The 56,852-nt window shown below is 73.9% G+C and carries 47 protein-coding genes (2 of these 47 running past the window's edge); 28 read left to right on the forward strand and 19 right to left on the reverse strand.

What is annotated here, in order from left to right:
- The 4 genes from DWV08_RS02815 to DWV08_RS02830 form a co-directional block, all read left to right on the forward strand.
- Positions 1-896: the final stretch of a dipeptide ABC transporter ATP-binding protein gene (locus DWV08_RS02815; protein ID WP_115412414.1), read on the forward strand. Its footprint begins 1,000 nt before the window's first position; the window shows 896 of its 1,896 coding nt (coding positions 1,001-1,896); the start codon falls outside the window, past its left edge; it ends in the stop codon at positions 894-896.
- A 295-nt stretch (positions 897-1,191) separates the two neighbouring features.
- Positions 1,192-3,114 carry a translational GTPase TypA gene (gene typA, locus DWV08_RS02820; RefSeq protein ID WP_115412415.1) on the forward strand — a complete coding sequence of 641 codons (1,923 nt, stop codon included), beginning with the start codon at positions 1,192-1,194 and terminating at the stop codon, positions 3,112-3,114.
- A gap of 4 nt (positions 3,115-3,118) precedes the next feature.
- Positions 3,119-3,568 carry a hypothetical protein gene (locus DWV08_RS02825; RefSeq protein WP_241237300.1) on the forward strand — a complete coding sequence of 150 codons (450 nt, stop codon included), beginning with the start codon at positions 3,119-3,121 and terminating at the stop codon, positions 3,566-3,568.
- A gap of 4 nt (positions 3,569-3,572) precedes the next feature.
- The gene (locus DWV08_RS02830; protein ID WP_115412416.1) at positions 3,573-4,121 is read left to right on the forward strand and encodes a CDP-alcohol phosphatidyltransferase family protein; all 549 of its coding nucleotides are present in this window, start codon (positions 3,573-3,575) and stop codon (positions 4,119-4,121) included.
- Here DWV08_RS02830 and DWV08_RS02835 read toward each other — a convergent pair.
- Positions 4,093-4,365: a putative acetyltransferase gene (locus DWV08_RS02835; protein WP_115412417.1), complete on the reverse strand. Its 273-nt coding sequence runs from the start codon at positions 4,363-4,365 to the stop codon at positions 4,093-4,095. The genes DWV08_RS02830 and DWV08_RS02835 overlap by 29 nt on opposite strands.
- A 148-nt stretch (positions 4,366-4,513) precedes the next feature.
- Here DWV08_RS02835 and fdxA point away from each other — a divergent pair, with 148 nt between their 5' ends.
- The 6 genes from fdxA to pflA all read left to right on the forward strand — a co-directional run bounded on the left by fdxA (position 4,514) and on the right by pflA (position 11,031).
- Positions 4,514-4,843: a ferredoxin gene (gene fdxA / locus DWV08_RS02840; protein ID WP_115412418.1), complete on the forward strand. Its 330-nt coding sequence runs from the start codon at positions 4,514-4,516 to the stop codon at positions 4,841-4,843.
- 5 nt (positions 4,844-4,848) lie between these two features.
- Entirely contained in the window at positions 4,849-6,018 is a 1,170-nt protein-coding gene (gene dapC / locus DWV08_RS02845; RefSeq protein ID WP_115412419.1) for a succinyldiaminopimelate transaminase, read from the forward strand.
- Positions 6,019-6,073: 55 nt separating this feature from the next.
- On the forward strand, positions 6,074-7,471 hold the full coding sequence (locus DWV08_RS02850; RefSeq protein ID WP_115412420.1) for a citrate synthase: 1,398 nt from the start codon (positions 6,074-6,076) through the stop codon (positions 7,469-7,471).
- A 207-nt stretch (positions 7,472-7,678) separates the two neighbouring features.
- Positions 7,679-9,793, forward strand: a complete 2,115-nt coding sequence (locus DWV08_RS02855; RefSeq protein WP_115412421.1) for a pyruvate formate lyase family protein — start codon at positions 7,679-7,681, stop codon at positions 9,791-9,793.
- Between the two features lie 110 nt (positions 9,794-9,903).
- Positions 9,904-10,155 carry an autonomous glycyl radical cofactor GrcA2 gene (gene grcA2 / locus DWV08_RS02860; RefSeq protein WP_115412422.1) on the forward strand — a complete coding sequence of 84 codons (252 nt, stop codon included), beginning with the start codon at positions 9,904-9,906 and terminating at the stop codon, positions 10,153-10,155.
- Between the two features lie 24 nt (positions 10,156-10,179).
- On the forward strand, positions 10,180-11,031 hold the full coding sequence (gene pflA / locus DWV08_RS02865; protein WP_115412423.1) for a pyruvate formate-lyase-activating protein: 852 nt from the start codon (positions 10,180-10,182) through the stop codon (positions 11,029-11,031).
- Here the strand turns inward: pflA and DWV08_RS02870 are convergent.
- Positions 11,018-11,893, reverse strand: a complete 876-nt coding sequence (locus DWV08_RS02870; RefSeq protein WP_420897509.1) for a hypothetical protein — start codon at positions 11,891-11,893, stop codon at positions 11,018-11,020. The two genes, pflA and DWV08_RS02870, sit on opposite strands and share 14 nt — an antisense overlap.
- Before the next feature lie 93 nt (positions 11,894-11,986).
- Positions 11,987-12,958 (reverse strand): 2,3,4,5-tetrahydropyridine-2,6-dicarboxylate N-succinyltransferase, encoded by a 972-nt coding sequence (gene dapD, locus DWV08_RS02875; protein WP_115412425.1) that lies wholly within the window; start codon positions 12,956-12,958, stop codon positions 11,987-11,989.
- Between the two features lie 90 nt (positions 12,959-13,048).
- Between dapD and DWV08_RS02880 the strand changes: the two genes are divergently transcribed.
- Positions 13,049-14,344: an MFS transporter gene (locus tag DWV08_RS02880; protein WP_115412426.1), complete on the forward strand. Its 1,296-nt coding sequence runs from the start codon at positions 13,049-13,051 to the stop codon at positions 14,342-14,344.
- On the opposite strand, the gene DWV08_RS02885 is transcribed toward DWV08_RS02880, so the two are convergent.
- Together DWV08_RS02885 and DWV08_RS02890 are read right to left on the reverse strand one after the other, a co-directional pair.
- A complete protein-coding gene (locus tag DWV08_RS02885; protein WP_115412427.1) occupies positions 14,305-15,045 on the reverse strand; it encodes a winged helix-turn-helix domain-containing protein in 741 nt (246 codons plus the stop codon). The two genes, DWV08_RS02880 and DWV08_RS02885, sit on opposite strands and share 40 nt — an antisense overlap.
- Before the next feature lie 529 nt (positions 15,046-15,574).
- Positions 15,575-16,483 carry a hypothetical protein gene (locus tag DWV08_RS02890; protein WP_115414883.1) on the reverse strand — a complete coding sequence of 303 codons (909 nt, stop codon included), beginning with the start codon at positions 16,481-16,483 and terminating at the stop codon, positions 15,575-15,577.
- A 42-nt stretch (positions 16,484-16,525) separates the two neighbouring features.
- Between DWV08_RS02890 and DWV08_RS02895 the strand changes: the two genes are divergently transcribed.
- The 4 genes from DWV08_RS02895 to DWV08_RS02915 all read left to right on the forward strand — a co-directional run bounded on the left by DWV08_RS02895 (position 16,526) and on the right by DWV08_RS02915 (position 20,586).
- Complete coding sequence (locus DWV08_RS02895; RefSeq protein ID WP_115412428.1) at positions 16,526-18,307, forward strand: FAD/NAD(P)-binding protein; 1,782 nt, start codon at positions 16,526-16,528, stop codon at positions 18,305-18,307.
- Positions 18,304-19,416, forward strand: coding sequence for a succinyl-diaminopimelate desuccinylase (gene dapE / locus DWV08_RS02900; protein WP_115412429.1), 1,113 nt, complete (start codon positions 18,304-18,306; stop codon positions 19,414-19,416). The genes DWV08_RS02895 and dapE overlap by 4 nt, the downstream gene beginning before the upstream one ends.
- Positions 19,417-19,432: 16 nt before the next feature.
- Positions 19,433-20,185 (forward strand): LOG family protein, encoded by a 753-nt coding sequence (locus tag DWV08_RS02905; RefSeq protein ID WP_115412430.1) that lies wholly within the window; start codon positions 19,433-19,435, stop codon positions 20,183-20,185.
- A 233-nt stretch (positions 20,186-20,418) separates the two neighbouring features.
- Complete coding sequence (locus DWV08_RS02915; RefSeq protein WP_115412432.1) at positions 20,419-20,586, forward strand: DUF3117 domain-containing protein; 168 nt, start codon at positions 20,419-20,421, stop codon at positions 20,584-20,586.
- Positions 20,587-20,735: 149 nt separating this feature from the next.
- Here DWV08_RS02915 and DWV08_RS02920 read toward each other — a convergent pair whose 3' ends face one another.
- Positions 20,736-21,389, reverse strand: coding sequence for an O-methyltransferase (locus DWV08_RS02920; protein WP_115412433.1), 654 nt, complete (start codon positions 21,387-21,389; stop codon positions 20,736-20,738).
- 156 nt (positions 21,390-21,545) lie between these two features.
- On the opposite strand from DWV08_RS02920, the gene tatB reads away from it, so the two are divergent.
- On the forward strand, positions 21,546-21,962 hold the full coding sequence (gene tatB, locus DWV08_RS02925) for a Sec-independent protein translocase protein TatB (RefSeq protein ID WP_115412434.1): 417 nt from the start codon (positions 21,546-21,548) through the stop codon (positions 21,960-21,962).
- A 121-nt stretch (positions 21,963-22,083) separates the two neighbouring features.
- Here the strand turns inward: tatB and DWV08_RS02930 are convergent, their stop codons facing one another.
- From DWV08_RS02930 to DWV08_RS02945, 4 genes are all read right to left on the reverse strand, one after another.
- The gene (locus tag DWV08_RS02930; RefSeq protein WP_420897510.1) at positions 22,084-23,163 is read right to left on the reverse strand and encodes a P-loop NTPase; all 1,080 of its coding nucleotides are present in this window, start codon (positions 23,161-23,163) and stop codon (positions 22,084-22,086) included.
- Between the two features lie 62 nt (positions 23,164-23,225).
- Positions 23,226-23,837, reverse strand: coding sequence for a DUF1003 domain-containing protein (locus tag DWV08_RS02935; RefSeq protein WP_115412436.1), 612 nt, complete (start codon positions 23,835-23,837; stop codon positions 23,226-23,228).
- A gap of 2 nt (positions 23,838-23,839) precedes the next feature.
- Positions 23,840-25,189, reverse strand: coding sequence for a magnesium transporter MgtE N-terminal domain-containing protein (locus DWV08_RS02940; protein ID WP_241237301.1), 1,350 nt, complete (start codon positions 25,187-25,189; stop codon positions 23,840-23,842).
- Positions 25,186-26,730 carry an aminopeptidase P family protein gene (locus tag DWV08_RS02945; protein WP_115412437.1) on the reverse strand — a complete coding sequence of 515 codons (1,545 nt, stop codon included), beginning with the start codon at positions 26,728-26,730 and terminating at the stop codon, positions 25,186-25,188. Before DWV08_RS02945 ends, DWV08_RS02940 begins: the two co-directional genes overlap by 4 nt.
- A gap of 37 nt (positions 26,731-26,767) precedes the next feature.
- Between DWV08_RS02945 and DWV08_RS02950 the strand changes: the two genes are divergently transcribed.
- Positions 26,768-27,652, forward strand: coding sequence for a PHP domain-containing protein (locus DWV08_RS02950; RefSeq protein WP_115412438.1), 885 nt, complete (start codon positions 26,768-26,770; stop codon positions 27,650-27,652).
- 126 nt (positions 27,653-27,778) lie between these two features.
- On the opposite strand, the gene DWV08_RS02955 is transcribed toward DWV08_RS02950, so the two are convergent.
- From DWV08_RS02955 to DWV08_RS02970, 4 genes are all read right to left on the reverse strand, one after another.
- Positions 27,779-29,563 carry a DEAD/DEAH box helicase gene (locus DWV08_RS02955; protein WP_115412439.1) on the reverse strand — a complete coding sequence of 595 codons (1,785 nt, stop codon included), beginning with the start codon at positions 29,561-29,563 and terminating at the stop codon, positions 27,779-27,781.
- A gap of 77 nt (positions 29,564-29,640) precedes the next feature.
- Positions 29,641-31,398: a metallophosphoesterase family protein gene (locus DWV08_RS02960; RefSeq protein ID WP_241237302.1), complete on the reverse strand. Its 1,758-nt coding sequence runs from the start codon at positions 31,396-31,398 to the stop codon at positions 29,641-29,643.
- Between the two features lie 7 nt (positions 31,399-31,405).
- Positions 31,406-31,627: a DUF3107 domain-containing protein gene (locus DWV08_RS02965; RefSeq protein WP_115412440.1), complete on the reverse strand. Its 222-nt coding sequence runs from the start codon at positions 31,625-31,627 to the stop codon at positions 31,406-31,408.
- Between the two features lie 56 nt (positions 31,628-31,683).
- Complete coding sequence (locus tag DWV08_RS02970) at positions 31,684-32,346, reverse strand: TetR/AcrR family transcriptional regulator (protein WP_115412441.1); 663 nt, start codon at positions 32,344-32,346, stop codon at positions 31,684-31,686.
- 144 nt (positions 32,347-32,490) lie between these two features.
- Between DWV08_RS02970 and DWV08_RS02975 the strand changes: the two genes are divergently transcribed.
- Positions 32,491-35,673, forward strand: a complete 3,183-nt coding sequence (locus DWV08_RS02975; protein WP_115412442.1) for a PD-(D/E)XK nuclease family protein — start codon at positions 32,491-32,493, stop codon at positions 35,671-35,673.
- Positions 35,670-38,981: an ATP-dependent helicase gene (locus tag DWV08_RS02980; protein WP_115412443.1), complete on the forward strand. Its 3,312-nt coding sequence runs from the start codon at positions 35,670-35,672 to the stop codon at positions 38,979-38,981. Before DWV08_RS02975 ends, DWV08_RS02980 begins: the two co-directional genes overlap by 4 nt.
- 14 nt (positions 38,982-38,995) lie before the next feature.
- Here the strand turns inward: DWV08_RS02980 and DWV08_RS02985 are convergent, their stop codons facing one another.
- Positions 38,996-39,961: a phosphotransferase gene (locus tag DWV08_RS02985; RefSeq protein ID WP_115412444.1), complete on the reverse strand. Its 966-nt coding sequence runs from the start codon at positions 39,959-39,961 to the stop codon at positions 38,996-38,998.
- A gap of 48 nt (positions 39,962-40,009) precedes the next feature.
- Between DWV08_RS02985 and nudC the strand changes: the two genes are divergently transcribed.
- The 3 genes from nudC (at position 40,010) to DWV08_RS03000 (ending at position 43,826) form a co-directional block, all read left to right on the forward strand.
- Positions 40,010-40,927 carry an NAD(+) diphosphatase gene (nudC, locus tag DWV08_RS02990; protein WP_115412445.1) on the forward strand — a complete coding sequence of 306 codons (918 nt, stop codon included), beginning with the start codon at positions 40,010-40,012 and terminating at the stop codon, positions 40,925-40,927.
- 157 nt (positions 40,928-41,084) lie between these two features.
- Entirely contained in the window at positions 41,085-43,199 is a 2,115-nt protein-coding gene (locus DWV08_RS02995; RefSeq protein WP_115412446.1) for an ATP-dependent DNA helicase UvrD2, read from the forward strand.
- A 333-nt stretch (positions 43,200-43,532) separates the two neighbouring features.
- The gene (locus tag DWV08_RS03000) at positions 43,533-43,826 is read left to right on the forward strand and encodes a WhiB family transcriptional regulator (protein WP_115412447.1); all 294 of its coding nucleotides are present in this window, start codon (positions 43,533-43,535) and stop codon (positions 43,824-43,826) included.
- A gap of 125 nt (positions 43,827-43,951) precedes the next feature.
- Here the strand turns inward: DWV08_RS03000 and DWV08_RS16880 are convergent, their stop codons facing one another.
- A complete protein-coding gene (locus tag DWV08_RS16880) occupies positions 43,952-44,110 on the reverse strand; it encodes a DUF5679 domain-containing protein (RefSeq protein ID WP_010551122.1) in 159 nt (52 codons plus the stop codon).
- A gap of 536 nt (positions 44,111-44,646) precedes the next feature.
- Here DWV08_RS16880 and DWV08_RS03010 point away from each other — a divergent pair.
- Positions 44,647-45,318: a M48 family metallopeptidase gene (locus DWV08_RS03010; RefSeq protein ID WP_115412448.1), complete on the forward strand. Its 672-nt coding sequence runs from the start codon at positions 44,647-44,649 to the stop codon at positions 45,316-45,318.
- On the opposite strand, the gene DWV08_RS03015 is transcribed toward DWV08_RS03010, so the two are convergent.
- Together DWV08_RS03015 and DWV08_RS03020 are read right to left on the reverse strand one after the other, a co-directional pair.
- Complete coding sequence (locus tag DWV08_RS03015; protein ID WP_115412449.1) at positions 45,294-45,968, reverse strand: NUDIX hydrolase; 675 nt, start codon at positions 45,966-45,968, stop codon at positions 45,294-45,296. The genes DWV08_RS03010 and DWV08_RS03015 overlap by 25 nt on opposite strands.
- On the reverse strand, positions 45,958-47,556 hold the full coding sequence (locus DWV08_RS03020) for a zinc-dependent metalloprotease (RefSeq protein WP_115412450.1): 1,599 nt from the start codon (positions 47,554-47,556) through the stop codon (positions 45,958-45,960). Before DWV08_RS03020 ends, DWV08_RS03015 begins: the two co-directional genes overlap by 11 nt.
- An 80-nt stretch (positions 47,557-47,636) precedes the next feature.
- Here DWV08_RS03020 and DWV08_RS03025 point away from each other — a divergent pair, with 80 nt between their 5' ends.
- From DWV08_RS03025 to ettA, 3 genes are all read left to right on the forward strand, one after another.
- Positions 47,637-48,767 (forward strand): YlbL family protein, encoded by a 1,131-nt coding sequence (locus DWV08_RS03025; protein ID WP_241237303.1) that lies wholly within the window; start codon positions 47,637-47,639, stop codon positions 48,765-48,767.
- Positions 48,764-49,456, forward strand: coding sequence for an HAD family hydrolase (locus tag DWV08_RS03030; protein ID WP_115412452.1), 693 nt, complete (start codon positions 48,764-48,766; stop codon positions 49,454-49,456). The genes DWV08_RS03025 and DWV08_RS03030 overlap by 4 nt, the downstream gene beginning before the upstream one ends.
- Positions 49,457-49,582: 126 nt before the next feature.
- Positions 49,583-51,265, forward strand: a complete 1,683-nt coding sequence (ettA, locus tag DWV08_RS03035; protein ID WP_115412453.1) for an energy-dependent translational throttle protein EttA — start codon at positions 49,583-49,585, stop codon at positions 51,263-51,265.
- Positions 51,266-51,361: 96 nt separating this feature from the next.
- Here the strand turns inward: ettA and DWV08_RS03040 are convergent, their stop codons facing one another.
- Positions 51,362-52,921 carry a sigma-70 family RNA polymerase sigma factor gene (locus DWV08_RS03040; protein WP_115412454.1) on the reverse strand — a complete coding sequence of 520 codons (1,560 nt, stop codon included), beginning with the start codon at positions 52,919-52,921 and terminating at the stop codon, positions 51,362-51,364.
- Positions 52,922-53,246: 325 nt separating this feature from the next.
- On the opposite strand from DWV08_RS03040, the gene glgP reads away from it, so the two are divergent.
- Complete coding sequence (gene glgP, locus DWV08_RS03045) at positions 53,247-55,811, forward strand: alpha-glucan family phosphorylase (protein ID WP_115412455.1); 2,565 nt, start codon at positions 53,247-53,249, stop codon at positions 55,809-55,811.
- Between the two features lie 35 nt (positions 55,812-55,846).
- Positions 55,847-56,852, forward strand: the 5' portion of a protein-coding gene (locus DWV08_RS03050) for an extracellular solute-binding protein (protein WP_241237304.1). 314 nt of this gene lie beyond the right edge of the window; only the first 1,006 of its 1,320 coding nucleotides appear in the window; its start codon is at positions 55,847-55,849; the stop codon falls past the right edge of the window.

Below are 56,852 nucleotides of genomic sequence, written 5' to 3' on the forward strand. Positions count from 1 at the left end.
AGGTGCAGAACCTCAGCAAGTCCTTCCCCATCCGGGGGAAAGTGCCGTGGAGGTCCACCCCGTTCCTCGCGGTGGACGACGTCTCCTTCGCGATCCCGCGCGGCACCACCACGGCGATCGTGGGGGAGTCGGGGTCCGGCAAGTCCACGGTCGCCCAGATGGTGCTCAAGCTCCTCGAGCCCACCTCGGGCCGGGTGCTGATCGACGGCCGCGACCTCCACGACGTGCGCGGCAAGGAGCTCAAGGCGCTGCGCCGCAGGGTGCAGCCGATCTTCCAGAACCCGTACGGCACGCTCGACCCGATGTACTCGATCTTCCGCACCATCGAGGAGCCGATGCGCCTGCACGGCATCGGGGACGCGGCGAGCCGGGAGGCGAAGGTGCGGGACCTGCTGGACAAGGTCGCGCTGCCGGCGGCGATGATGCGCCGCTTCCCCAACGAGCTCTCCGGCGGTCAGCGCCAGCGCGTCGCGATCGCGCGGGCGCTCGCCCTCGACCCCGAGGTGGTGATCTGCGACGAGGCCGTCTCGGCGCTGGACGTGCTGGTCCAGGCCCAGGTGCTCGAGCTGCTCAACGACCTGCAGGGCGAGCTGGGCCTGAGCTACCTGTTCATCACCCACGACCTCGCGGTGGTGCGACAGATCGCGGACAGCACCGTGGTGATGGAGAAGGGCCGGATCGTGGAGCAGGGGACCACCGACGAGGTGTTCCACTCCCCGCAGCGCGACTACACCAAGCGCCTGCTGGCGGCGATCCCCGGCGGCTCGATCCCGCTGGCGGGCTCCGAGACGATCGACGTCGAGGCGCCGGTGCGTGTCGCGGACGAGAGCGGCGACGAGGGCGGCGAGGGGCCGGATGACATCATCGACCCCTTCGCGCAGGCCGGCCACGTCTGAGCGAGGAGCGGCCCGGCCCTGCGCCGGATCCTCGGAGCCCCGTCGGCAGCTGCCGGCGGGGCTCCGTCGTCCCCGCGCGGGCTCCGTCGTCCTCGCGAGGCCGTCGTGGGAGCCGCCGGGAGGCGTGGCGTCCTGCCCGTCGCGCCGCGGCGCGTCGAAACTCTCATCCCCGCACCGGTCGCAGGGCGATCCCGCCCGGTAGACTCGCCGCGGCCCTTCAGCGGGCCGCACTCGATGCGGCCGGGCGCTGCTCGGTCGAGACCCGCCGCCGCACCCCTGAAACGAGCATCTGCGTATGACCATCCAGCACCGCACAGACCTGCGAAACGTCGCCATCGTCGCCCACGTGGACCACGGCAAGACCACCCTCGTGGACGCCATGCTCACCCAGGGCGGCGCCTTCGGGGAGCGCGACAAGCACGACGAGCGGGCGATGGACTCCGGCGAGCTGGAGCGCGAGAAGGGCATCACGATCCTCGCCAAGAACACGGCGATCCGGTACACCGGCCCGTCGGCCGCGGCGATCGGGGAGTCCGACGGCATCACCATCAACGTCATCGACACCCCCGGCCACGCCGATTTCGGCGGCGAGGTGGAGCGCGGTCTGTCGATGGTGGACGGCGTGGTGCTACTGGTGGACGCCTCCGAGGGCCCGCTCCCGCAGACCCGCTTCGTGCTGCGCAAGGCCCTGGCCGCGAAGCTGCCCGTCATCCTCGTGGTGAACAAGGTGGACCGCCCCGACGCCCGCATCGAGGAGGTCGTGGGCGAGGCCACCGACCTGCTGCTGGGCCTCGCCTCGGACCTCGCCGAGGAGATCGACGACATCGACCTCGACGCCGTGCTCGACGTGCCGGTCGTCTACGCCTCCGGCAAGGCGGGGCGCGCCTCCACCACCCAGCCCACCGACGGCACCCTCCCCGACGAGGAGACGGTCGAGGCGCTGTTCAAGACCATCCTCGAGTCGATCCCGGCCCCGAGCTACGACGACGAGATGCCGCTGCAGGCGCACGTCACCAACCTCGACGCCTCCCCGTTCCTGGGCCGTCTGGCGCTGCTGCGCATCAAGAACGGCGAGCTCACCAAGGGGCAGCAGGTGGGCTGGTGCACGCAGGACGGCACCGTCAAGCAGGTCAAGATCACCGAGCTGCTGGAGACCAAGGGCCTCTCCCGCGAGCCGATGACCCGCGCCGCGCGCCCCGGCGACATCGTCGCCGTCGCCGGCATCCCCGAGATCATGATCGGCGAGACCCTCGCGGACCTCTCCGACCCCCGCCCGCTGCCGCTAATCACGATCGACGACCCGGCGATCTCGATGACCATCGGCATCAACACCTCGCCGCTGGCGGGCAAGAACGGCAAGGGTCACAAGCTCACCGCGCGCCAGGTGAAGGACCGCCTCGACCAGGAGCTCGTGGGCAACGTGTCCCTGAAGGTGCTGCCCACCGAGCGCCCCGACGCGTGGGAGGTGCAGGGCCGCGGCGAGCTGGCCCTGTCCATCCTGGTGGAGCAGATGCGCCGCGAGGGCTTCGAGCTCACCGTCGGCAAGCCCAAGGTCCTCACCCGCACGATCGACGGTGCGATCCACGAGCCCGTGGAGCGGATGACGGTGGACGTCCCCGAGGAGTACCTCGGCACCGTCACCCAGCTGATGGCCTCCCGCAAGGGACGCATGGAGACGATGAGCAACCACGGCTCCGGCTGGGTGCGCATGGAGTTCATCGTCCCGGCCCGCGGCCTGATCGGCTTCCGCACCCGCTTCATGACGGAGACCCGCGGCAACGGCATCGCCTCCTCCTACGCCGACGGCTTCGAGCCGTGGATGGGCGAGATCGAGTTCCGCGCCACCGGCTCCCTGGTCGCCGACCGCGCCGGGAACGTCACGCCGTTCGCGATGATCAACCTGCAGGAGCGCGGCTCCTTCTTCGTCGAGCCCACCTCCGAGGTGTACGCCGGTCAGATCGTGGGGGAGAACTCCCGCAACGAGGACATGGACGTCAACATCACCAAGGAGAAGAAACTGACGAACATGCGCGCGGCCTCCTCGGACTCCTTCGAGAACCTGGTGCCGCCGCGGAAGCTGACCCTCGAGGAGTCGCTCGAGTTCGCCGGCGAGGACGAGTGCGTGGAGGTGACGCCCGAGATCGTGCGGATCCGCAAGGTGATCCTCGACGCCACCGAGCGCCGCCGTGCGCAGTCGAAGGCGAAGTCGGGGCGGTGACCCGGTGACGGCCGCCCCCACGCCGACGAGCGCCGCGCGCACGGTGGACACCACCTCGCTCGCCGCGCGGCTCGCCCAGGCGGCGATGGCGATCGTGCTCGCGATCGTCTCCGTGCTGCTGATGCTCACCACGCATCGGCTCTCGCTCGACGTGCTGGGGGCGGCGATCCCGGTGGGCCTGCTGTTCGGGGCGCTGTTCCAGGGCGTGGTCTGCGTGTTCCTGTGGGCGGCCACCGGCGCGCGGCTGCCGCTTCTGGTGCTGGGCTGCCTGTGGCCGGTGCTCGCGATCCCGTTCCTGGGGGAGGGCGTGGGCGGCGGCGTGCTGCTGCCGGCCGTGATCGCCGGCCAGGTGCAGCTCTCCGGATGGATCGTCCAGGCCATCGGCGTGGGCGTCCCGTTCCTGGTGGCCGCCCTGGCCACCGTGGCGGACCGGCGCCGTTCCCGGGCACGATGAGCACATGAGCGCCTCGACACGGGCCGACTGGGCGACGATCCCGAACCTGGTCACGCTGCTGCGCTTCCTGCTGCTGGCCCCGGTGTGCCTGCTGCTGCTGGACGGCCCGGACACGCTCGCCGTGGTGCTGATGCTGGTGTGGGCCTCCACCGACTGGATCGACGGCCTGCTGGCCCGCGCCCTGGACCAGACCAGCCGCACCGGCGCCGTGATCGACCCGATCGCCGATCGCATCGGGCTCGCGGCGATCGTGCTGTCCCTGGCGCTCGCCGAGCTGCTGCCGTGGGCGGCGCTGGTGGTGATCGTGGTGGTCGACGTGGCGATGGCGGTGCTGGCCACCTCCGCGGCGCTGGGTGGTCGGATCTCGGTGTCCCGCCTGGGGAAGATCCGCACCTTCGTGCTGATGGCCTCGGTGTTCCTGCTGGCCGCCGCGGCGGCGTGGTGGCCGCCGCTGGTGCCCGCCGTGCAGGCGCTGCTGTGGGCGGGCGTGGCGCTGCACGCCGTCTCGGGGGTCGACTACATCGTCAGCGCCCGCCGGGCCCCGGCCTCCTGACCGGGGGAGGGGGGACCTCCTTCGCGGCGATCACCAGCGCGCGCGGCACCCGCACCTCGCCGCGGCGGGTCATCACCTGCACCGCGGCATCGTCCTCGTCGGTGATGGTGCCCAGCGCATCGGTCATCGACTCGCCGTGCGGGGAGGACTCCCGGTCGATCGCGTAGCGCAGCACCACCCGGCGCCCGGTGCGGAGGAAGGGCGCCCAGCCGGCGCGCACCCGGTGCTCCTCGTGCTTCGTCATCGCCTGAGGCTAACCCCGGCCTCCGCGGCCCTGCGCGGCGCGGACGGTGTGCGACCTGTCACCTCCTGCCGGCGCCGCCGCCGCAGGCGGCCCGGGGCGCAGGGGGGATGAGATGATGGGACACGTTCCCGACGGAAGGAAGCCGCCCATGACCTACGTCATCGCCCTGCCCTGCGTCGACGTGAAGGATCGTGCCTGCGTCGACGAGTGCCCCGTGGACTGCATCTATGAGGGCAATCGGATGCTCTACATCCAGCCCGACGAGTGCGTGGACTGCGGCGCCTGCGAGCCCGTGTGCCCCGTGGAGGCGATCTTCTACGAGGACGACACCCCGGACCAGTGGGCCGAGTACTACAAGGCCAACGTCGAGTTCTTCGACGAGATCGGCGCGCCCGGCGGCGCGGCCAAGATGGGCGTGATCGACAAGGACCACGCGATCATCGAGGCGCTGCCGATCCAGCCCAACCCGCTGGCCTGAGCGCCATGCCCTCCCACGCCCGTCCCGCCCCCGCACGCTCCGGACTCGCCGCGCGCCTGCCCGCCTTCCCGTGGGACGCGCTGGTGCCGGCCCGACAGCTCGCCGCCGCCCATCAGGACGGCCTGGTGGATCTCTCCGTCGGCACCCCGGTGGACCAGACCCCTGCGAGCGTGCAGCAGGCGCTGGCCGCCGCGGCGGACAGCCCCGGATACCCCACCACCATCGGCACCCCCGCCCTGCGCGAGGCGCTGGTGGACTTCGTGCGCCGCCACCGCGCCGCGCCCGGCACCCTGGACGTGGAGGGGGTGCTGCCCACCGTCGGCTCCAAGGAGCTCGTGGCGCACCTGCCGTTCCAGCTCGGCCTCGGTCCGGGGGACGTGGTCGCCTTCCCGCACATCGCCTACCCCACCTACGACATGGGCGCCCGTTTCGTCGGCGCGGAGCCGCTCGGAGTGGACCCGGCGCGCCTCGCGGCCGAGGGGGACGCGGCGCTGCCGGAGCCGTCGGCCGCGCAGCGGATCCGCCTGCTGTGGCTGAACTCGCCCTCGAACCCCACCGGTGAGGTGCTGAGCAGGGCGCAGATGGCCGCGCTGGTGGCCTGGGCACGGGAGCGCGGGATCGTGGTCGCCTCCGACGAGTGCTACGCGCTGCTGCCCTGGACGGTGGACGAGGTCCCCTCGGTGCTGGACCCGGAGGTCAACGGCGGCTCGCTCGACGGCGTGCTGTGCGTGTACTCGCTGTCCAAGCAGTCCAATCTCGCCGGCTACCGGGCGGCGTTCGTCGCGGGTGATCCCGCGCTGGTGGGCGAGCTGGTGGCGGTGCGCAAGCAGGCCGGGATGATGCTGCCCGGTCCGCTGCAGGCGGCGATGGTCGCGGCGCTGCAGGACGACGAGGCGCCGGCGCGGCAGCGTGAGATCTATCGCGCCCGCCGCGATCTGCTCGCCCCCGCCCTGCGGGCCGCGGGCGGGGAGATCCACGGCTCCCAGGCGGGGCTGTACCTGTGGACGACCTTCGGCGAGGAGGCGATGACCAGTGTCGAACGCCTCGCCGCCGCCGGTGTCCTGGTGGCCCCCGGCATGTTCTATGGTGTCGGTGGTGGGAGCTTCGTCCGGGTCGCCCTGACGGCGACCGACGAGCGGATCACTGCCGCCGCCGGGCGTCTCGAGCGCCTCTAGTCCTCACGGCGCCCCTCGGCGCCAGCCCGATCCGACCACGCACAACGGAGAGCCCATGGATCACGCCACGACCGCCGCTCAGCTCACCACGGGGGAGTCCACCCTCGATCTGCCCCACGTCCCCGCCGTCGAGGGCAACACGGGCATCGGCATCGGTCCCCTGCGCAAGGCGACCGGGGCGGTCACCTACGACCCGGGCTTCATGAACACCGCCAACGCGAAGTCCTCGATCACCTACATCGACGGCGACGAGGGCGTGCTGCGCTACCGCGGCTACCCGATCGAGCAGCTGGCCGAGCAGTCCTCCTTCCTGGAGGTCTCCTACCTGCTGATCCACGGCGAGCTGCCCACCCAGGGGCAGCTCGAGACCTTCGTGTCCCAGGTGGAGCGGCGCACCCTCCTCGACGAGCGCTTCAAGCGCATGTTCGACGGCTTCCCGCGGGACGCGCACCCGATGGCGGTGCTGCAGGCCGGGGTCTCGGGGCTGTCCACCTTCTACCAGGACTCCCTGAATCCCTTCGACGAGGAGCAGGTGCGGCTCTCCTCCGTGCGGCTGCTGGCCAAGATGCCCACGATGGCGGCCTACGCGCACCGCCTCGCCCAGGGCCACGCCCTGCTCTACCCGGACAACCGGCTCTCCCTGATCGAGAACTTCCTGCGGCTCACCTTCGGCTTCCCCGTGGAGGAGTACATCGCGGATCCTGTCGTCGTCCGGGCGATGGAGCAGCTGCTGATCCTCCACGCGGACCATGAGCAGAACTGCTCCACCTCCGCGGTGCGCCTGGTCGGCTCCGCCCAGGCGAACCTGTTCACCTCGATCTCCGCGGGCATCGGTGCGCTCTCGGGCCCCGCCCACGGCGGGGCGAACGCCGCCGTGATGGAGATGCTCGACCAGATCCGGGCCGAGGGCATGGACCCGCGCGACTTCATGGAGAAGGTGAAGAACAAGGAGGAAGGCATCCGGCTGATGGGCTTCGGCCACCGGGTGTACAAGAACTACGATCCGCGCGCGAAGTTCGTCAAGAAGATCGCCGACGACGTGCTCGAGCGGCTCGGCGTGCACGACGAGCGGCTCGAGCTGGCCATGAAGCTCGAGGAGATCGCGCTGAAGGACGACTACTTCGTGGAGCGCCGCCTCTACCCGAACGTCGACTTCTACACCGGCATCATCTACCGCGCCATCGGGTTCCCCACCCACATGTTCACCGTGCTGTTCGCGATCGGGCGCCTGCCGGGCTGGATCGCGCAGTGGCAGGAGATGATCCACGACCCGGAGACCAAGATCGGCCGCCCCCGGCAGATCTACACCGGTGCGGCCGAGCGCGACTACGTGCCGATGGCGGCGCGCACCGGCACCACCGAGCTGCGGCTCGAGCAGCTCGCCTCCGAGGTCGAGGCCGAGCGCCGCGCCCACCAGGAGAAGCTCGCCAAGGAGCGCCGCCTGGACCACTGAGCAGGCCGACGGATCCTGCGCCGCGGGCCCGCCGCCCGCCCCGCCACGGGGCGTGCGGCGGGCCCGTCCGCGTCCCGGGGAGGAGCCCGTCACCGCAGGCCACGCAGGGACCGACGTCCCGGAGCGGGCCCCTCCACGGCGCCTAGCCTGAGGGCATCGCGGAGGGCGACGCCCCGGCCGTCCTCCCCGCCCCCGAGGAGGATCGCCATGACGTCTGCCACCACCGACCGCGCCCGCACCGAGGCCGCCGGAGGTGATGCCTGGGCAGGGTTCGCCGCCGGCCCGTGGCAGGACGCGATCGACGTGCGCGACTTCCTCCTGCGCAACTACACCCCCTACGAGGGGGACGCCTCTTTCCTCGCCGGCCCCACCGAGAAGACCGTGCGCGTCTGGGACCACCTCGAGCGCACCTATCTCGCCGAGGAGCGGCGTCGGCGCGTGTACGACGTGGACACCACCACCCCCGCGGACATCGACGCCTTCGGCGCCGGGTACATCAGCGAGGACGACGACGTGATCGTGGGCCTGCAGACCGACGTCCCGCTGAAGCGGGCGATGATGCCCGCTGGCGGCTGGCGCATGGTCGAGACCGCCATCCGCGAGGCGGGCAAGGAGCCGGACGCGCGCATCCGGGAGATCTTCACGAAGCACCGCAAGACCCACAACGACGGCGTCTTCGACATCTACACCCCGCGGATCCGCGCCGCCCGCTCCAGCCACATCATCACCGGACTGCCCGACGCCTACGGCCGCGGCCGCATCATCGGCGACTACCGCCGCCTCGCCCTCTACGGCGCCGACGCGCTCCTCGCCGAGAAGGAGGCGGCGAAGGACGCCGTGGTGGACCAGGGCTTCAGCGAGCACTGGGCCCGGTACCGCGAGGAGCACTCCGAGCAGATCAAGGCCCTGCGCAAGCTGGTGCGCCTGGGCGAGATCTACGGGCTGGACCTGCGCCGCCCCGCCGCCACCGCGCAGGAGGCCGTGCAGTGGACGTACATGGCCTACCTCGCCTCGGTGAAGAGCCAGGACGGCGCCGCGATGTCGATCGGCCGTCTCTCCGGCTTCCTCGACGTCTACCTAGAGCGGGATCTCGCCGCCGGAGTCCTCACCGAGTCCGCGGCCCAGGAGATCATCGATGCACTGGTGATCAAGCTGCGCATCGTGCGCTTCCTGCGCACCGTCGACTACGACCAGATCTTCTCCGGCGACCCGTACTGGGCCACCTGGTCCGATGCGGGCTTCGCCGAGGACGGCCGGCCGCTGGTCACGAAGACGTCCTTCCGCCTGCTGCAGACGCTGCGGAACCTGGGCCCCGCCCCGGAGCCGAACATCACCGTCTTCTGGGATCCGTCGCTGCCGAGCGGGTACAAGGAGTTCTGCTCCGCGATCTCCATCGAGACCTCCTCGATCCAGTACGAGTCCGACGCCCAGATCCGGGAGCGCTGGGGCGACGACGCCGCGATCGCGTGCTGCGTCTCCCCGATGCGGGTGGGCAAGCAGATGCAGTTCTTCGGTGCCCGCGTCAACGCCGGCAAGGCTCTCCTGTACGCCCTGAACGGCGGCCGCGACGAGGTGACGGGGAAGCAGGTCACCGAGCCGGGGCTGCACACCCCGATCACTGGCGAGGGCCCGCTGGACTTCGACGAGGTCTGGCAGCGCTACGAGGAGATGCTCGACTGGGTGGTGGGCACCTATGTGGAAGCGCTGAACATCATCCACTACAGCCACGACCGCTACGCCTACGAGGCGATCGAGATGGCGCTGCACGACAGCGAGATCGTGCGCACCATGGGCTGCGGCATCGCGGGCCTGTCGATCGTCGCGGACTCCCTCTCGGCGATCCGCTACGCGACAGTCACCCCGGTGCGGGACGAGACCGGGCTGATCGTCGACTACCTCACCGAGGGGGACTTCCCCCGCTACGGCAACGACGACGACCGCGCCGACGACATCGCCGCCACGATCGTGCACACCGTGATGCAGAAGATCGCGCAGATCCCGATGTACCGCGACGCGATCCCCACCCAGTCGGTGCTCACGATCACCTCGAACGTCGTCTACGGCAAGGCGACCGGCTCGTTCCCCTCCGGGCACCGGGCCGGCACCCCGTTCTCCCCGGGCGCGAACCCGGCCAACGGCGCCGACACCCACGGCATGGTCGCCTCGATGCTCTCCGTCGGCAAGCTCGACTACCACGACGCTCTCGACGGGATCTCGCTGACCAACACCATCACCCCGCAGGGCCTGGGCCGCACCAAGGACGAGCAGGTGACGAACCTGGTCGGGATCCTCGACGCGGGCTTCCTGATCGACGACGAGTGACCGTCGCACCGGCCGGCCGACGTGCACCGTCGGCCGGCCGGCATCCGGCGGCCCCGCCGGACCAGCCCATCCACCCCCGCACCTGCACCGCTCATCTGGAGGAGACCCCCATGACCACCCCCACCTTCGACCAGCGCCTCGCCTCCATGAGGGCGAGCCGCGCCGCGCACAACGCCGAGTCCGGCCTGTTCCACGCCAACATCAACGTGCTGAACAAGGACACGCTGGTCGACGCGATGGAGAACCCGGAGGAGTACCCGAATCTCACCGTGCGCGTCTCCGGCTACGCGGTGAACTTCGTGAAGCTCACCCGTGAGCAGCAGCTCGATGTGCTCGAGCGCACCTTCCACCAGAGCGCCTGAGCGCCGGAGGGCGTGAGGAAAGCGATGACGCAGAGCACCGACCTGCTGGGTCGGCCCGCCCGGAACCGGCGGGCCGGCGCCGGCATCGAGGGCATGGCGGAGGCGGGACTGGCCCGGTCCGAGCGGCTCACGGCGCTGCGCGAGGGCCGGCTGGCCGTGATCCACTCCTGGGAGCTCGTGACCGCCGTGGACGGCCCCGGCACGCGGCTGACGATCTTCTTCGCGGGATGCCCGCTGCGGTGCGTGTACTGCCACAACCCGGACACCATGGAGATGCGGCGCGGGCAGGACGTCGAGCTCGCGGAGCTGGAGCGGCTGTTGCGGCGCTACCGCCGGGTGTTCGCCGTGACCGGCGGCGGGATCACGCTCTCCGGTGGGGAGGTGCTCATGCAGCCCGCCGTCGCGCGCGCCGTGCTGCGCACCGCGAAGGAGCTCGGGATCCACACCGCGATCGACACCTCCGGGTATCTCGGCGCGGTCGCGAAGGACGAGTTCCTCGCTGACGTCGACCTCGTGCTCCTGGACGTCAAGAGCGGCGACGAGGCGACCTACCGGGCTCTCACCGGCCGCGCCCTGCAGCCCACCGTGGACTTCGGCGACCGCCTCGCGCGCGCAGGGATCGCGACCTGGGTGCGCTTCGTGGTGGTGCCGGGCTGGACCGACGCGGTCGAGAACGTGGAGCGCGTGGCGGACATCGTGGAGCGCTGGCGGGACGTGGTCGAGCGGGTGGAGGTGCTGCCCTTCCACACCATGGGCCAGGACAAGTGGGATGCGCTGGGGATGCAGTACCGGCTGCGGGACGTGCAGCCGCCCTCGGCGGAGGTGGTCGAGCGGGTGCGGGAGCAGTTCCGCGCTCGCGGTCTCACCGTTCGCTGACCAGCACCACCACGCGTTCGGCGTCCCCGCCCTCGGCCTCGCCCCAGCCGTCGGCGCTCTCGCCGTGCTCGGTGCGGTCCCAGACCCGGCCGCGGTGGCTGACCTGCACCACGCCGTCCTCGGCGGCGCGGGCCACCGCCCAGTTCGCGACGGCCCACCCCAGCGCCTCGTCCCCGCCGGTGTCGATCACCAGCGCGGTCGCGCCCGCACCGGCCGGCAGCAGCGGCGCCGCGGAGGTCGCCGAGTCCAGGGTGGAGGAGAGCCGCCCGGACTCCACCGCCCGCGGGAACTGCCGGGCGAGCTCGCCGCGCACCTGCTCGGGGGAGGCGGTGGCGCCCACCGGCCGCAGGGTGCAGCGCAGGTTGGGGCCGGACTGCCCGGTGAGCGCGGAGGCGTACAGCCGCCCCTCGGTCTCGTGATCGCGGTACGCCTCCGGATGCCCGGAGCGCTGCACCTGCTGGGCGATGTCGTTGATGTCCGCGCTCTGATAGCCGGGCAGCGTCTCGAGCACGTCGTAGAAGGCGTTGGAGGAGTACACCGGATCCATGATCTGCTCCTCGGTGCCCCAGCCCTGGGAGGGCCGCTGCTGGAACAGCCCCAGCGAGTCGCGGTCGCCGTAGTCGATGTTGCGCAGCTGCGACTCCTGGTACGCGGTGGCCAGCGCGATCGAGGCCGCTCGTGGCGGCAGCTCCCGGTCCACCGCGACGGCGCTGATCAGCGCCGCGTTCGCCACCCTGTCCGTGGTGTAGCGGTGGCTGGTGCCGAGGCCCGAGGCGACGCAGGTGCCCTCGTGGGCGGGGGAGCCGTAGCGCTCCAGCGCCACGTAGCTGCCGCCCGCGATGCCCGCGAACAGCAGCACCATCACGAGCGGGACGGCGAGGTGGCGCGCCGCGGAGCGGGTCCCGCGTCGGCGCCGAGCGGCGTGTGCGCCCACCTCGCCCGTCCCGTCCGCCGGTCAGTTCGCGTGCAGGGCGGCGTTGAGCTCGACGGTCTGGCCCTCGCGGGCCACCGCCTGCACCGCGCCGGTGAGCGAGTTGCGGCGGAACAGCAGGTTCGGCGCCCCGGAGAGCTCGCGCGCCTTGACCACGTGGGGCTCCGTGCCGGCCTCGCCGATCAGCTCCACCTTGGTGCCCGCCGTGACGTACAGTCCCGCCTCGACCACGCAGTCGTCGCCGAGGGCGATGCCCACGCCGGCCTCGGCGCCCACCAGGGAGCGGCGGCCGATGTTCACGCGCTCGGTGCCGCCGCCGGAGAGGGTGCCCATGGTGGAGGCGCCGCCGCCCACGTCGGAGCCGTCGCCCACCACGACGCCCTGGGAGATGCGGCCCTCGATCATCGAGGTGCCCAGGGTGCCGGCGTTGAAGTTCACGAAGCCCTCGTGCATGACGGTGGTGCCCTCGGCGAGGTGGGCGCCGAGGCGCACCCGGTCCGCGTCGCCGATCCGCACGCCGGCCGGCAGCACGTAGTCGACCATGCGCGGGAACTTGTCCAGCGAGAGCACCGTCGGGGTGCGGCCCGCGGCGATCAGGCGCAGACGGGTCTCCTCGAAGCCGGCCACCGCGCAGGGCCCCTCGGAGGTCCACACCACGTTCGTCAGCCGGCCGAACAGCCCCTCGAGGTTCTGCGCGTTGGGTCGCACCAGGCGGTGGGAGAGCAGGTGCAGGCGCAGGTAGGCGTCGACGGCGTCGGCCGGCGGCTCCGCCAGGTCGACCGCGCGCACCGCGACCTCCTGGGTGGTGCCGCGCACCTCGTCGGCCCGGGCGGCGGCGCTCAGCTGGGCGTGCAGCGGGTGCTGGTAGAGGTCGGAAGGCGCCTCGCCGAGCTGGGGCGAGGGATACCATGCGTCGAGGACGGAGCCGTCGGCGGCGAGAGTGGTGAGTGCGATGCCCCAGGCCTTCGTGGCGGGGGAGTCCGTGGTCTTGCTCATGGGGGAAGTCTACGAACCCCGCGGGCCCGGCGGCGGGCCCGTCCGGCCTGTCGCGGGGAAGGCCACATCGCCCGACGGGCCGGAGGCGCCATGAGCGGCGCTCGCGGGCCGGACGAGGCGCCGGAGGCGGCGGCCCCGCCGCTGCGCCGCAACCTCGAATACCTGAAGTGGCTGCTGGGCGATCTGCTGGCGGACATGGGCACGGGGATCGGCACCTTCGCCTTTCCGCTGGTGACCTTCATGGTCACCGACTCCCTCGGCGTCACCGGGATGGTGGCGCTGGTCCAGGGCGTCGGCGCGCTGGTGGGGCTGGTGCCCGGGGGCCTGCTCGCCGATCGACACGAGCGGCGGCGGCTGCGCCTGCTCGCCGGGCTCACCGGGGCGGCGGTCCAGGCGGTGCTGGTGGCGGTGCTGCTCACCGGAACGGCCGGTGCCGTGGTGCTGGCCCTGCTGGCCTTCGCCGACCGCCTGCGGCACACCCTCCTGGGCGGTGCCTCGAACGCGATGCTCAAGCAGCTGGTGCCCCCCGCGCAGCTGCCCCGCGCGGTCGCGGTGAACCAGGGGCGCGAGGCCGCGGTGGAGATGGGCTCCGGACCGGCTGGCGGGGCGCTGCTGGGACTGTCGATCGCCTTCCCGCCCCTCGCCCAGCTGCTGGGGAACCTGGGCACGGTGGCGGCGACCCTCGCCATGCGCGGGCGGTACCTGCCGCGCGCCGAGGGCGCCGCCCGCACCCGGGTGCGGGACGACCTGCGCGAGGCGCTGCGCTGGTGCGTCTCCCAGCCGATCCGGCTGCAGATGCTCGCGATCTCCTGCGCGGTGAACCTGGGGGCGAACGGCCTGCTGTTCACCGTGCTGCTGGACCTCGCCGACGCGGGCGTGCCCGCCACCCGGATCGGGCTGCTGAACACCGTGCTGGCCGCGGCGATCCTGCTGGGCGCCGTGCTGGCGCCTCGCCTGGTGGACACGGTGCCCACGGGGGCGCTCGCCATCGCTCCGGTGCTGCTCATGGCCGCAGTGGGGGTGTTCCTCCCGTTCGCGCCGGGCCTGGTGTGGATCGGGGCGGCCTATGCGGTGCTCGGCATCGGGTTGCCGGCGATCAACGCCGCGAGCCAGGGCTTCTTCACCCACATCACGCCGGTGCCGATGCAGGGGAGGGTGAGCTCCCTGATGCGGCTGGTCTCCTCGGCGCTGATGCCGCTGGCCCCGGCCGCCGCCGGGTGGGGGCTGCAGCTGGTCGGCGCGCTGGCGACGCTGCTCGGCTTCACGGCGGTGCTGATCGCGGGCGCGGCGGTGGGGCTGCTCGGCCCGGACCTGCGCCGGGTGCCCACGGCCCCGCAGTGGGAGCGCTACGCCCGCGAGGAGGGGCTCGCCGCCGAGGAGGAGTGAGGGCTGGCGGCCTGCGCCCCCTCCGGGCCGGCGCGGTGCGGGCGCCCGCCGACAACGGTGAACAGCATCTGGAGATCCTGGGCGTCCCCCTCCGAATCGGGATCTCCGGGCAGGTCCGCACCGCTCTCGTCGCGGTTCAGGGAGACGAATTCGTCGATCTTCGCGGCGACGGTCTCGAAGAGCTCGCGCGCCTGGCCGGGCGAGAGCCGCAGCGGGGCCGAGATCAGCCGGGCGAATGCCTGCCGCTCCTCCGTCTCGGGGAAGTGTGCGGTGCGCTGGGCGATCTCGGCTGCCCAGGCGGAGCGGATCCACTCGATGGCGGACAGGGTGGTCGCCCCCGACGCTTCGAGGTACTCGTGGTCCACGCCGACCGCCTGCCCCGTCGGCGTCGCCGCCGGCGCGTGCTGGAAGTTGCTCTGGGCGAGCTTCCAGACGCGGTCCCGCTTGTCTCGAGCGGCCTCCGGGGCTTCCGTGATCACGCCCCCACGGGCGAGGGTCCGCAGGTGGTAGCTCACCGAGTTCGCGGGCATGTCGAGATCGGCCGCGAGATCCGCGGCCCGCGCGGTGCCGCGCCGGCCGACCCGCTCGATGATGCGCATCCGCACGGGATGGGCCATCGCCCTGAGCTGGTCACGGGTCGCGTAGCGAGGTTCCCCCTCGCTGTGAGCGGCACTGGTCGGACTGTCGGCGGCAGAGCTCATGCGGCGAGTCTACGGCGAGGGATACGACCAACGAACAGTGCGCAATAAGTCTTGCGCACTATGTGTGGCGGAATTAGTCTGGAGGCACAGCACGCTGTCCGCCAGCTGCCACCGATGAGGAGAACCGTGATGACCGCCGCACTCGTGTCCGCTCGCGCCGCTCGCCCTGCGGCGCACTCCGTCACGCCGACGACAGTCGACGGCCCTGCGCCCCGTGCAGGCCTCCGCCTGCTGGCATGGATCGGTCGGCGACGGTCCGCGCTGCGCCGTCCCCATTCGCCGCACAGTCCCCGTGTCCGGGTCGACAGGGACGCAGAGGGCGAGGCGCGCCGTGCAGAGCACCGCAGTCGGCTCCTGCGTACCGGAATGCACCGCCTGTGGTGAGGGACCTCGTCCCGCGCGCTCTGAGGCGGCCGTCTCCTCGGGCGCCTCGCCACCCTGCACGCGTGCCGTGCAGAGCTCGGCAAGGATCTCCTGCCGTCCCGCCTCGGGCGGTGGAGCGGGCCGGGGCCCGCAGCGGCCGGCGCGCTCACACCGCGGGCGGCTGCTCCTGCGGCGGGAGCGGGCCGATCCACTCCGCGGCCCGGGCGCGGCGCGCCACGCGCAGTTGGCGCCGCGAGCGGAGGTAGACGGCGAGTACGGCCGCCACCAGGGCGGCCGCACCGCCGCCCAGCAGCCACGGCGCCCAGCGCGCCGTCCCGCCCTGCCCGTCCGTCGTCAGCGTGATCAGCAGGATCGCCGCGCCCGCCACGATCGCGAGCACCCCGGCGCCCACGCACAGCGCGGGGCCCAGGGAGTGCAGCAGGATCGGGCCCGCCGAGGAGCCCTGCAGGGGGCGCCGCAGCGGCAGGCCTCGGCCCAGCTGGCCGGGGCGGGTCACCGCCCAGTCCAGCAGCATCCGGTCCCGGCGACGGGTGGCGATGCCGCCCACCACCGCTGCGAGCACCGCGGCGAGTGCGGCGCCCATCAGCAGCACCGGGGCCCGGTCGGGCACCCGCTCGAGCAGCCCGGGGCCCTGCTCCTCCAGGCCCAGCCACACGGTGACCGTGAGGCAGGCCAGCACGGCCAGCAGCGCCGCCGTCTCGATCACGCGCAGCGGCAGCTGGCGGGCGGCCTCCTCGGCCGCATGGGCGGCGTACAGCTCGTCGTCCACGGGATCGGCGCCCTCCTCGAGCACCACGCGGCGCTCGTCGGCCAGGCGCTGCAGGAACTCCTCCGTCGAGGGTCCGGAGCGCAGCGACGGCGCGTACTGCGCCCGCTGCTCGGCGGTGAGCCAGGCCGTCATCACCATCGCGTCGGCGGAGGCCCGCTCCCGCGGCAGCAGGTCCGCGTTGACGATCGCGCGGACCCTCGCGGCCTGCCTCCCCCCGAACAGGCCGGGAGGCGTGGAGGTGCCGCTGTGCGGCAGATGTCGCGGCGACGGAGCGGGAGTCGTCATGCGCACATCGTCCCAGATCCCCTCCCGCGCCATAATGACCAGATGACCGCAGCCCCCGATCCCGTCCGCACCGTCGCCGTCGTCGGAGCGGGACCGCGGGGCACGGCGATCGTCGAGCGGCTGGTCGCCGCCTCGCGCACCCCGCACTGGGACGGCGCCCTCACCGTGCACCTGATCGACCCCCAGGCGGGCCTCGGCGGCGCCGTCTGGCGGCACGACCAGTCCGAGGTGCTGCTGATGAACACCACCACCTGCCAGACCACGATGTACCCCGACGCGTCCTGCCACGCGGCGCTGCCGGCCCCCGGCAGGCCCACCCTCGCCGACCATCTCGCCGCCGAGGGCCTCGCCCCCACGGACTTCGCCTCCCGCGCCGCGCACGGCCGCTACCTCGCCCACGTGCTCGCCACCGCCCGCGCCGAGGCGGACCCGTCCCGGCTGCGGATCGTCACCCACGCCGCCGAGGCCGTGGACGTCACCGGCCCGGCGGACGGCCCCCAGCGGGTGCGGCTCTCCGACGGGCGGGTGCTGCGCACCGATGCCGTCGCGCTCGCCCTGGGCCACCTGCCCACCGCGCTCGGGCCCCGCTCCCAGCAGCTCGCCGACGCCGCCGCGCGCCACGGCCTGCTCCACCTGGGCCCGGCCAACCCGCTGGAGGTGGACTACGGGGCGCTGCTGGGTCGCGAGGCCGTCGCGGTGGCGGGGATGGGCCTGAACTTCTACGACGCCATCGGCATGCTCACCGAGGTCGCCGGCGGCCGCTTCGTGCCCGAGGCCTCCACCCCCTCGGGGCTGCGCTACCTGCCCGGGGGAGGGGAGCCGCTGCTGGTGGTGGGCTCCCGCTCCGGGATGGTGTACCGGCCCAAGCCCGATCTGGGCGCGCGCCTGCCCGAGCCGTGGGTCCCGCAGGTGCTCACCGGGGAGCGGGTGCTCGAGCTGGCGGTGCGCTCGGAGGGCGTGGACCACGAGCGGGACGTGATGCCGCTGATGCTCGCCGAGCTGCGCCGCGCCCTGACGCAGGCGGGCCACCGAGAGCTGGCGAGCGACGAGGCGCTGCTCGCGCTGCTGTTCCCCTTCGGCCGGCGCGGCGAGAGGATGCTCGAGGCGGGCACCGACCCCCACATGTGGACCCGGGACGTGTTGCGCCGGGCCCTGCGCGCCGCCACCGCCCCCGACCCGGCCTGGGTGCTGGTGTACCGGGTGCTGATCGCGCTGCGGATACAGGTGGGGCGCCTCACCGACCTCGGCGCCTACACCACCGAGTCGGTGCGCCGCGACATCGACGGGCACCTGCGCAACGCCTTCGCCTCCTGGGCCTCGGGGCCGCCGGTGCTGCGGGCCCGCCAGGTGCTGGCCCTCGAGGAGGCGTCGCTGCTGCGCTTCACCGGGCCGCGCCTGCACGTGGACATCGACGAGACGGCGGGGCGCTTCGCCGTGCGGGGCGGGGACCGGCCGGCGCTGCTGTGCGACGGGGTGCTCGAGGCCCACCTGCCGCCGGTGGACCTGCCCGCCTACCGCAGCGCCCTGCTGGGCGCGTGGAGGGAGCGCGGCGAGGTGCAGAAGGACTCCTGGGCCTCCCGCGGCACGCGGAAGCGGATGCTCACCGGCTCGATCGCGGTGGACGGCCTGTACTCGCCGATCGGGGCCGACGGCACCGTATTCGAGCGACGGCTGCTGGTGGGGGTGCCCGTCACCACCGCCCAGCCCGGCTCCGCGATCACCGCCGAGCCCGGCACCGGCGCCCAGCTGCTGCGTCACGCCGAGGCGGTCGCGCTGCGCCTGGCCCGCGCCGGCGGGGCGCTCGGGGCCGACGTGGCACGATGAGGTCCATGAGCTCCCAGGAGACCCCCGTCCTCGACCCCCGCGCCGACATCGTGGACCTCACCGCCGCGATCGTCGACATCGCCTCCGTCTCCGGCCAGGAGCGGGTGCTGGCCGATGCGGTCGAGCTGGCCCTGCGCACCCACGCCCCGCACCTCGAGGTGCTCCGCGACGGCGACACCGTCATCGCCCGCACCCACCGCGGCCTGTCCCGACGGGTGCTGCTGGCCGGGCACCTGGACACGGTGCCGATCGCGGACAACCTGCCCTCGACCCGGCGGCACCGGGACGGGCGCGAGGAGCTGGTGGGGCGCGGCAGCTGCGACATGAAGGGCGGGGTGGCCGTGTTCCTGGCGCTCGCCGTCGAGGCGGACGCCGCGCCCGTGGACCTCACCTGGATCTTCTACGACCACGAGGAGGTCGCCGCGGCGGACAACGCGCTCACCCGCCTCGCGGCCGAGCGCCCCGAGCTGCTCGAGGCGGACTTCGCGATCCTCGGCGAGCCCACCTCCGCCGCGGTCGAGGGAGGCTGCAAGGGCACGATGAAGCTCGAGGTCACCGCCCGGGGCGTCGCCGCCCACTCCGCCCGCGACTGGGTGGGGGACAACGCGATCCACCGCCTCGCGCCCGTGCTCGAGCGCCTCGCCGCGCACGAGTCCCGCCGCGCCGTGATCGACGGCCTCGAGTACCGCGAGTGCCTCAACGCGGTGGGGATCTCCGGCGGCATCGCCGGCAACGTGATCCCCGACCGCGCCACGGCCCTGCTCAACTACCGCTTCGCCCCGGACACCACCGTCGTCCAGGCGGAGGCGTTCGTGCGCGAGCTGCTGGCCGGGCTCGATCTCGAGATCACCGTCACCGACGCCGCCGGCGGCGCCCTGCCGGGCCTGGACTCGGAGGCGGCCCAGGAGTTCCTCGCCGCCCTGGGGGAGGACGTCCCGGTCGCCGCCAAGCAGGGCTGGACCGACGTCGCGCGCTTCTCCGCGCTCGGCACCCCGGCGGTGAACTTCGGCCCCGGGGACCCGCTGCTCGCCCACACCGACGACGAGCACGTGCCGGTCGCGGATCTCGAGCTGGCGCTGCGCGGTCTGCGCCGCTTCCTCACCCGCTGAGCGCTACGCTCGCAGGATGACTCACGAGGATCGAGAGCGTCACCGCAAGGGGCCGATCACGCTGCGCGGCGCGCAGCGGCCCGCCCGCACCACGGACCAGCGCCTGCTGGAGGAGGACGGCCCGGCGGACTGGGTGCACGCGGACCCGTGGCGGGTGCTGCGGATCCAGGCGGAGTTCGTCGAGGGCTTCGGCGCGCTCGCCGAGCTGGGCCCGGCGATCTCGCTGTTCGGCTCCGCCCGGCTGCGCGAGGACAGCCCCTACTACGACTGCGCCGTCCGGATCGCGCAGGGCGTGGTGGAGATGGGGTACGCGGTGATCACCGGCGGCGGGCCCGGGATCATGGAGGCCGGCAACCGCGGCGCGCAGGAGGCCGGCGGGGTGTCCGTGGGGCTGGGCATCGAGCTGCCCCACGAGCAGGGGATGAACGAGTATGTCGACCTCGGGGTGGACTTCCGCTACTTCTTCGCGCGCAAGACGATGTTCGTGAAGTACTCCAGCGGCTTCGTGGTGATGCCCGGCGGCTTCGGCACCTTCGACGAGCTGTTCGAGGCGCTCTGCCTGATGCAGACCCACAAGATCGACCTGTTCCCCGTGGTGCTGGTGGGGCGCGAGTACTGGCAGGGCCTGCTGGACTGGCTGCGCGGCACCGTGGTCGAGGGCGGGATGGTCAGCCCCGCGGACATCGACCTGCTGCGCGTGGTGGACACCGCCGAGGAGGCGCTGGAGGTGCTGCGCGAGGCGGCGACGAGGGGGCCGGCCGCGTCATGACCGCGGCGAGCCCGATGGTGCTGCTCCTGCTGCTGCTCGCCCTGGTGGTGGCGGTGGCGATGGTGGGGGTCGCGACCGGGCGGCTCGGCGGCGGGCTGGACCTCCCAGCACGCCGCCGGAGGCCCCGACGTGCGCGCAGGTCCCGAGACCTGAGATAATGGCCACCGTACGCGCATTGTCCGTGGCCCCGTCCGGGGGGCCACGCCAGGGCAGTGACTCATCAAGGAGGCACGATGGCTGCTATGAAGCCGCGCACCGGTGACGGTCCGCTCGAGGTCGTGGAGGAGGGTCGCAGCATCATCATGCGCGTCCCGCTCGAAGGGGGAGGCCGCCTGGTCGTCGAGATCGCCGCGTCGGAGGCGGCTGAGCTTCACGAGGCCCTCGAGGGCGTCATCGGCTAGCACGTCACCAGCCTCGGCGTCGGCCCCGCACCGCTCGGTGCGGGGCCGCTGTCGTTCCCGCGGCGATCCGTCCGGGCGGGTCGACGGTGCGGGCCACGGGCCGACGCGGCGGGCAGCGGGCCGACGAGAGCCGACGGGGAGGGCCGCCGTCAGGGGCGCAGCACGGCCGCGAGCACGCCGTCGCCGCTGCCGGTGAGCACGGCGACGAGATCCTCCGCCTCGGAGACGGCCCGCAGCAGGGCGCGCACGGACTGCGTGGTGGCGTCCCGTGCGGTCGGGTCTGGCACCCGGTCGTGGAACAGGGCGTGCGGGATCACCAGCACCCCGCCGGGGCGCAGCAGGCGGCGGGCGTGCTCGAGCAGGTCCAGGGAGTGCGGGGCGTGCGCGGGGAAGCTCACCAGGTCGTAGGCGTGGTCCGTGAGCCGGCCCACCACATCGCGCGGGCGCCCGGCGATGGTGCGCACCCTTGGGGTGCGGATCCCCGCCTCCGCGAAGGCCTCGCGGGCCGCCCGCTGGTTCTCCACCTCCGGATCGATCGTGGTGAGCACCCCGTCGGGATGCATGCCCGAGAGCAGGTAGAGCGAGCCCACCCCGCTGCCGGTTCCGATCTCCACCGCGGAGCGGGCACGCACGGACGCGGCCAGCACGCGCATCAGCGCGCCGGCACCGGGCAGCACCGGGGTGGCGCCGAGCTCGCTGCCGCGCTCCCGGGCGCGCGCGAGCACCCCGTCGTCGGCGAAGAGGGTCGCCTCGTCGAGGAACTCCTCACCGTGGGCCCAGCCGGCCACCTTTCCCGACGGCATCCGTGCATCCTCTCCGTTCATGGCGTGATCTGGCGATCTCTCCGTCCATCGTGCGATCTGGCGATCCTACGACAGCGCCCGCTCCTGTGAGCCCCACCGCCCGTGCGATGCAATAATGTCAGCGCGTCAGCGGATCTCGAGACACACAGGTGGACAATGGGCGGCACTGGATTCTTCGGCCTCGGCGGCTGGGAGCTCGTCGTCCTGCTCATCATCTTCCTGGTGGTCGTGGGCCCGCAGCGGCTCCCGGACGTCACCCGGCAGCTGGTGCGCTGGGTGCGCCAGGCGCGCCGCTGGGTGGACGACTCCCGCACCACCGTCGAGGACGAGATGGGCATCGCCATCGAGGACCTCAAGAAGTACGATCCGCGCCAGTACGATCCGCGCCGCATCATCCGCGAGGCCTGGGGGGACACCGACCTCGAGGACCTGGTGCCCAGCAAGGAGGCGCTGGGCGTCGCCGCCGGCGGCGCGGCGGCCGGTGCCGCCGCCACCGCGACGAAGGGGAAGAAGGGCGCGGCCGGCAAGGACAAGGGCCCGCAGCGCGCCCCCTTCGACGACGAGGCCACCTGAGACCGACTCCGAGACCGCCCGGACCGTTCGGCGCGAGACCGCCCGTCCCCGAGACCGCCGGGCCCGTCGGCGCGCCACCGCCCGGTCCCGTCGCCGGGGGAGCGGCGGCGCCGCGTGGGCGTCAGTGCCGCGTGACCGTCAGCGGCAGCTTCATCCCGCCCAGCCCGCGGGGCTTGCGCACCAGGGAGCGGGCGATGCCCCGCAGCGCGAGCGCGGTGGGGGAGTCGGGCCGGGAGACCACCAGCGGCACCCCCTGATCGGCGCCCTCGCGCAGGGCGGGATCGAGACCCACCCGGCCGAGCACCGGCACGTCGTGGCCGACGGACCGGCCGAGCGCCTGCGCCACCCGGTCGCCGCCGCCGGTGCCGAACACGTCCATCACCGAGCCGTCCGGCAGGGTGAGCCCGGCCATGTTCTCGACCACGCCCGCGATCTCCTGCTCCGTGGAGGTGGAGAGCGATCCGACCCGCTCGGCCACCCCGGAGGCGGACTGCTGCGGGGTGGTGACGACCACCATCTGCGCGCTCGGCAGCAGCTGCGCCACGGAGATCGCGACATCGCCGGTGCCGGGCGGGAGGTCCAGCAGCAGCACGTCGAGGTCTCCCCAGAACACGTCCGAGGCGAACTGCTCGATGGCGCGGTGCATCTTGGGGCCGCGCCACACCACCGCCTGCCCCTCGGGGACGAACATGCCGATGCTCATCACCGCGACGCCGTGCGCCTCGGGCGGCATCAGCAGGTCCGAGACCTTGGTGGGCTGATCGTCGATGCCGAACATGCCCGGCATCGAGAAGCCGTGGATGTCCGCGTCGATCACGCCCACCCGCAGTCCGTCGGCCGCCATCGCGGCGGCGAGGTTCGCGGTGACGGTGGACTTGCCCACCCCGCCTTTCCCGGAGGAGATCGCGAAGATGCGGGTGAGGGAGCCCGGCTGGTTGAAGGGGATCTGGCGCCGGCCCTGGCGCAGGCGGGTGGTGAGCTCCCGGCGCTGCTCCTCGCTCATCGCGCGGGTGGAGACCTCCACCCGCGACAGGCCGGGCACGGTGGCCGTCGCCTCTGCCGTCTCCCGTTCGATCCGGTCCCGCATCGGGCAGCCCTCGATCGTCACCAGCACCTGCACCCGGGCGGTGCCGTCGGCATCGACCTCCACCGAGTCGACCATGCCGAGCTCGGTGAGGGGGCGGTGGATCTCGGGATCCATCACGCCGGAGAGGGCGTCGTGGATGCGGGCGACGCGGTCGTCCTCGGGAGGCGTCGAACTGGTCACTTGGGGTGCTGCTCCTTCTCGGGGGCGGGGGTGGTGGGCGTCTCGGCGGTGCGGCGGTCCAGGGCCGCCTCGACCTCCTCGCGGAGCACGGCGCGCAGCGCCTCCGGATCGACGCCGGGCCGCGGCGACTCCTCCTCGAGCTCCTCGAGGAGGTCGCGCAGCTCGCCGCGCACGAAGTCGCGGGTGGCGACGTCGTTCAGGGCCAGCCGCAGCGAGGCGATCTCACGGGTGATGAAGTCGGTGGTGGCGTGGTTGCGCTCGTTGGACTGGCGGTCCTGCTCGGCCTGGACCCGGTCGCGGTCGTCCTGGCGGTTCTGCGCCAGCAGCAGCAGCGGCGCGGCGTAGGAGGCCTGCAGCGAGAGGATCAGGGTGAGCAGGGTGAAGTTCAGCGCGCGCGGATCGAACTGCGCCGATTCCGGGGCGAGCGAGTTCCAGGTGAGCCACACGGCGCAGAACAGCGTCATCCCCACCAGGAAGGCGGGGGTGCCCATCATGCGCGCGAAGCCCTCGGCGGCGCGGCCGAAGGCGTCGCCGCGCAGGGGGTTGCGCAGCAGCTGGCCCCGGCGCGGCGAGGGGTCGTCGAGCGGCCCGGGAGTGTGCTCGGCCATGCTCAGTCCCCCTTCGTGCGGTCCGTGCGGTCGTCCTCCTCGCCGCTGCGCGCGGTGGCGCGGGCGATCTCCGAGAGATCGATCTGTCCGGTGGTCGGCGGCGGCTCGTCCTGCTCGCGCCAGTCATCGGGCAGCACGTGGTCGAGCACGTCGTCCACGGTCACGGCGCCCAGCAGGCGGCCGTCGTCGTCCACCACCGGGATGGAGACGAGGTTGTAGGTCGCCATCTCGCGGGTCACCGTGGACAGCGGTGCACGGGGATCCACGGCCACCTTGTCCTGGTCGATGATCTCGCCGACGGGCCGGTCCGGGCGCTCCCGCAGGAGCTGCTGGAAGTGGACGATGCCCAGCAGCTTCCCGGTGGGGGTCTCCAGCGGCGAGCGGCACACGTGCACCGTGGAGGCGAGCGCGGCGTGGATCGCCTCCCGGCTGATCATCGCCAGGCAGTGCGCCACCGGGGTCTCCGGCGCCACGACCAGCGGCTCGGTGGTCATCATGCCGCCGGCGGTGTACTCGTCGTACGCCAGCAGGCGGCGCACGTCCTCCGCCTCCTCCGGCTCCATCAGGTTCAGCAGCTGGGAGGCGACGGCGTCCGGCAGCTCCTGGACCAGGTCCGCGGCGTCGTCGGGATCCATCGCGTCGAGGATGTCCGCGGCGCGCTTGGCGTCCAGCCCGGTGACCACCTCGACCCGGATGTCCTCCGGCAGCTCCTCGAGCACGTCCGCGAGCCGCTCGTCGGCCAGCTCCCCGGCGAGCTCGATCCGTCGCTTGGGCTCCAGCTCCTGGATGATCTCGGCGAGATCGGCCGGGTTGAGGTCCTGGTAGGAGGCGGCCAGCAGGTGCGCGGACTGCTCCGCCTGGCTGCCGTACAGCCCCGCCACCTCGGAGAGCTCGACGGTGAGGGTCTGGCCGCGGGAGACGAGCCGGCTCAGCGAGCTGCCGCGACGGCGCCGCAGGTGCAGGCGCGAGACCTCCCAGTCGCGGTGGCGGTTCTGATCCAGCGCGATGTCCAGCACCGTCGCCTCGCCGGTGCCGTCCTGCAGCGTCACCACCCGGTCCAGCAGATCGCCGATCACCAGCAGCTCGCCGGTGCGCTTCTCGAAGCGGCGCACGTTCAGCACCCCGGTGGAGATCACCTGGCCGGGGGAGATGGAGGTGACCCGCGTGATCGGCAGGAACACGCGCCGCTTGGCGCCCACCTCCACCACCAGGCCCACGGCCCGGGCGCTGGTGCGGCTGGAGGGCACCACCACCACGTCGCGCACCGTCGCCACCATGTCCCCGATCGGATCGAAGACGCTGGTGCCGGCCAGTCGCGCCGCGTAGAAGCGGGGCTGCGCGGCGGTGCTCACCGCTGCATCTCGGCGATCCAGGCCTCGACGTCCTCGGCACGCCGCGGCGCGGCGGCGGAGAGGTTCTCGACCCCGTCGGCGGTGACCAGCACGTCGTCCTCGATGCGCACGCCGATGCCGCGCAGCTCCTCGGGCACCAGCAGGTCGTTCTCCTTGAAGTACAGGCCCGGCTCGATGGTGAACACCATCCCCGGCACCAGCTCGGCGTCGAGGTACATCTCGCGCCGCGCCTGGGCGCAGTCGTGCACGTCCATGCCCAGGTGATGGCTGGTGCCGTGCGGCATCCAGCGCCGGTGCCACTGCCCCTCGGGAGCCAGGGACTCCGCGGCGGTGCCCGGCAGCAGCCCCCACTCCTCCAGGCGCGCGGCCAGCACCTCCATCGCCGCGGTGTGCAGGTCGCGGAAGCGCAGCCCCGGGCGGGCCACCGCGAAGGAGGCGTCGGCGGCCTCCAGCACGGCGTCGTACACCCGGCGCTGCACGGGGGAGAAGGTGCCGGAGACCGGCAGGGTGCGGGTGACGTCCGCGGTGTACAGCGAGTCGATCTCCACGCCGGCGTCCACCAGCACCAGCTCGTCGGGGCGCACCGCACCGTCGTTGCGGGTCCAGTGCAGGGTGCAGGCGTGGTCGCCCGCCGCGGCGATGGTGTCGTAGCCCACGCCGTTGCCGTCGGCGCGCGCGGTCGCGGCGAAGGCGCCCTCGATCACGCGCTCCCCGCGCGGATGGCCCACGGCCCGGGGGAGGCTGCGGATCACGTCCTCGAAGCCGCGCAGGGTCGCGTCGACCGCCTGGCGCATCTGGCGGATCTCGTACTCGTCCTTGACCAGGCGGGCCTCGCTGGCGGCCTCCTTGAGGGCGGCGCGCTCCGCGGCGGCGTCCTCCCCGTCGGGCAGGCCGTTCTGCTCCCGGATCTCGGCGACCATCGCCTCCACGCCCGCATCGACCTCGGGCATCACCGTCAGCGACAGCTGGGCGCCGACGTCCTTGGCGAGGTGGTCGCGCAGCTCGTCGATGTGTCGCACCTCGATGCCGAGCCGCTGGGAGGCCTCGGCCACGGTGGGGCGACGCCCCACCCACATCTCGCCGTAGCGGGAATCGGCGTAGAACTCGCTGGTGTCGAAGCCGGCGCGGGGCCGGAAGAAGTAGGTCGCCTCGGCGCGGGCCGGGTCCTCCGCGGACGGCTCGACGACGAGCACGCTGTCGGGCTCCTCGTCGGTGCCCAGCCCCGCGTAGTACGCGAAGGCGGAGTCGGGGCGGAAGGGGTAGTCGGTGTCGTTCGAGCGCACCTTGAGCACGCCCGCGGGCAGCACCATCCGGGTCGCCGGCAGGCGGCCCACCAGGGCGTCGCGGCGTGCGGGCGTGTGATCGGCCGCCTCGCGGCGTTCGGCGTCCGGCACCGTCTCGTCCCAGCCGGAGGAGATGAACGCCCGGAACGCCTCGCTGCTGGGGCGCTGCGAGCGGGAGTCCCCCCGGGAGGCGAGGTCCTTCATCCGCTCGCCGTTGGTGGTGCCGTCGGTGCTGGTCTCGGTGTTCTCGGTGCTCACCCCACGATGTTCTCACGGCCCGGTCTACCCTGGGAGCATGAGTGAGAGGTCAGACTCCCCGGCGACGCAGCGCATCGACCTGCACTCGCACAGCACCTGCTCGGACGGCACCACCTCCGTCCCGGAACTGTTCGCGCAGGCGCGCGCGGCCGGGTTGGACGTGCTGGCGCTCACCGACCACGACACCGTGGAGGGCTGGCCGCAGCTGCCCGCCGCGGTCGCCGCCAGCGGCGTCGCGGCCGTGCCCGGCATCGAGGTCTCCTGCGAGCAGGGGCACCGCAGCGTGCACCTGCTGGCCCTGCTGGTGGACCCGTCCGGGCACACCGACCTGGCCGCCGAGATGGCCGAGGCGCGCTCCTCCCGCATCGAGCGCGCCCGGCGCATGGTCGCGCTGATCGGGGAGGACCACCCGGTCTGCTGGGAGGACGTGCTCGCGCAGGTGGCGGGGGAGGAGACGGTGATCGGACGGCCCCACATCGCCGACGCCCTCGTCGCCGCGGGGGTGGTGCCGGACCGGTCCACGGCGTTCACCGAGATACTGCGCCCGACGGGTCCCTACTACGTGCCCTACTACGCGCCCTCGCCGCTCGAGGCGGTGGCCGCGATCCGGGAGGCCGGCGGCGTCTCCGTGATCGCGCACCCCGGCTCCGTCACCCGCGACGACGACCTGCCGGTGGAGCTGCTCGAGGAGCTCGTGGAGGCCGGGCTGGACGGTGTGGAGGTGCACCACCGAGAGCACGACGACGCCGAACGGGAGCGGCTCGGCGCCTTCGCCGCACGGCACGACCTGCTGGTCACCGGCGGCAGCGACTTCCACGGCACGGGCAAGCCCAACCGGCTGGGCGAGCACCTCACCGCGCTCGAGGTGCTCGCGGAGATCGAACGCCGCGCCACCAGCGGAACCTCCGTGCTCCGCCCCTGAGCTCCGCGCTGGACGCGCCTCCGGCGGCGGCACGGGAGCACCGCGGCTCCCGCGACCCGCTCCGACGGCGCCGGGCCCCGACGACGCGAAGTCGTCGAGGCCCGGCGCGCGGAGGGCGGGGAGGGCTCAGCCCTCGGAGCCGCCGTGTGAGGAGCCGCCGTTCGAGGAGCCGCCACGACTGCGGCTGCGACCACGGCCGCCGCGTGAACGCCGCCGACGGTTCGAGGAGCCGCCGCCCGACTCGGAGGAGTCGCCCTCGTCCCCGGGGCCGTTCGACGGCGCCTCGCCGCCTGCGCCGTCGCCGCCGACGACCTCGCCGTGCACCCGGCGGGTGCGCGAGCGGGAGCGCTGGCGACGCGGACGCTCGGAGGACTCGCCGCCCGCCTCGTCCCGCGCGGGGGCGTCCTCGCGCGGCCCGCCGTCGCTCTCGCCGCGCGCCTCCCCGCCGCCGCGACGCGCACCGCGGGAACGGCCCTCGCCGCGCCCGCCGCGGTCGCGGCCGCCCCGGCCGCTCTCGCGCCCGCCGCGGCCCTCGCCGCGCGGGGCCCGACCGGCCGCGTCGGGACCGCCGAGATCCTCGATCTCCTCCGCGTCCAGGCCCTCCCGCGTGCGCCGGTCCTTCGGCAGTGTGCCCTTGGCGTCGGTGGGGATGTCGAGATCGGTGAACAGGTGGTCGGAGGTGGAGTAGGTCTCCACGGCCTCGGTCGACTCCAGTCCCAGCTGCCGGGCGATCAGGCCCCAGCGCGCGAGGTCCTCCCAGTCCACGAACGTGATCGCGGTGCCCTTCTTGCCCGCGCGGCCGGTGCGGCCGGTGCGGTGGAGGTAGGTCTTGTCGTCGTCGGGGCAGTTCCAGTTCACGACGTGGGTGACGTCGGTGACGTCGATGCCGCGGGCGGCGACGTCGGTCGCCACCAGCACGTCGATCTTGCCGTTGCGGAAGGCGCGCAGCGCCTGCTCACGCGCCCCCTGTCCCAGATCGCCGTGCAGCGGGGCGGCGGCGAATCCGCGGTCCGCGAGATCGCCGGCCACCCGGTCCGCCTGGCGCTTGGTGCGCATGAAGATGATGGACAGGCCGCGGCCTCGGGCCTGCAGCACCCGGGCCATCACCTCGATCTTGTCGAGCTGGTGAGCGCGGTAGACCACCTGCTTGATGTCCGCCTTGGTGCGGGCCTCGTCGCCGGGGTCGTGGGCGCGGATGTGGGTGGGCTGCAGCATGAACCGGCGCGCGAGCGCCATGATCGGGCCGGGCATCGTGGCCGAGAACAGCATCGTCTGCCGGTTCGTGGGCACCGCCTGCAGCAGCTTCTCGATGTCCTCGAGGAAGCCCAGGTCGAGCATCTCGTCGGCCTCGTCGAGCACCGCGGTGCGCACCTGGGAGAGGTCCAGGTGCTTCTGGCGCATCAGGTCGATGAGACGGCCCGGCGTGCCCACCACCACCTCGACGCCCTTCTCGAGCGCCTCGATCTGCGGCTCGTAGGCGCGGCCGCCGTAGACGGTGAGGATGCGGATCGGGCGCTTCGCCGAGGCGGTCTCGAGATCGTGCGCCACCTGCACCGCGAGCTCGCGGGTGGGCAGCACGACGAGCGCCTGCGGCCTCCCGATCGGGCGGTCCTGCGGGTTCGGCTCGCCGGGGGCGACGGAGTTCTGCAGCAGCGGGATGCCGAATCCGAGGGTCTTGCCGGTGCCGGTCTTGGCCTGGCCGATGATGTCGCGGCCGCGGAGGGCCACCGGCAGGGTCAGGGCCTGGATCGGGAAGGGCGTGGTGATGCCCTTGGCGGCGAGCGCCTCGACGATGTCGGCGCGGACGTCGAAGTCGGCGAAGGTCTTCTGCGGGTCGGGGGTGCCGGAGCTCTGCTCGACGGCGGGGGAGGCCGACACGGCCTCATCGGTGTGCGGGATGGTTTCAGGCACCGTTCAACTCTCTGGTCATGGATGTGCATGGCCATGGTAGCCCCCGAGGGTGCGCGGGCGGCGGGGATGTGCGCGGACTATCCCTCGCCGCCCTGCCCCTCGCCCTCGTCGCCGGCGCCGCTCTCGCCGCCGCCGTCGCTCACCTCCGGCAGCGGGCTCACCGGATCGGTGGGGGTGACGCGGTCCTCGTCCGGCAGGCCCTCGCCCGGCTCCACCTCCTGCTCCGGCGGCACCGTGCCCTCCGGGGTCTCGGCGTCCTCGGGGATCTCCAGCTCCGGGTGCTCCAGCGGCATCTGGGTGCGCTGGATCGACACGGAGACCAGGCCCAGGCCGCCCATCGTGATGTCGTCGTAGGCGACCAGCCGCTCCGTCTCCCGGTCGAAGTAGAGCATCCGGGCGGTGAGGTCCAGCGGGTCCTCGCCGCGCAGCACGGGCTGCACCCCGCCGGAGGCGAGGGCGCCGCCGGTGGAGCCGACGGTCAGCCAGTCCGTGCCCGAGCCGTCCCTGTCCAGCTCCACGTTCGAGGTGTGCATGTGGCCGGAGAGCACCAGCGGGGCGCGGCCCAGCAGGCCCTCGGGCTTGGTGGGGTCGTGGATGAGCGCCAGGTCCACCGGGTCCTCGGGATTCTCCGCGTCGTAGGACTCGATGGTGTCTCCCAGCTGGAAGGCGCTGGCGATCACGGCCTCGTCGCCCTCGCGCCAGCCGCCGGCGTCGGAGTCGTCGTCCGCCGCGAAGCGGGGGTCTCCGATTCCGGCGACCTCCAGACCGGAGACCTCCACCACCTGGTTGTCCACCACGGTGGCGTTGGGCTGCGCCTCGATCGTCGCTGCGGCGGCGGCGCCGTCGTGGTTGCCGCTGATGTACACGTAGGGCACGCCGAGCGTGCCGATGGTGTTCAGCAGCTCGTTCTCCACCGGGGTTCCCCAGGAGACGATGTCGCCGGTGTCGATGACGGCGTCGATCGCGAACTGGGTGTGGAGCTGCTCGATGACGTCGTAGGCCTGCGGATTGTCGTGGATGTCGGACACGTGCAGGATCGTGATCACGTTCTCCTGGTCCAGTCCCACCGGCAGCGAGTCCGCGGCGATGTACAGCGCGGAGACCTGGCCCACGAACTCCGCGAGGGTGTCGCGGTAGCTCTGGTAGTCGATCGCGGTGTCATGGCCCAGATCGGCGACGTACGCGGCCTGCGAGAGGAGTCCCTCGAACCGCGGCTGGTCCAGGGAAGCGGGGGAGAAGGTCACCGAAGTCGCCGCCGCCGAGGCGCCCACCACGGCGACCGCGCTGCCGCCGGCGAGCACCGCTCGGCGCACCCGGCGGAACGTCATCCCCACCGCGAGGCCGGCGCCGACGGCGCCGAACAGGGCGTTCATCGCCGCGTTCTTCGCGGCCGCCGCGGCGAGGGTCTCCGGCGCGGAGCGCTGCAGCTCGGCGAAGCCCGAGTCCGCGTAGAACAGGGCCTCGGCCTTGTCGATGTCGACACCGCGCACCCGGGCCTCGATCCGCACCGGCGCGGTGTGGGAGTCGAAGCTGACCTCGCCCACCGGGGGCAGCAGCAGCACGGTCTCGGAGGTCAGCGAGGGGCGCAGGTGCACGCTCGCGGTGAGCGGCCCCACCTCCACCGAGGTCGCCGGCACCAGCAGGAGGCCCACGATCCCGCCCAGCACCGCCACCACCGTGGTGGTGGTGACGTGCAGCAGACGCTCGCGCCGACGGCGCCGCCGGCGACGGTGCACCGGGGTCTCGTCACGCTCCTCCGGCGGGCTCGCGGCCGCGCCCGATCCCTCGTCCGCGGGGCGGGGATCGGGCGTCGGGTCGGCCTCGTGCGAGGTCACCGGGACCTCAGCCGAGGAAGCCCACGCGTCGCGGCTCCTCGGTGGAGACCTCGGCGTAGGCGACCTTCGCGCCGGGGATGAGCACGGTGCGTCCCTTGTCGTCCACGAGGGTGACCGGGGTGCCGTCGGCCATCGCGCCGGTGAGCTTCTCGATCAGGGCGTCGGCCCCCTCCTCCGACTCGATCACGATCTCGCGCGGGGAGTGCTGGATGCCGATACGGATCTCCATGACCTGACCTCTTCTCCGCCCGGGGCGGGGACGTTCGATGCTGTGCGGGAGGGAGTCTACGCGTCCGCGGTGGTGCCCTCGGCGTCGTCCGCTCCCAGCACCACGCCGGCGATCCGGGGGTTCTCCAGCGGGGCGAAGCCCGTCAGCCCGTGCACCACGGCGGTGGTCATGGTGTCGAGGATGCGCTCGCGCTGGGCCTCCTCGGTCGTGCCCTGCAGCAGCTGCGCGGTGGTCTGCGTGATCGCGATGATCCCGCGGCCCAGCACCCGCGACTCCTCGGTGCCGATGCGGCGGGAGGCGGTGAGCACGCCGGCCAGCTCGATCGCCATCCGGTCAAGCACCTCCACCACCCGCTGCTGGACGTCCTCGGAGATCACCTCGTGGCCCGTGAACAGGCGCAGCGAGTTCTCCAGCGCCACGAACTCGTAGAAGCGGTGCAGGCCGTCCCGCACCCGCTGGACGGTGGTGCCGCCGTGCTCCCCGATCGCCCGCACCTCGAGGATCATCGACTCGGCGATGATGTCCAGCACCTCGACGTACAGCGACTCCTTGGAGTCGAAGTGCTGGTAGAGCACCGGCTTGGTGACCCCCGCCGCGGTGGCGATGTCGTCCATCGAGGTGCCCTGGAAGCCCTGCCGCGTGAACACCCGGGTGGCGAGCTCCAGCAGCTGGGCGCGGCGCTGCGCACGCGGCAGCCTGGTGGGGGACGACGTGGACATGGCGCGGACCTCCGATCCCGACGACGACGCCCGGAGCACTCCCTGGGGCACACGAGGGACTCCTCGTGATCCCGGACACTCTACCGCCGTGCGGGGTGCGCGCCGGCCGCCCCGTCCGTCTCCCCGGTGGGGTGGAATGGGGGCATGCGACGGACGGGGATGCTCACGGGTGCGGGCATCAGCCTGCTCGGCCCGGATCTCGACGCGCTGCCGCCCCTCCTGGCCGCCGAGGAGCTCGATCCCGGCCAGCGCGAGGTGCTGGACCGGGTCCTCGCCGGCGGGGACGCGCTCGTGCACGGCGCACCGGGCAGCGGGCGCACCGCCCTCGCGCTGACCGCCGCGGAGCTCTCCGGCGAGGGCGCCGTGCTGCTGGCGCCGCGCCGCGCCGCCGCGGGGAGGCTCCGCGACGCGCTCGCCGTCCACGGCTCCGGGGCGGTGCGCGCGATGACCCCGCCGGCCCTCGCCCACGCCCTGGTGCGCGCCGATGCCGTGCACCGCGGCCTCGGCGAGCCCACCCTGGTCACCGGCGCCGAGCAGGACGCGCTGCTGGCGGAGCTGATCGCCCAGCGCGAGCGATGGCACCTCGAGGTCGATCCCGGCGCCCGTTCCCTGCCCGGGTTCCGCACCGAGCTGCGGGACCTCCTCACCCGCGCCGGCGAGCTCGGGATCGCCCCGGCGGATCTCGAGGCGCTCGGCCTCGCGCACGGCCGGCCCGCCTGGCGGGACGCCGCCGCGCTGCAGCGCGACTACCTGGGAGTCCTCGATCTCGAGGCCTCCGCGGCGCTGGACGCGGGGCCGCGCCTGGACTCCGGCGCCCTGGTGCGCCGCGCCGCCCGGCTGCTCGGCGCCGCCCAGGCCCCGCCGCCGTTCCGCGTCGTGGTGGTCGACGACGCCCAGGACCTCACCGCCGCCGGCATCGACCTGGTCGCCGCCCTCGCCCGGACGGGGGCGCGGGTGCTGGTGCTGACCTGCCCGGACGCTGCGGTGGACACCTTCCGCGGCGCGCTGCCCGACGCCGGGGAGCGCCTGCGCGCCCTGCTCCCGCGCCCCGTCGGGGAGAGCGTGCTGGACGGGACCCATGCCCAGGTCGAGGGGCTCACCGCCGCCGTCGATGCGCTGCGGGCACGCCTGCCGCTGGCGGGCTCGCCCGCTCTCGTCCGTCGGCCCCGGGCCGCCGCCCCCGGCGCGCTGGTGGCGCTGCAGGCCCAGGACCCGCTGGACGAGGCGCGGCTGATCGGCTCCGCCCTGCGGGACCTGCACCATCGCGAGGGCGTTCCCTACGACGAGATGGCCGTGGTGGCCCGCTCCGGCGCCGCCGTGGCCGACCTCGCCGACCTCCTCTCCCGCACCGGCGTGCCGGTGCGGGTCCCCCACCGGCCCCAGCCCCTGCGGGACGTCCCCGCGATCGCGGACCTCCTGAGCGTGCTCGAGATCGGGCTGGCCCCGCCGGAGGCGCCGCTGGCTCCGCGCCGCGCCGTCGAGCTGCTGCGCGGCCCGTTCGGGGACGCCGACGCCCTGCGCCTGCGCCGCATCCGGCGCCTGCTGCTCGGCGCCCACCGCGCCGCGCATCCCGACGCCGACGCCACCAGCGAGGAGCTGCTGGCCCGCGCACTGGTGGAGGAGGAGCCGGCCGGCCTGCCCGCGGCGGACGCCCGCGACCGCGCCGCCGCCCCCGTGCACCGGCTGCGGGACATGATCCGTGCGGTGCGCGCCCATCGGGACCAGGACGCCCAGCAGGTGCTCTGGCACGCCTGGGACGCCGCGGGCCTGGCCGAGGGGTGGCGGCGCGCCGCCCTCGGCGCCGCCGGGGACGTGGACGGCGCCCGGGCGCGGATGGCCGCTTCCCGGCTGGACGCCCTGCTGGAGCTGTTCGCCGCCGCCGAGCGCCTCACCGACCGTCGGCCCGGGGCGGGGGCGCTGGACCTCGTGGAGCAGGTGCGTGCACGCTCCGTGGTGGAGGACACCCTCGCCCCGGCCGCCGCGGCGCGCGGACGCCTCGAGGTGCTCACCCCCGCCCAGCTCGCCGGCGAGCACCGCGACACCGTGGTGCTGGCCCGGGTGCAGGAGGGGGCCTGGCCGGACCTCCGCCTGCGCTCCACCCTGTTCGGCGCCGCGGAGCTGTCCCTGCACGCCGGAGCGCGCCCAGGCGCGGAGATCCCCCGGGCGGCGGAGGCGGTGCGCGCCCTCCAGCGCGAGCAGGTGCTCGCCGACGAGCTGCGCCTCGCCGTCGCCGCGCTCGCCCGCGCCCGCCGTCGCGTGCTGGTCACGGCGGTGCGCGACGAGAGCAGCGAGCCCTCCGCGCTGTTCGACGCGCTCGCCGACCTCGCGGCGAAGGACCCCGACCCCTGGATCGACCCGGAGACGCTGCGCGCCGACCCCGGACCCGCTCCCGACGCCCGCCGCCTGGTGGCGGCGCTGCGGCGCCGGCTGCGCACCGAGGACCCGCAGCAGGCGCGGGACGCGGCCCTCGCCCTGGAGGCCCTGGGCCGGGCCGGGGCGCCGGGCACCGATCCCGCGCACTGGTACCACCAGGAGCCCAGCTCCACGGGCCCGCTGCACGACGAGGAGACGCCGATCCGGCTCTCGCCCTCCGCGCTCGAGCGCGCCGTGGACTGCCCGCAGTCCTGGCTGATGGAACGCGCCGGCGGCACCCGCAGCGGGGGCCCCGCCCAGCTCATCGGCACCGCCCTGCACCACCTCGCCCAGGTCCATCCCCGCGGACCGGAAGAGGGGGAGGACCTGCTGGCCGCGCTGCACGGCCTGCTGCGCGCCGTGCCCGGCACCGAGACCTGGTCCGGCAGGCGACGGGTGCGCCGCGCCGAGGACGCCGCTCAGCTGCTGGCCGCGCATCTGCGCCAGGCCGCCGAGCCTCTCGCCGTCGAGGCGCCGTTCGAGGTGGAGCTGGGCCGCGTGCGGCTGCGCGGCAGCATCGACCGCATCGAGGGGGACGCCACCGGTCTGCGCGTGGTGGACCTCAAGACGGGACGGGCCGCCAAGAGCGCCGCGAAGGCCGAGGAGGACCTCCAGCTCGCCGCCTACCAGGCCGCCGTGCGCGAGGGCGCCCTCGCCGAGCAGCTCGGCGAGGACGCGCCGGAGCGGCTGAACGGCGCTCAGCTGCTGTACGTGGGCACCGGCGGGCGGAAGGCGGCGGTGCGCACCCAGACCGCTCTGGACCGGGCCGAGGACCCGGCCTGGTTCGACGACCTCGTCCAGCAGGTCTCCCGCGAGGTCTCCGGCGCCGCGGTGACCGCCCGGGTCAACGCCCACTGCAGCCGCTGCGCCGTGCGCAGCAGCTGCCCGCTCCAGCCCGAGGGAGACCAGCTGTGACCGCGACCCCGACCCCTCGCCCCGACGGCGCGACCCACAGCGCCGCGCGCCTCGCGGCCCTGCTCGAGCAGCCCCCGCCCACCGCGGAGCAGACCGCGGTGATCGAGGCGCCGCTGGCCCCGATGCTGGTGGTGGCCGGCGCCGGCTCCGGCAAGACCGAGACCATGGCCTCCCGGGTGGTGTGGCTGATCGCCAACGGCATCGTCGAGCCGCGCCAGGTGCTGGGCCTGACCTTCACCCGCAAGGCCGCGCACGAGCTCGCCGAACGGATCGGCGCCCGGCTCGAGACCCTCGCCGCCGCCCTGCGCGCCGAGGGGCTGGCGCTGCCGCCGGGCCTCGCCCGCGGCGGCGACGACCTGGTGGGCCAGCGCCCCGTGGTCCACACATACAACGGCTTCGCCCTGGACCTGGTGCGCGAGCACGCGCTCGCCGTCGGCATCGACCCGGAGCTGACGATGATGTCCACCTCCGCCTCGTGGCAGCTCGCCCACGAGATCGTGGAGGGCTGGGACGACTCGCTGGATCTCGAGGCCTCCCCGGCCACGCTCACCGCGGCGCTGCTCTCGCTCACCTCTTCCCTCGCCGACCACCTGGTCACCCCGGCCCGGCTGCAGGGGCACCTGCGCGAGATCCACGACCACCTCGCCGGGATCCCGCTGCAGGTCGAGGGGCGGCGCCGCACCACCCCCAAGGAGGTCGCCAAGGTGCTCGGGGCGCTCGAGTCCCGCCTGGCGCTGCTGCCGCTGCTGGAGCGGTTCGCCGCGATCCGCACCGCGGACTCCGCCCTCGACTTCGCCGACCAGGTCGCGCTCGCCGCCCGCGTCGCGCGGGAGGTGCCGGCCGCGGGCGCCCTGGCCCGGCGGATGCACCCCGTGGTGCTGCTGGACGAGTTCCAGGACACCTCCGTCGCACAGCTGCAGATGCTCACGGACCTCTTCGGCCCCGGCCACGCCGCCTGCGCCGTCGGTGACCCGCAGCAGGCGATCTACGGCTGGCGGGGCGCGTCGGCCGCCTCGCTGGCCGGCTTCGCCGACGCCTTCGCGACCGACGAGCAGCCCGTCCTGCAGCGCACCCTGTCCACCTCCTGGCGCAACGACGAGGCGGTGCTCGCGGTCGCGAACCGTCTCGCGGCCCCGCTGCGCGGCGACGGCTCCGGGGTGCGGATCCCCGAGCTGCGGCCCCGGCCCGGCGCGGGGGAGGGCGCCTGCGAGATCCTCGAGGCGGCCGACGAGCGCGCGGAGGCGCACGGGATCGGGCGCTGGATCCTGGAGCGCCGCGCGGCGCAGGACGCGCAGGAGGAGCCCGCCTCCGCCGCGGTGCTGGTGCGCGCCCGCCGCCAGATCCCGGCGCTGGTGGAGGGGCTGGAGGCCTGCGGCCTCGAGGTCGCCGTGGTGGGCCTGGGCGGTCTGCTGCACCGCCCCGAGGTGGCCGACGTCCGGGCCCTGCTCGAGAGCGCCCACGACCCCGGCCGTGGCGACGCGCTGATGCGGCTGCTCACCGGCCCCCGGGTGCGGCTCGGCGCACGGGACCTGGCGGTGCTGGGCCGCTGGCGGGACCGGCTGGGCTCCCGGCTGCGCCGCGAGGACGCGGCCCCCGGCGACCAGGACGAGGCGGAGTCCGTGTCGCTGGTCGACGCGGTCGACGACCTCCCGCCCGCGGACTGGACCGACCCCTCCGGGCGTGCGCTTTCGGAGACAGGGCGCCGGCGACTGCTGCAGGTGCAGCAGATCCTCCGCGAGATGCGGCGCCTTCTGCCGCTGCCGCTGCCGGATCTCGTCACCGCCGCCACCCGTCTGCTCGACGTGGACCTCGCCCTGCTGGAGGCGGAGCCGGACTCCCGCGCGCTCGCCGATCTCGAGGCGTTCCGCGACCACGCCGCCGCCTTCGACCGCACCGCCCGCCGCGGCGGTCTGGGCGCCTGGCTGGACCTGCTCGAGATCAGCGAGGACGAGGAGGCGGGCCTCGCGGTCACCGCCGCCCCGGAGGCGGCGCACGATCCCGCCGCGGTGACGATCGTGACCATGCACTCGGCGAAGGGCCTGGAGTGGGACCTGGTGGCCGTGGCGGGTCTCACCGAGGGCACCGTCCCCTCCTACGACCTGCGCCGGGCCCGCACCGACGAGGCGGGGCGGGTGCGGGTCCCGGCCGACGGCTGGCTGGGCCCGCTGGCCGGCGCCGCGGTGCCCACCGCCCTGCGCGGCGACGCCGACACCCTCCCGGAGCTGGCCTGGGCGGAGGCGGACACGCAGGTGGACGCCGAGGCGCTGATCGGCGAGTTCCGCCTCGCGCAGGGGGAGGAGTCCCTGCGTGAGGACCGCCGCCTGATGTACGTGGCGGTGACCAGGGCCCGTCGGCGCCTGCTGCTCACCTCCGCTGCGTGGCGCGGCGCGCTCAGCGCCCCGCGGCCGCGCTCCCGCTACCTCGCGGAGGTCACCGACCTGGTCCCGGAGCGGTTCCGCAGCGCGCAGGAGGTGCCCGCGCAGAACCCGCTGGAGAGCGAGCGCCCGCAGGCGCAGTGGCCGCCCGCCCCCGGGCAGGCGGAGCAGGCCCGGGCCCGCGCCGCCGCCCTGCTGAGCGAGGTCGCCGGGGCCGAGGAGGATCTCGCGGATCCCGCGCTCGCCGAGCTGGTGCGCCGCGCCGTCGCGGATCTCGCGCAGCAGGCGGCCGCGCCCGTCGTCCACTCCCCGCCCCGGCTCTCCGCCTCCCAGATGGTGCAGCAGGCCCGCTCCCCGCAGGCCGCGGCGCTGGACCTGCTGCGCCCCCTGCCGCGCCGTCCCTCACCGGCGGCCGCCCGCGGTACCGCCTTCCACGCCTGGCTGGAGTCCCGCTACGACAACGCCGCCCTGCTGGACCTCGAGGACCTCCTCGACGAGGGACCGGAGGAGGAGGGCGTCGCCGACCAGCGCGCGCTGCGCGAGGCGTTCCTCGCCTCCGAGTGGGCGGCCCGCTCCCCGCTCGCGGTGGAGCAGGAGGTCCGCACCCGGGTGGGCGGGATTGCGGTGCGGGGCGTGATCGACGCGGTGTTCTCCGACCCCGACGGGGGCGACGGCGGCGAGGGAGTGCTCATCGTGGACTGGAAGACCGGCCGGGTGCCGCCGCCGGCACGGCTGCGCGAGCGCGCGCTGCAGCTGTCGCTGTACCGCCTGGCCTGGCACGAGCGCACCGGGCTGCCGCTGGGGCGCATCCGCACCGCCTTCCACTTCGTGGCCGACGGGGTCACCCACGAGGTGCGCCGCCACCCCTCGCGCGAGCGGATCGCGCAGATGCTGGCCGGCGAGCCGACGGGCGGGGGCGAGGAGAGGGACTGAGCGACGCCGACGGCTCAGGCGCGGTCGTCCTCGCGGGCGCTCATCTCCTCGTAGGTGCGCTCGGCCTCGTCCCGGGCCAGCTGGGCGAGGTCCGCGTCGAGGTCCGCGATCATGCCGCGGGCGTCGGCGACGATCTCCGGATCCTCCACCTCGAGGCCGTGGGCCAGCCACTCGGCCACCGCGAACTCGCCCAGCGCCTGCGCACGCTCCATCAGGCGCGGATGCGCGGAGGTGGGCAGCTCCTCGCGATACGCCGCGCAGAGCGCGTCGAAGCGGTCCGGATCCAGCGAGGAGATCAGCCAGGCGAGGTCCGAGGCCGCATCGGCGACCTTCGAGGAGGACCAGTCGCGCACGGCGCTGACCTGGTCGCCGGAGAGGAACAGGCTCTCCTCGGAGAGGTCGCCGTGCACGAACTGCGGGGTGAAGTCCCACAGCTCCTCGTCCTCGAGCAGCGCCTGCCAGCGCTGGGCGACGGCTGCCGGCAGGTGGCCCGCCTCGGTGAGCGCGGCGACCCGCGCCCGGTGCTCGGCGTGCAGCACCTGCGAGGTGAAGGACTCCACCCCCGCGGCCTCCGCCGCATAGCGCGGCACCGTGTGGATCCGGGCGAGCACCTGTCCCAGCGACCGGGCCAGGGCCTCGCTGCCGGAGAGGTCCTCGAGCATCAGCGGGCGGCCCACGGGCGCCTCGGTCACCGCGCAGCGACCGCCCTCGGTGAGCTTCACGAATCCGAGCACGGGCGGGATCACGCCGCGCAGCGAGGTGCCGGTGAGGGCGTCGGCCACCTTGAGGTCGCGCTCCAGCCGCACCCCGGCGGCGGTGGAGGCGGGGGAGAGGACCATGACCCGTCGACCGTCCTCGCCGAGGATGCCGGCGACGTCGAGATCCTCCGCCGGGGTGGCGATCGGCATGGTCCTGGCCGGGACCATGCCGGGGACCGCCGCCGCGGCGAGGGCAGCCAGGGAGTAGGAGTTGCGATGCACGGCTCCACCGTACCGGTCGCGGCCGCCCGCTCCGCGTAGGCTCGGAGCATGGCGACGCTTCGTGGACCGCACCTCCGCACCCCTCTCACCCTGCTCTCCTCCGACCGTGACGCGCTGCTGCGCAGCGACCCGTCGGCCGTCGCGCCCGGCGAGGACGCCCGCTATCTCGTCACCCGGGCCGGGGCGGTCTCGCTGCGCGAGGAGGCCGACGGCACCCTCCGCGCCGCGCTCGAGACGGAGGACCCGCGCGGCGGCAGCCAGCAGCCGCTGGTGCTGCTGGGACGGCGCGACGGTGCACGGATCCTCGCCGTGGAGATCCCCGAGCCGAGCCCCGAGCTCGACGATCCGGGCCGCGACCTGCGCGAGCTGCGGCGCGTGGCCCACCAGCTCGCCGAGCACGATGCGGACCTCGCCGCGGCGGCCGTGGCGATGGGGTTCTGGCACCGCTCCACGCGGCACTGCCCGGCCTGCGGCGCCGCCCTGGAGCCGGAGATGGCCGGCTGGGTGCTGCGCTGCCGCGAGGAGGGCACGGAGCAGTTCCCCCGCACCGACCCCGCGGTGATCATGGCGGTGCGGGACGGGCAGGACCGGCTGCTGCTGGCCCGCAACGCGCACTTCCCCGCCGGCTTCCACTCGGTGCTCGCCGGGTTCGTGGAGCCGGGGGAGAGCCTCGAGAACGCGGTGGCCCGCGAGGTCGCCGAGGAGGTGGGCATCGAGGTGACCGGGCTCGAGTACATGGGCAGCCAGCCCTGGCCCTTCCCGCGCTCCCTCATGCTCGGCTACCGCGCCTGGGCGCCGGGCGCGGCCGAGCTCACCCTGCAGGACGAGGAGATCGCCGAGGCCCGCTGGTTCAGCCGGGAGGAGCTCGCCGCGGCGCTCGAGGCCGAGGAGATCGCCCTGCCCGGCCCCGCCTCGATGGGGCGGGCGCTGATCGACGACTGGTACGGGCGCCCCGCCCAGCGGTGAGGCCGGCGCGCCCCGCGCGCCCGAGGCCCCCGTCGGCCCTCCCGCGCGGCGCGCCCGTCGCCCCGGCGTGCCCGCACCGGCCGGGACGGTGGCGTGCGGCACCCGCCGTCCACAGCGCCCCGCCGGGCGTCGCACCGTCCTGGCAGGATGAACGGCGATGACCGATCACGCCGCCCCCGCCCCAGACGCCGCCCCGCCGGACGCGGAGACGCTGCTGGCCGCGCTCGACCCGGAGCAGCGCGAGGTCGCCGGCAGCTTCGGCACCCCGCTGTGCGTGCTCGCGGGCGCCGGCACCGGCAAGACCCGCGCGATCACCCACCGCATCGCCTACGGCGTCGCGACCGGGCAGCTGAACCCCCGCCACGTGCTCGCCGTGACGTTCACCGCCAAGGCCGCCGCGGAGATGCGCTCGCGGCTGCGGGATCTCGGTGTGCCCGCCGTGCAGGCCCGCACCTTCCACTCCGCCGCCCTGCGGCAGCTGCGCCACTTCTGGCCGCGGGTGGTGGGAGGGGCGATGCCCGAGCTGCTCACGAACAAGTTCGCCGGCATCGGCGAGGCCTGCCAGCGCCTCCACCTCAGCGTGGACCGCGCGGCGCTGCGCGACATCGTCGCGGAGGTGGAGTGGTCGCGGGTCTCGATGCTCACCCCCGAGTCGTACCCGGACGCCGCGCAGCGGGCCCGTCGGCCGGGGGTCGCCGGCTTCGACGCCCGTTCCATCTCCCGCATCCTCACCCAGTACGAGGAGGTGAAGAAGGAGCGCGGCGTGATCGACTTCGAGGACGTGCTGCTGCACATGGTCGGCTTCCTCACCGAGCGCGCCGACGTGGCCCGCGAGGTGCGCGGCCAGTACAAGCACTTCGTGGTGGACGAGTACCAGGACGTCTCCGCCCTGCAGCACGCCCTGCTGCGGCTGTGGCTGGGGCCCTCCGACGATCTGTGCGTGGTGGGCGACGCCGCCCAGACCATCTACACCTTCGCCGGCGCCCGCGCCTCGTATCTGCTGGACTTCCGCAAGGAGTTCGGCCGCGCCCGCACCATCCGGCTCGAGCGCAACTACCGCTCCACCCCGCAGATCGTGCGCATGGCCAACACGGTGCTCGACGGCGCGCAGGGCCGCACCCGCGAGGCCCGCCTCACCCTGGTCGCCCAGCGCGAACCGGGGCCGCCGCCGCTGGTGGAGTCCTTCCCGGACGACACGGCGGAGGCCGACGGCATCGCCGACCGGATAGACGCGCTGGTGGCCGAGGGCCGCTCCGCCTCCGAGGTCGCGATCCTGTTCCGCACCAACAGCCAGTCCGAGGCGCTCGAGCAGGCGCTCACCCACCGCGGCATCGGCTACCTGGTGCGCGGCGGCGACCGGTTCTTCGAGCGGCAGGAGGTGCGCCGCGCGATGGTCTCGCTGCGCGCCGCGACCCGCGTGGAGCAGCTGGATCCGGCCCGGGCCGTGCGGGACATCCTCTCCCAGCAGGGATGGTCGCCCACCGCGCCGGAGACCACCGGCGCCGTGCGCGACCGCTGGGACTCGCTCAACGCCCTGGTGGGGCTCACCGACACCATCACCGCCCGCCCCGGCGCCACCATGGAGGACCTCGTGCGGGAGCTCGAGGAGCGGGCGGAGTCGCAGGCCGCGCCCGTCGTGGACGGGGTCACCCTCGCCTCGGTGCACGCCGCGAAGGGCCTGGAGTGGCCGGTGGTGTTCGTGATCGGCGCCAGCGACGGCCTGCTGCCGATCTCGATGGCCAAGAGCGCCGCCGAGGTCGAGGAGGAGCGGCGGCTGTTCTACGTGGCCCTCACCCGGGCACGGGATCTGCTCACCGTGAGCTGGGCCGCCGCCCGCACCCCCGGGGCACGAGGGTCCAGGAAGGCCTCCCGCTTCCTCGACGGCGTGCTCGACCACCCGGACTCCCCGCGCACGGCGCCCGGCGCCGGCCCGCGCCGCACGGGACGGCGCAGCGCCACCGTGTACGCGGAGTGCCGCTCCTGCGGCCAGGGTCTGATCTCCCCGCGGGAGCAGCGCCTGGGCCGCCACGAGGGCTGCCCCTCGGCGGCGGGGGAGAGCACCCTCGCGGCGCTGCGCACCTGGCGGCGCGAGCAGGCGAGCCGCCGCGGCGCCCCGCCCTACGCGATCCTCACCGATGCGGCGCTGGACGCGGTCGCCGAGCGCCGCCCCCGCACCGTGCAGGAGCTGCTCGAGGTGCCCGGGATCGGGCGGGTGAAGGCGGCGGACTTCGGCGAGGAGCTGCTGGTGCTGCTGGCGGAGGGGAACCGGTGACGCCGGAGCGCGTCATCGCAGGTCAAAAAATCCTTTTGCACGATCTGGATCCGGTGTAGAGTCATCCACGTCAATCGTCCACGTCGTGGTCCGGGACACCGGAGCGCGCGCATCAGGAAGGGGGTGGCCTCAGTGATCGATATCTGGAATCTCGCAGGAGACGGCCTGCGCCCCCTCGGCGCGCCCTCCCTTCTGCCGCGTGAACGGGGCTATGCCCCCGCGGTGCCCAGCCTGAGCTGACGAGGCCTTCCCTCGCTGCCGGTGCGGCACCGCCGCCGCGCCACCGCCCCCACCGGGCACGTCCTTCCCGACGGATTTCGAAGCAGCGAGACGATGACCACTCTTCTGACCACTTTCCTGAACCCGGCGGACGCCACCGCCGACATGCTCCCGTGCCATGACGCGGACGCCGCCGACCTCTTCTTCTCCGAGCGTCCTGCGGACCTCGAGCAGGCCAAGACCCTCTGCGCCGCCTGCCCGCTCATCGAGGAGTGCCGCCAGGGCGCCCTGGACCGGGCCGAGCCCTGGGGCGTCTGGGGCGGTGCGATCTTCGACGCCGGCCGCATCATCGCCGTCAAGCGCGGCCGCGGCCGACCCCGGAAGAACCCCGCGCAGCAGGTCGCATGATGCCTGCGGCCCCGCAGGATCGACGAAGGCCCCGGACCATGCGGTCCGGGGCCTTCGGGATCTCGGGGGTGCGGGTGCCGGCCGGGAGCCGTGCGGCAGCGGCGGCGCCGCGCCCGAGCGGTGCCTCAGGCCTTGCCGAGGATCCGGTTCAGCTTGGTGCCGCACTCGGGGCACACGGCCTTGGCCATGCGGCGACCGTTGGAGACGACCACGTTGCCCTCGGCCTCCCGCTTCTCGCGGCACTTGACGCAGTAGAACTCTCCGGCATAGGTCTCGTCGGCCATATCCGCTCCTCGATTCTCGTCGGTGATGTGCATTCCCGGCCGTGCGGCGCGCGCCGCCTGGACGGGACCGAGTCACTGTACCGGGGCGCGAGTGCGGCGCACGAATCAGGGAGGGGCGATGTGGCCCGATCGGGGCGGCCCGTCGCGCGCTTCGGGAATCAGGGGGCTCCGAGGGAGCCGAGGAAGTGCGCGCGACGAGCCGACATCGCAGGCCCCGCAGGCGCCATGAGGCCTCGTAGGGCCGTGGAATCCCGGGGGCGCTCAGCACCACGCGCACCTTCCCCGTGTGCGTCCTGCTAGTTATCCCGGGATCCCACGTGGAGGGAAACCTAGCGCCTGCGGCCACGCGGGTCAAAGAGTCGTCGGGGGTGGATTGTGGACAAGTGCCCTCAGGCTGTGGACAGGTTGTCGACGGCCGTGCACCCGTTGTGGAGGGGGTGATGTCGGTGCCGGTCAGAGGCGTGGGAAGGGTCGCATCGTGATGCACAGCTGTGGACGAAGATTTTTCTGTCGATCGCCGTGCGAGGCTGTGATCCATGAACGATCTGACCGTCCACGAGCACGCCACCGGCCCCCGGGGCGAACGGGTGCTGGTGCGCCGCAGCGCCCGCCGTCGCCGCACCGTCTCCATCTCCCGCCGTGACGGGGACCTGGTGATCGCGATCCCCGCCGCGTTCTCGGCGCGCGAGGAGCGGGAGTGGGTGGCGAAGATGGTCGACCAGCTGGTCAGCAAGGAGGCGCGGCGCTCACCGACCTCGCGCAGCGATGCGTCGCTGCGGCGCATGGCGCGCGAGGTGAGTGAGAAGCACCTCGGGGGCCGGGCGCACCCCACCTCCGTGACCTGGTCCACCCGGCAGAACCAGCGCTGGGGCTCGTGCACGCCGTCGGACGGCACCATCCGCCTCTCCCACCAGCTGCGGGGGATGCCGGACTACGTGGTGCGGGCGGTGATGATGCATGAGCTCGTGCACCTGCTGGTGCCCGATCACGGCCCGGACTTCCAGGCCCTGATGGCGAACTACCCCCTCGCCGAGAAGGCGCGGGGATTCCTGGACGGCGTCAGCTGGGCGAAGAACCTGCCGGAGGGTGCAGGCGGCCTCGAGGACGATCTGCAGGGCGACGCCGACGGGCTCGAGGGCGATCTGCCGTCCGGCGCCGACGGGCGCGACGGCGCGACGCCGGGTCAGCCGCTCCGGCGCGCGAGGTAGGGCGCGAGGAGATCGAGCGTGGCCGGGAGATCGGGGACGGTGCCCGGAGGCAGCGCGTCCGTGTCCCGGGCCGGCCCGGCGCCGCGCAGCGGCCAGGGGAACCAGCGCACCTTGCCCGATTCCTCGCTCACCCTCAGCGGCAGCTCGGCGGCCGGGGCCTGGGCGCGCAGCAGGAACTGCACGTCCCAGTGCTCGGCGCACCGTCCGAACGCGGCGTCCAGACCGTGCCGGTGCAGCATCGCCGGGCCGTGCCCGACCCGCTCGAGGCCCTCGAGCCCGATCTCCTCGGCGACCTCGCGACGCGCCGCCTGCTCGAAGCTCGTCTCGTCGCTGTCCACGTGCCCGCCGGGCTGCACCCAGAAGCGTCCCTTGCGGTGCCACACCAGCGCCACGTGGTCCCCGCCGCGGTCCACCACGATCGCGCTGGCGGTGAGGTGGCGGGGCCCGCCGTCGCGGTGCATCACGCCCCCGTCGGCCTCCAGGAACGCACGGAACTCCGCGGCGCGCGCCGGGCCGGAGACGGCCCCGTCGGCGCGCACCAGCTCGGCCAGGGCGGGCTCCGGGGCGGGCGGGCCGCCCACCGGCGAGGTGCCGTCGGTGGGGACGGTGCCGGAGGAGACGGCGACGGGGGAGGTGCGGTCAGCGGACATCGCCGCTGCCGGGCTCCTGATCGTCCTCGCCGTCACGGCCCGTCCCGGGCTCACCGCGACGGTCGGGGTCATCGGGCTCGCCGCCGGACTCGCCGCCCCCTGCGGCGCCGCCCCGCAGACCGCCCTGCTCGTCCTCGCGCGGGGCGCTGTCCTGCCCGTCGCCGGCGAGGAGCTTGGCCAGCTCCGCATCGAAGTCCTCGGGCAGGGAGACGTCCGCGAGCTCCTCGGCCGAGCCCTGGTCGGCCGTCGGCTGCGGGGCCTGCGGCCGGCCGGAGAGGACCTCCGCGGTGGGCAGGAGGTCCGGGTGGTCCCACTTCGCCTCGCGCCCCGCCTCGCCCTCGGTGTCCAGCACGCTCTCCCACCAGGCGAGGGCCTCGCGCACCCGGCGCGGTCGCAGCTCGATGCCCACGGTGCTGGAGAGCATCTGCTCGGCCGGTCCGCCGGCGGCGCGGCGCCGACGCAGCACCTCCCGCATCGCCTCGAGATCGGGCAGCTTGCCCTGCAGCGCGGTGGTGGTCACGTGGTCCACCCACGCCTCGATCAGGGCCAGCGTGGTGGCGAGCTCCTCCAGCGCGCGCTCCTGCGAGGCGCGGCGGGTGAACACGAACATCTCCTCCGGGCGTCGCGCCTGCAGCGCCTGCGGATCGGAGAGGTCGAGGTCGCGGACCATCTCGTCGAGCGCGTCGAGATCCAGGGTGATGCCGCGCGAGTAGTCCTCGATCGCGGAGAACAGCGCCTTGCCCAGCCACGGGGCGGCATCGAACAGGGCGATGTGCGCGATCTCGCGCGCGGCCAGGAAGATCCGCGCCGCGCCCGGGTCCAGGGAGTGCGCGGCGATGAGGTCCTCGACGTTCGAGTGCACCAGCGCGGGCTCCCCGTCCCGGCCCAGCGGCAGCCCCAGATCGGTGGTGCCCGCGGCCTCGCGGGCGAGGGAGCCGATGGCGTGCCCGAACTGCACCCCGAACATGGTCCCGCCCAGGCGCTCCATCATCGCGGCCGGGTCCCCGCCGGGGACCGGCATCTCGCCGCCGAGGGCGCCCATCTGGCCCATCTGGGCGGCGATCGCCTCGCCGATCGCTCCGGCCATGTACTTCGCGACCGGCTCCACGATCGGCTTCCAGTGCGGCAGCGTGCGCAGCAGCCAGGTGCCGCGGCTGTACACGGCCAGCTCCGTGGAGGGCACGTCGAAGGACAGCACCGGGTCCAGCCACAGCCGCGCCACCTGGGCGGCCTGGCGCAGCGAGGCCACGTCGGACTCCGTGGGGGAGGGGTCCCCGGGGGTGCCGGCCGGATCCGGCGCGCCGGGGATGCCCGTCTGGCCGGCGGCGGTGCGGCGGGCGATGTCCTCGGCCATCTGCCAGTTCACAGGGCTGTCGCCCTGCGCCGCGAACATGTGCTGCATCTGGGCGGCGGCCGCCCGCAGCTGAGCGGGGTCCTGCGGCAGGTTCGCCTGCTGGGCCAGGGCCGAGAGGTCCAGGCCGTCCAGCGCCCCCTCGGGGAGCGCGTCCCCGAAGGTCTCCTTCAGGAAGCGCTTTAGCGCCTCCTCGTCCATGTCACCGGGTCCGCCCGGGATCGGGGCATCGCTCATGGCCACCTCCAGCTGTCCGTGGGGCGTCCAGCGTACCGACCGCACCTGGGCACCTGCTCCGGGTGGGGCACAATGTCCGGGTGATCGATCGCCCCGCCCCCTCCCCGCGCCCGCGTCGGGTGCGGGCGCTGCTCGCCCGCACCGTCGACGACGCCCAGCTCGCCCGGCCGGTCACGGCGCTCGTGTCCCTGGCCGTGCTCTGCGTGATGATCCTGGTGGGCTCGCTGCTGCCGGTGCCCTACGTGATCGAGCGGCCCGGCCCCGCGATCGACGTGCTCGGCGAGTACCAGGACGAGCAGATCCTGGTGATCGAGGGCGCGGACACCTACGAGACCGAGGGCGCGCTGATGATGACCACCGTCTCGGTGGACGGCGGCCCCGGGTACCGGGTCACCCCCGTCGAGGTGGTCACGGCCTGGTTCTCCCCCACCAGGCAGGTGCTGCCGCGGGAGGCGGTCTTCCCCGAGGGGCAGACCCGCGAGGAGACCGCTCTCACCAACGTCGCCGCGATGAGCACCTCGCAGCAGGGCGCCGTGGCCGTCGCGCTGGGCGAGCTCGGCATCGCGCACGAGGACGTGGTGATGATCGCGGGGGTCGAGGAGGGCGGCGCGGCCGAGGGCACGCTCGAGGGCGGGGACGTGCTCCTCGCCGTCGACGGCGAGAGCGCGCAGGACGTCGAGGGCTACCAGCAGCTGATCCGCGCGGTCCCGGACGGCGAGGACATCCCGATGACCGTGCTGCGCGACGGCGAGGAGCTCGACCTCGAGGTCCCCACCCGGGAGGTGGACGGCCGCTCGATGATGGGCGTGGTGCTCGCGCGCGGCTTCTCCTTCCCGCTCGACGTGGAGATCGCCGTGGGGGACATCGGCGGGCCCAGCGCCGGCATGATGTTCTCGCTGTCGGTGTACGACCAGCTCACCCCCGGGGCGCTCACGGGCGGTCACCGGATCGCCGGCACCGGCACCCTCGCCGAGGACGGCACCGTGGGGCCGATCGGCGGGATCCGCCAGAAGATGGCGGGCGCGGAGGACTCCGACGCGGAGTTCTTCCTCGCCCCCTCCCAGAACTGCGAGGAGGTGGTCGGTCACGTGCCCGAGGAGCTCGACGTGGTGGCCGTCTCCACCTTCGACGAGGCGCTCGCCGCCACCGAGACCATCGCCGAGACCGGCGACACCGAAGGCCTGACCACCTGTGAGGACGTGACATCGTGAGCTCGAAGAACCGACGCCGCACCCCGCGGAGGCCCACCGTGGTGTTCGACTTCGGCGGTGTGCTGAGCGCCGGGCACGACCCGGTCCCGGACGTCCACGAGCTGCTGGGCGGCGACGTCGAGACCCTGCGCGAGGCGCTGTGGCGCGAGCGCCCCGCCTACGACGGCGGGGAGATCGACGCCGCCGCGTACTGGGGCGCGGTCGCCGCCTCCGTGGGCGTCGAGCACCTCACCGAGGAGGAGGTGGCGGAGCTGCAGCGGGCCGACAACCGCTACTTCCTGCGCCTGGACCCCGACTCCCGCGCGCTGCTCCACGACCTGGCCCGCCACCGGGTGCGGCTCGCGCTGCTCTCCAACGCCTCCGTGGCCTTCGGCGAGGACGTGCGCCGCGCCGACTGGTTCGAGGCGTTCACCCTCGCGGTGATCTCGGGGGAGGAGCGCACGGTCAAGCCGGAGCGGGAGATCTACGACATCCTGCTGGACGTGCTCGCCCACGAGACCGGGGGAGTGTCCGTGCCGTCCTCGGTGCTCTTCTTCGACGATCGCGAGGACAACGTGGCCGCCGCCCGCGCGCTCGGGATCGATGCCCACCACTGGCCGCGCAACGGGGATGCGCACCCCGAGGGGACCGAGCACGGCGCGGCGATCGCCCGGCGGGTCCTCGCCGAGCGCGGCATCACGCTGGACTGATCGCGCCTCGGGGCACACCGCCGGGGCGGGGTAGAGTCGGGCATCGTGACGACTCCCGAGCGGCACCGCGACGCGGCGCGCCGGTGAGACGTCCGCACACCGACCACCCTTCGACAAGGACACACAGTGGCAGAGTTCATCTACACGATGTACAAGGCGCGCAAGGCCGTGGGAGACAAGGTCATCCTCGATGACGTCACCATGAGCTTCTACCCGGGCGCGAAGATCGGCATGGTGGGCCCCAACGGCGCCGGCAAGTCGACGATCCTGAAGATCATGGCCGGGCTGGACCAGCCCTCCAACGGCGAGGCCCGCCTCAGCCCCGGCTACAGCGTGGGCATCCTGCTGCAGGAGCCGCCCCTGGACGAGTCCAAGACGGTGCTCGAGAACGTCCAGGAGGGCATGGGCGACCTGTACCGCAAGGTCCAGCGCTTCAACGCGATCGGCGAGGAGATGGCCGAGCCCGATGCGGACTTCGACGCGCTGATGGCGGAGATGGGCACGCTCCAGTCCGACATCGACGCCGCCAACGGCTGGGACCTCGACTCCCAGCTGGAGCAGGCCATGGACGCGCTGCGTTGCCCGCCCGGCGACGAGCCGGTCACCCACCTCTCCGGCGGCGAGAAGCGCCGCGTGGCGCTGTGCAAGCTCCTGCTGGAGAAGCCGGACCTGCTGCTGCTGGACGAGCCCACCAACCACCTCGACGCCGAGAGCGTGCTCTGGCTCGAGCAGCACCTCCAGCAGTACGAGGGCGCGGTCATCGCCGTCACTCACGACCGCTACTTCCTCGACCACGTCGCCCAGTGGATCGCCGAGGTCGACCGCGGCCACCTCTACCCCTACGAGGGCAACTACTCCACCTACCTGGAGAAGAAGGAGGAGCGCCTGCAGGTCCAGGGCAAGAAGGACCAGAAGCTCGCCAAGCGCCTCAAGGAGGAGCTGGAGTGGGTGCGCTCCAACGCCAAGGGCCGCCAGGCGAAGTCCAAGTCGCGACTGGCCCGCTACGAGGAGATGGCCGCGGAGGCGGAGAAGACCCGCAAGCTCGACTTCGAGGAGATCACGATCCCGCCCGGCCCCCGCCTGGGCAGCAAGGTGATCGAGGCGAAAGACCTGACGAAGGGCTTCGGCGAGCGGATGCTCATCGACGGCCTCTCCTTCTCCCTGCCCCCGAACGGGATCGTGGGCGTGATCGGCCCGAACGGCGTGGGCAAGACCACCCTGTTCAAGACCATCGTGGGCCTCGAGCCGCTGGACGGCGGCGACCTCGAGGTGGGCCAGAGCGTCCAGATCAGCTACGTGGACCAGAACCGCGAGAACATCGACCCGAACAAGAACCTGTGGGAGGTCGTCTCCGACGGGCTCGACTTCATCCAGGTGGGCAAGGTGGAGATCCCCTCGCGCGCCTACGTCTCCCAGTTCGGCTTTAAGGGACCGGATCAGCAGAAGAAGGCCGGGGTGCTCTCCGGCGGCGAGCGCAACCGCCTGAACCTCGCGCTCACCCTCAAGCAGGGCGGCAACGTGCTGCTGCTGGACGAGCCCACCAACGACCTCGACGTGCAGACCCTCGGCTCGCTCGAGAACGCGCTGCTGGAGTTCCCCGGCTGCGCCGTGGTGGTCTCCCACGACCGCTGGTTCCTGGATCGCGTGGCCACCCACATCCTGGCCTACGAGGGCACCGAGGAGAACCCGGCGAACTGGTACTGGTTCGAGGGCAACTTCGAGTCGTACCAGGCCAACAAGGTGGCCCGCCTGGGCGAGGAGGCGGCGCGCCCGCACCGCGTCACCTACCGTCGCCTCACCCGCGACTGAGCGCAGCGGCCCACCCGACGGACCCCCTGCCCGCCTCGGCGGTCAGGGGGTCCGTCGTCGTCCCGGGGCGGAGGACCGCAGGGGGAGCGGGGCGGCTCAGGAGCTCGCGGGCTCCTGATCCGCCGGCTCGAGGGTCGCGACCATCCGGGACGACGGGGCGCCGGAGCCGCTGCCCGGCGCCATCTCGCGGGTGACGAACAGGGAGCTCGCCTGCTCGGGGGAGAGGAACTCCACGGTGCCCTCCGCGGAGAGCTCGAGCACGCCGAGGCTGCGGGGCGTGCCGTCCTCGTCGCTCCACAGCTCCAGCACCTCGCCCTCGTGCCCGGCGACACCCTCGGCGCGCAGCGCCACGCCCTCCTCGCTCAGCACCGCCTGCCAGGTGCCGTTGTCGCTGATCCCGTGCACGAGACGGGCATCGGGCGCCATCGTCCCCTGGACCCAGCCGGCGGAGAACTCGCGCGCCTCGTCCAGGTCGCGGTGGGCGTCGAGCAGCAGCACCGAGAGCACCGCCACGGCGAGCAGGCCCAGCACGGCCGCGGAGCGGGAGACCCACGACGCGCGCGCCGGGCCGGGGCGGCGCGCCTCCCGGCGCCGCGCACGGCGGGAACGGCGGGAGCGCTGCTTCTCGTCGGCCGCGCGGAAGGCGAAGACGGGCGCGCCCTGCTGCTCTGCGCTCTCCTGTCCCGCGCCCTGCAGCCCCGCGCCCTGCAGCCCCATGCTCTGCGGCGCCGCGCCCGGGGCGTCCGGCGTCGCCGCCGCCCCTCCCGCGCCGCCCGGGTGCAGCATCCCCGCATGAGCGGGCGGTCCCACCCGACGACGCTGGGAGTCGGTGCCCAGCACCGGGGTGGCATAGGTGCCGCCGTAGGCGGGTTCCGCGGGAGAGGGCGCCGGCCGCGCGACGAACCCCTCGAGCACGGCGGGCCGCAGGTCGCGCGAGGGCGGCACGGCGGTGAGCAGCGCCAGCCGCGCCGCCGCCTCGATCGCATGGCGGTGGATGCCGGCGGTCTCGGGAGATCCCGTGAGCTCCCGCAGACGACGACGCTCCTCGACATCGGCGAGAGCCAGGGCGTCCAGGGCGCCGAGGCCCCGCGTCTCGGGGTCGCGGGGGCCGCCCAGGGGCACCAGCGCCTCGAGCACGTCGGCCAGCGCCACCGCGGCCCGGCGGCGCGCCTGGCCGGTCGCGGCGAAGCGGCCCTGCGCGGCGGACTCCACCAGGGCGCGCCCGGCCGGCGGCAGCTCCAGCAGCACCCGCAGCACCTCCGCCTCGCGGCGGTCGCTGGTGCGGTCCTCCGCGGGGCCGGGGCCGGCCAGCGAGCGCACGTCCCCGCGGGGGTGCGTGGCCACGGCCGCGCGGCGGGCGCGGTCCAGCACCGCCGCCTCGCCGGGCAGACCGCTGGCGGCGAGCTCGGCGGCGTCGCGCAGGCAGGAGCGCAGCACGCTCACGGTGAGCTTCTCCGCCCGGGCGGCGGAGCCCGTCATGTGCACGGCGAGGCCGTGGACCCGGGCGCCGAGCACGTCCACCAGGGCGGCGGCGGCGCGCTGGTCGCCGCCCGCTGTGCGGCGCAGCAGGGTGCGGAGGGGATCCACCCGCAGCCCGAGATCGATGGTGTCCTCCGGGATCGCCGGCATCTCCCCGGTCCCTGCCTCGCTGCCCATCGGGCTCCTCCCTGCGGTGCTCGCTCGCCCTGCGGCGCCGCCCCCACGGTGCCGGGGCACCGCCGGTCCCCCACGGTGCGGAGCCATTGTCGCAGGCCGGGGAGCGCTCCGCGGGTCGACGGGCGAGGACCGGAGCCGGCCGCGCCGCGCCCGCGGTGAGAAAGTTCTTGCAAGACGCCCCTCCATGAGGTGCGCCCTGGGGGAGTCGGTGAGGGCCAGATAAATGTCGCCGCAGGTGAACACCCTGTGGACGGCAGGTCGACGGCGGGTTCCACGGCGCAAGAAGGGCGCAAGAACCGGGTCCGCCGTCGGGTATCGTGGCCCCATGAAGCCGCTCTCGCTCCTCACGGTCTCCTCCGAGCTCCCCGAGGCCCTCGCGCCGCTGCGCGACCTCGCCCTGAACCTCCGCTGGACCTGGCGCCGGCAGGCCGCGGACCTGTTCCGCTCCCTGGACCCGCACGCCTTCGTCGAGAGCGGGGAGAACCCCCTCGCGATGCTCTCGCAGGTCCCCGCGGGCCGCCTCGCCGAGGCCGCGCACGACGAGGCCTTCCTCGCCCGGATGCGCTCGGAGATGGGGGACCTCGGCACCTACGTGGGCTCCGGCCGCTGGTTCCAGCGCACCGTCCCCGGTGCCCAGGGGCACGGCGAGGGCTCCACCATCGCCTACTTCTCCATGGAGTTCGGCATCACGCCCACCCTGCCGATCTACTCCGGGGGCCTCGGTATCCTCGCCGGCGACCATCTGAAGTCCGCCTCGGATCTGGGCGTGCCGCTGGTGGCGGTGGGCCTGCTCTACCAGTGGGGCTACTTCTCCCAGTCCCTGGACCGCAGCGGCTGGCAGCAGGAGGAGTATCGCCTCAACGATCCCTCGCAGCTGCCGGTGGAGCCGGTGCGGGAGGCGGACGGCGAGCAGCTCACGGTGTCGGTGACCCTGCCCGGCGGCCGCGAGGTGACGATCGCGGTGTGGGTGGCGACGGTGGGCCGGGTCCCGCTGCTGCTGCTGGACACCAACCTGGAGGTCAACGACGAGGCCGGCCGGGCGATCACCGACCGTCTCTACGGCGGCGATCACGAGCACCGCATCGTGCAGGAGATCGTGCTGGGCATCGGCGGGGTCCGCGCGGTGGAGGCGTTCAGCGCGCTCACCGGCGCCCCCGCCCCCACCGTGTTCCACCTCAACGAGGGCCACGCCGGGTTCTCCGGCCTCGAGCGCGTGGGGCGCCTGATGCAGGGCGGCGCCGGCTTCGCGGAGTCGGTCGCCCAGGTGCGCGCGGGGACCGTGTTCACCACCCACACCCCGGTGCCCGCCGGCATCGACCGCTTCGACGCCTCCCAGCTGCGCGGCCACCTCGACGCCGACGAGTCCGGGATCTCCCGCCTCATCCCCTCCCTGCCCGTGGAGGCGGCGCTCGCACTCGGCATCGAGGAGGGCGGGGACGTGTTCAACATGGCCCAGCTCGGCTTCCGCATCGCCCAGCGCGCCAACGGCGTGGCGCGCCTGCACGGCGCGGTCTCCCGCGGCATGTTCCAGGACCTCTACCCGGGCTTCGACGTGCCCGAGGTGCCGATCGGCTCGGTCACCAACGGCGTGCACCGCCGCACCTGGACCTCCGCGCACATGGACGACCTGTACAAGAAGGCCCTGGGCGACGTGGACATCTCCTCGCTGCAGGACTGGAGCGCCCTGTCCACCCTCACCGACCACGAGCTCACCGAGACCCGGGACGCGCTGCGTGCGGACCTGGTCACGATGGCGCGCCGGCACGTGAAGGAGTCCTGGCTGCGGCGCGGCGCCGACGAGGCCGAGCTGGCCTGGACCGATCACATCCTCGATCCGCGGGCGCTGACCATCGGCTTCGCCCGCCGCGTCTCCACCTACAAGCGCCTCACGCTGATGCTCTCCGATCCCGAGCGTCTGCGTCGGATCCTGCTGGACGAGGAGCGTCCGGTGCAGATCGTGGTGGCTGGCAAGTCCCATCCGGCGGACCGTCCCGGCAAGGAGTTCCTCCAGCAGCTGGTGCAGTTCGCGGACGACCACGGGGTGCGCCACCGCATCGCCTTCCTGCCCGACTACGACATCCGCATGGCCTCGGTGCTGATCGCCGGCTCGGACGTGTGGCTGAACAACCCGATCCGTCCCGAGGAGGCCTCGGGCACCTCCGGCATGAAGGCGGTGCTCAACGGCTCCCTCACCTTCTCCGTCTCCGACGGCTGGTGGGACGAGATGCGCGACGACGAGGCCGGCTGGACCATCCCCACCGCCGAGGTGGAGGACCAGGGTCAGCGCGACCGGATCGAGGCGGAGGCGCTCTACGAGATCCTCGAGCAGTCGATCGTGCCGCTGTTCTACGAGCGGGACGCGCGCGGCATGCAGCGCGGCTGGATGACGAAGGTGCGCTCCTCGCTGGTGAAGATCGCGCCGCGGATAACCGCGGCCCGGATGGTGCGCGACTACGTCACCGACCTCTACCTCCCCGCCGCGCGCGCCGCCTCCGCGTTCACCGCGGATCCGGCGCTGGCCGGCGAGTTCACCGCCTGGAAGGAGACGATCCAGCGCGAGTGGCACGCGGTGGCCGTGCGGGGCGCGGAGCTGGAGGGCGCCGACGGCGGCGCGGTGCGCACCGGCGCCGAGATCACCCTGCGGGCCGACGTGGAGCTCGGGGCGCTGCGCGACACGGACGTGCTCGTCGAGGCGGTGCTGGGCGAGATCGGGCCCGGGGATGAGATCATCGAGCCTCAGCTGATCCCGCTGCAGCGCGAGGAGGACGGCCGCTGGGTCGCCCGCTTCGCGCTGACCGCTCCCGGACGGGTGGGCTGCACCGTGCGGGTCACCCCGCAGCACCCGGTGCTCGCCTCCCGCGCCGAGCTCGGGCTGGTCACCACCGCCTGAGCGACACCGCACCACCGCTCGAAAGGCTCCGCTCCGTGCCCACCCGTCGCCAGCTCCTGCTCTCCACCGCTGCGATGGGCATGGCCGGGGCGGGGGCGCTCGCCGGCTGCTCCCGGCGCCGCTCCGTCGAGCTTGACGACGGGGACGCGCTGCGGATGCGGGTGTGGAGCGAGGCGGCGGCCTCGGCCTACGAGACCTCGCTGGCCGAGTTCACCGCGCAGACCGGCGTGGAGGTGGAGCTCGAGGTGCTGGGCTGGGACGACTACTGGACCCAGCTGCCGCTCGACGTCGCCTCCGGCGACCTACCCGACGTGCTGTGGATGAACACCGCGAACCTCGCCCAGGCGCACGCCGGCGGGGTGCTGCTGGAGGTCGGGGACGCGCTGGGTCGGGACGTCGGGCGGTGGGAGGACGCCCCCACGGAGCTGTACCGGATCGAGGACGGTCTGTGGGGCGTGCCGCAGGTGTGGGAGCAGAGCATCCTGGTGGCCCACGAGGGCCTGGTCGCCGCGGTGGAGGGGGACGCCTCGGCGCTCACCTTCGAGACCGGTGCCGACAGCGACCCGCTGCGGGAGCTGGCGCGGAAGGTCACCGTGGACGGCGAGGGCCGCCACCCCGGGGACGACGGCTTCGACCCGGACACCCGCGCGATCCACGGCGTCAGCGCCCAGAGCGACCGCACCGCCGTGCTGGGGCCGTTCATCGCCGCCCAGGGCGGCACCTGGCAGGACGAGGAGGGCCGGATCGCCTTCGCCTCCGAGGAGGGGATCGCGGCCGTGCAGTACCTCGCGGACCTCGCCGCCTCCCACCTCGCCCCGTCGGGGCGGGACACCGTGGAGGACCCGGACCTGTGCCTGTCGCTGTTCCTGCAGGGCAAGCTCGCCCTGCTGCAGACGGGCACCTACGACCTCCACACCCTCGCCGAGGAGATCGGCGGCGACTTCGAGTGGGCGATCCACCCGGTGATCGCCGGCCCCGAGGGGACGTGCCCGCTGGTGCACGCGGTGGCAGCGGTGGGCGTGGACCCGGACGACGAGGACC

Origin of the sequence: Brachybacterium saurashtrense (assembly GCF_003355475.1) — a bacterium.
In the GTDB taxonomy this organism is placed as follows: Bacteria; Actinomycetota; Actinomycetes; order Actinomycetales; family Dermabacteraceae; genus Brachybacterium; species Brachybacterium saurashtrense.

What these genes read in the sequence shown, in the direction of transcription:
- typA (WP_115412415.1), top strand. Translation starts at nt 1,192, where the DNA reads ATGACCATCCAGCACCGCACAGACCTGCGAAACGTCGCCATCGTCGCC.
- DWV08_RS02830 (WP_115412416.1), top strand. Translation starts at nt 3,573, where the DNA reads ATGAGCGCCTCGACACGGGCCGACTGGGCGACGATCCCGAACCTGGTC.
- DWV08_RS02835 (WP_115412417.1), bottom strand. Translation starts at nt 4,365, where the DNA reads ATGACGAAGCACGAGGAGCACCGGGTGCGCGCCGGCTGGGCGCCCTTC.
- fdxA (WP_115412418.1), top strand. Translation starts at nt 4,514, where the DNA reads ATGACCTACGTCATCGCCCTGCCCTGCGTCGACGTGAAGGATCGTGCC.
- dapC (WP_115412419.1), top strand. Translation starts at nt 4,849, where the DNA reads ATGCCCTCCCACGCCCGTCCCGCCCCCGCACGCTCCGGACTCGCCGCG.
- DWV08_RS02850 (WP_115412420.1), top strand. Translation starts at nt 6,074, where the DNA reads ATGGATCACGCCACGACCGCCGCTCAGCTCACCACGGGGGAGTCCACC.
- DWV08_RS02855 (WP_115412421.1), top strand. Translation starts at nt 7,679, where the DNA reads ATGACGTCTGCCACCACCGACCGCGCCCGCACCGAGGCCGCCGGAGGT.
- grcA2 (WP_115412422.1), top strand. Translation starts at nt 9,904, where the DNA reads ATGACCACCCCCACCTTCGACCAGCGCCTCGCCTCCATGAGGGCGAGC.
- pflA (WP_115412423.1), top strand. Translation starts at nt 10,180, where the DNA reads ATGACGCAGAGCACCGACCTGCTGGGTCGGCCCGCCCGGAACCGGCGG.
- DWV08_RS02870 (WP_420897509.1), bottom strand. Translation starts at nt 11,893, where the DNA reads ATGGTGCTGCTGTTCGCGGGCATCGCGGGCGGCAGCTACGTGGCGCTG.
- dapD (WP_115412425.1), bottom strand. Translation starts at nt 12,958, where the DNA reads ATGAGCAAGACCACGGACTCCCCCGCCACGAAGGCCTGGGGCATCGCA.
- DWV08_RS02880 (WP_115412426.1), top strand. Translation starts at nt 13,049, where the DNA reads ATGAGCGGCGCTCGCGGGCCGGACGAGGCGCCGGAGGCGGCGGCCCCG.
- DWV08_RS02885 (WP_115412427.1), bottom strand. Translation starts at nt 15,045, where the DNA reads ATGAGCTCTGCCGCCGACAGTCCGACCAGTGCCGCTCACAGCGAGGGG.
- DWV08_RS02890 (WP_115414883.1), bottom strand. Translation starts at nt 16,483, where the DNA reads ATGACGACTCCCGCTCCGTCGCCGCGACATCTGCCGCACAGCGGCACC.
- DWV08_RS02895 (WP_115412428.1), top strand. Translation starts at nt 16,526, where the DNA reads ATGACCGCAGCCCCCGATCCCGTCCGCACCGTCGCCGTCGTCGGAGCG.
- dapE (WP_115412429.1), top strand. Translation starts at nt 18,304, where the DNA reads ATGAGGTCCATGAGCTCCCAGGAGACCCCCGTCCTCGACCCCCGCGCC.
- DWV08_RS02905 (WP_115412430.1), top strand. Translation starts at nt 19,433, where the DNA reads ATGACTCACGAGGATCGAGAGCGTCACCGCAAGGGGCCGATCACGCTG.
- DWV08_RS02915 (WP_115412432.1), top strand. Translation starts at nt 20,419, where the DNA reads ATGGCTGCTATGAAGCCGCGCACCGGTGACGGTCCGCTCGAGGTCGTG.
- DWV08_RS02920 (WP_115412433.1), bottom strand. Translation starts at nt 21,389, where the DNA reads ATGCCGTCGGGAAAGGTGGCCGGCTGGGCCCACGGTGAGGAGTTCCTC.
- tatB (WP_115412434.1), top strand. Translation starts at nt 21,546, where the DNA reads ATGGGCGGCACTGGATTCTTCGGCCTCGGCGGCTGGGAGCTCGTCGTC.
- DWV08_RS02930 (WP_420897510.1), bottom strand. Translation starts at nt 23,163, where the DNA reads ATGGATCCCGAGATCCACCGCCCCCTCACCGAGCTCGGCATGGTCGAC.
- DWV08_RS02935 (WP_115412436.1), bottom strand. Translation starts at nt 23,837, where the DNA reads ATGGCCGAGCACACTCCCGGGCCGCTCGACGACCCCTCGCCGCGCCGG.
- DWV08_RS02950 (WP_115412438.1), top strand. Translation starts at nt 26,768, where the DNA reads ATGAGTGAGAGGTCAGACTCCCCGGCGACGCAGCGCATCGACCTGCAC.
- DWV08_RS02965 (WP_115412440.1), bottom strand. Translation starts at nt 31,627, where the DNA reads ATGGAGATCCGTATCGGCATCCAGCACTCCCCGCGCGAGATCGTGATC.
- DWV08_RS02970 (WP_115412441.1), bottom strand. Translation starts at nt 32,346, where the DNA reads ATGTCCACGTCGTCCCCCACCAGGCTGCCGCGTGCGCAGCGCCGCGCC.
- DWV08_RS02975 (WP_115412442.1), top strand. Translation starts at nt 32,491, where the DNA reads ATGCGACGGACGGGGATGCTCACGGGTGCGGGCATCAGCCTGCTCGGC.
- nudC (WP_115412445.1), top strand. Translation starts at nt 40,010, where the DNA reads ATGGCGACGCTTCGTGGACCGCACCTCCGCACCCCTCTCACCCTGCTC.
- DWV08_RS02995 (WP_115412446.1), top strand. Translation starts at nt 41,085, where the DNA reads ATGACCGATCACGCCGCCCCCGCCCCAGACGCCGCCCCGCCGGACGCG.
- DWV08_RS03000 (WP_115412447.1), top strand. Translation starts at nt 43,533, where the DNA reads ATGACCACTCTTCTGACCACTTTCCTGAACCCGGCGGACGCCACCGCC.
- DWV08_RS16880 (WP_010551122.1), bottom strand. Translation starts at nt 44,110, where the DNA reads ATGGCCGACGAGACCTATGCCGGAGAGTTCTACTGCGTCAAGTGCCGC.
- DWV08_RS03010 (WP_115412448.1), top strand. Translation starts at nt 44,647, where the DNA reads ATGAACGATCTGACCGTCCACGAGCACGCCACCGGCCCCCGGGGCGAA.
- DWV08_RS03015 (WP_115412449.1), bottom strand. Translation starts at nt 45,968, where the DNA reads ATGTCCGCTGACCGCACCTCCCCCGTCGCCGTCTCCTCCGGCACCGTC.
- DWV08_RS03020 (WP_115412450.1), bottom strand. Translation starts at nt 47,556, where the DNA reads ATGAGCGATGCCCCGATCCCGGGCGGACCCGGTGACATGGACGAGGAG.
- DWV08_RS03040 (WP_115412454.1), bottom strand. Translation starts at nt 52,921, where the DNA reads ATGGGCAGCGAGGCAGGGACCGGGGAGATGCCGGCGATCCCGGAGGAC.
- glgP (WP_115412455.1), top strand. Translation starts at nt 53,247, where the DNA reads ATGAAGCCGCTCTCGCTCCTCACGGTCTCCTCCGAGCTCCCCGAGGCC.